Here is a 57,671-nt window from a genome sequence, read left to right on the forward strand (position 1 = left end):
TAGCGCCGATGGTAGTGTGGGGTCTCCCCATGCGAGAGTAGGGAACTGCCAGGCATCAAATTTAGTGTGCTGATATGGCTCAGTTGGTAGAGCGCACCCTTGGTAAGGGTGAGGTCCCCAGTTCGACTCTGGGTATCAGCACCAGTTAAGACACGAGTTCGGTAAATAAAAGAATTTGCCTGGCGGCTGTAGCGCGGTGGTCCCACCTGACCCCATGCCGAACTCAGAAGTGAAACGCCGTAGCGCCGATGGTAGTGTGGGGTCTCCCCATGCGAGAGTAGGGAACTGCCAGGCATCAAATAAGAGAGAGCCCTTCGCGTATGCGAAGGGCTTTTTTCGTTGCGGCAATCCACTTTCATTGTGGAAGTCCGCAATAAAACACCCTCATAGCAGTCCATCACTCTTCGCGTTCATCATCAGTGCATCAGTGCATCCACGCAATGAGCGCATTCAGACAGTTTTCAGGCCATAAAAAACCCGGCACCAGGCCGGGTTGTAAGATCACTGAGCCAGTAATCAGTGAATAACCTGCGATAAAAACGCCCGGGTACGCTCCGATTTAGGATTCGCAAAGAACTCCTGCGGTGGCGCAACTTCGACGATCTCACCCCGATCCATAAAGATCACCCGGTCAGCCACGGTGCGGGCAAAGCCCATCTCATGGGTGACGCACAGCATGGTCATCCCGTCTTCAGCCAGACCAATCATCGTATCCAGCACCTCTTTAACCATCTCAGGATCCAGTGCTGACGTTGGCTCATCAAACAGCATAATTTTAGGCTTCATACAGAGTGAGCGGGCGATGGCGACACGTTGCTGCTGTCCACCAGAGAGCTGGCCTGGAAATTTATGCGCATGCTCGGCAATGCGCACGCGTTCCAGATAATGCATGGCCAGTTCATCTGCTTCCTTCTTAGGGATCTTTCTCACCCACGAAGGTGCCAGCGTACAGTTCTGCAATACGGTCAGGTGCGGGAAGAGGTTAAAGTGCTGAAATACCATGCCTACTTCGGTGCGCACGCGCTCAATGTTACGCACATCATCGTTGAGGTGGATACCGTCAACAACAATGCGACCCTGCTGATGCTCTTCCAGATGATTAATACAGCGGATCGTCGTCGATTTGCCGGAGCCGGAAGGCCCGCACAGCACGATGCGTTCACGGGGTTTGACCTGCAGGTTGATGTCTTTCAGTACGTGAAACTGCCCGTACCATTTATTCACGTTCTCAAGCGAAATCATCAACGCGTCGGAAGTGTGTGTCATAGAGTCAGTCATGTAAAACCTCAGTGCGATGTACGCCCGGTGTGAAAGCGCTTTTCCAGATACTGGCTGTAGCGCGACATGCTAAAACAGAAAATCCAATAGACCAGTGCAGCAAAGACATAACCTTCAGTCGACATCCCCAGCCAGGTCGGATCGACCGTTGCCTGCTGGACGCTGCTGAACAGATCGAAAAGACCAATGATGATGACCAGGCTGGTATCTTTAAACAGTGCAATAATGGTGTTAACCAGACCGGGAATGGTGAGTTTCAGCGCCTGCGGCAGAATCACCAGCATCTGCGTCTTCCAGTACCCCAGCGCCAGAGACTCGGCTGCTTCATACTGGCCTTTAGGCAGTGCCTGAAGACCACCGCGAACCACCTCGGCCACATAGGCGGACTGGAACAGAATGACGCCCACCAGTGCGCGCACCAGCTTGTCGATGTTAGTACCTTCAGACATAAACAGCGGCAGCATCACTGATGACATAAACAGCACCGTAATCAGCGGCACGCCACGCCAGAACTCAATAAAGATAATCGACAGCGTGCGGACCACCGGCATACGTGAACGACGGCCAAGCGCCAGCAAAATACCCAGCGGCAGCGCACCGGCAATACCGACCGACGCGATAATCAACGTCAGCGTTAATCCTCCCCACTGACGTGTTTCGACACGCTCCAGCCCCAGATACCCGCCATACAGCAGGAACCAGACAATCACCGGATAGATCACGGCCCATGCCGCAATGTAGCGTCCACGATACGGCAGGCTCTTCAGGAACATCGGCACAATCGACACCAGGCCGATCACCAGCGCCAGATTAATACGCCAGCGCAACTCATGCGGATAAAGCCCATACATGAACTGGCCGAAACGCGCATGGATAAACACCCAGCAGGCTCCCTCTTTGGTGCAATCGGCGCGCGTGGTACCAATCCAGTTTGCCTGAAAGACCAGCCAGTTCAGCGCGGGCGGAATAACGTGCCAGATTACCCAGATGCAGAACAGCGTCAGTAACGTGTTAAACCAGCTGGAAAATAGATTTTTACGAGCCCAAAGCCAGGCGCGACTGACAGGCGTCGTCGGGACGGGGGGCGTTTCATGCGTAGTCACAGACATAGTTATCCCGTTCTCTTAACGCTCAACCAGCGCAATTTTGCGGTTATAGAAGTTCATAAGCATCGATATCAGCAGACTGATAATCAGGTAAACGCTCATCGTGATAGCGATCGTCTCAATGGCCTGACCAGTCTGATTGAGCACCGATCCGGCAAACAGCGACACCATATCGGGATAACCGATAGCGGCGGCGAGTGAGGAGTTCTTTACGATGTTCAGATACTGGCTGGTCAGCGGCGGAATAATGACGCGCATGGCCTGAGGGATGATGACCTGGCGCAGCGTTACCGGACTCGGCAGACCCAGCGACCGGGCGGCTTCATGCTGCCCATGCGGCACAGACTGAATTCCTGAGCGGATCACTTCAGCGATAAACGACGAGGTATAGATCGACAGTGCCAGCGTCAGTGCCGCCAGCTCCGGTATCATCACCGAGCCGCCGCGGAAATTGAATCCACGCAGTTGCGGCACATCCCAGTGCATCGCTGCGCCAAACCCAAGATGCGCAAGCAAAGGAAAGAGAATCAGCATTCCAACGGCTGCGGGCCAGGTGCGACGTAACTCACCGGTTTTTAACTGGTGCTGGCGGTTAAAGCGGTACAGAGCATAGCTCACCGCTACCGCCAGAAGCAGTGCGATAACAAACGGCCAGCTGCCAGGTGCATAGGTCGGCCACGGCACATAAAGTCCGCGATTACTGACATACGCCAGATCAAACGCATTCAGCGCCTGGCGTGGGCCTGGCAGATTGCGTAAAACCGCGAAGTACCAGAAGAAAATCTGAAGCAAAGGCGGGATATTACGGAAAGTTTCAATATAGATATTTGAGAGCTTCCGCAGCAGCCAGTTGTCAGACAGGCGGGCAAGACCGACCGCGAATCCGAGAATCGACGCAAAAACAATACAGAGCGCAGAGACCAGCAGCGTGTTGGTTAATCCAACCAGAAACACGCGCGCGTAGGTATCTCCCTCCGTGTACTCAATAAGATGCTGAACGATGCCGAAACCGGCAGTGCGTTCAAGAAATCCAAACCCCGATGTAATGCCGCGATTGTCCAGGTTAATAATGGTGTTATGCACCAGATAACCCACCACACCAAGCACCGCGACGACGGCGATGAGCTGATAAATCCAGGCGCGAACCGTGGGATTACCAAATGAAAAATCCCTTTTCACGGTTGGGCGTTGTGACATGTTGAAACCTCAATACGAGAGCTGGGGCAGGGCACCGCAGAATACGGTGCCCGATTGGTGAGGTCTGTTAACGTACCGGTGGTGCGTACTGGATACCGCCCTGATTCCACAACGCATTCTGGCCACGTGCGATCTTCAGTGCGCTATCTTTACCGACGTTACGATCGAAGCTTTCCTGGTAGTTACCTACCTGCTTAACGATGTTGTAGGCCCACTTATTATCCAGCTTCAGATCTTTACCAAAATCACCTTCGGCGCCCAGGAAGTGTGCCATGTCTGGTGTCGTTGGTTTGGCTGTCATCTGGTCGACGTTTTTCGAGTTAATACCCATCTCTTCCGCATTCAGCATGGCATAGAGCGACCATTTGACGATGGTGAACCAGTCATCATCACCACGACGTACCAATGGCCCCAGCGGCTCTTTGGAGATCACTTCTGGCAGAACAATAAAGTCGTCAGGCTTGCCGAGCTTAATGCGTAAGGCGTAAAGCTGAGACTGGTCAGATGCCAGCGTATCGCAGCGTCCACTATCCAGTGCTTTCGCAGATTCATCAGAGCGGTCAAAGGTCACTGGCGTATATTGCATTTTGTTGGCTTTAAAATAGTCCGCCACGTTCAGCTCGGTATCGGTACCTGACTGAATACAGACCGTCGCGCCATCCAGCTCTTTCGCACTTTTCAGGCCGGCTTTCTTGTGAGTCAGGAAGCCGATACCGTCATAATAGTTCACGCCCGCAAACAGAAAGCCCATGCCGCCATCGCGCGATGAAGTCCAGGTGGTATTGCGTGAGAGCACATCCACTTCGCCTGACTGCAGCGCGGTGAAGCGCTCTTTCGCAGTCAGCGGGGTATATTTCACTTTGGTCGCATCGCCAAACACAGCGGCAGCCGTCGCACGACACACATCTACATCGATACCGGTAAACTTGCCACCCGCATCTGCGTAGGAGAAGCCCGGCAGGCCGTCACTGATACCACATTGAACAAAACCTTTTTTCTTTATCGCATCCAGAGTGGTGCCTGCGTGTGCTTGCTGAGCAAGGCCAACCAGTGAGGCGGCGGCGATCAGCGTAGAGAGCATCATCTTTTTCATAAAGCATCCTGTGTGGCGGGATCATGTTGTTATGTTTGCGCACTTTAATGTGCGTTTTTTTCCTGTCTGTGGCGGTCAGCCATCCACGACTTTGCAAAGCTGATGCCAGTTTTGCAGAATCCTGAATTCATATGAAAGAACGGTTAATATTCGGAAGTACTTAGAAAGTTTCGCTAATATGGCGCACCAAAAGGAAGCAATGCGAGTCGACTCGATCACAATTAGTGCAAATAGTTTCACTATATGGGAGCAGTGTGAGCAATCGCTCATGCATATATGTACGAAGGGGTGGTATTGCTTTTTTAATGCGTAGAAAGTCACATCCCCAGCACTGGCAGGGGTTTGGGCTGGGTGATTTTCAGAAGAGAGATTAAGTCAAATCAGCACAAGCAAAAGCGAGAAGGTGAAATATCACGCCAGCAATTGCAACTATAGTTACCATATTACCCGCAAATGTTTCACTGGTCTGGCGATGAATTTGTGTGAACAGGCACAAATAAAAACGCCAGCCCGAAGGCTGGCGTGATTAACAGACAGAACTAAAAATCAGTTCATGCCGTATTTTTTCAATTTCTTACGCAGCGTACCGCGGTTGATACCCATCATCAGGGCAGCACGGGTCTGGTTGCCACGGGTATACTGCATCACCATGTCCAACAGAGGCTGCTCGACTTCAGCCAAAACCAGCTCATACAGGTCGCTCACATCCTGACCATTCAGTTGAGCAAAATAGTTCTTCAGTGCCTGTTTAACCGAATCACGCAAAGGTTTTTGAGTTACCTGATCCTGTGAGTTAACGGTAGAAACGGTCAGTACGTCAGAATTTACGCGTTGTTCGAACATAGTTCTTTCAGCTCTTTATTTCGTTACGCAAGATTTTCGAAGTATGCCTCCAACGCCTCCAGCTGTTCGCTGGCATCCTCAATGGCGTTGAATGTGCGCCGAAACTGGTCATTCGGGGCGTGCTCCTGCAGGTACCAGGAGACGTGCTTTCGCGCTATACGGTATCCCTTGCCTGAACCGTAAAAGTCGTGCAGCTCACGTATATGCGAAACAAGCAAGCGCTTGACCTCTGCCATTGGCAGCGGGGCAAGCAACTCCCCAGTGTCCAGATAATGCTGGATTTCCCGGAAGATCCACGGTCTTCCCTGAGCAGCGCGTCCTATCATCAGAGCATCGGCCCCTGTATAGTCGAGCACCGCTCTGGCTTTATGCGGGTCAGTTATGTCTCCATTCGCGATAATCGGAATGGAGACACTCTGCTTAACTGTCCGAATGCTGTCATATTCAGCTTCTCCGTTGAACAGGCAGGCACGAGTGCGACCATGTATCGTCAGAGCCTGTATACCGCAGCGTTCAGCCAATTGGGCAATCGCGACACAGTTCCTGTTTTCAGGATCCCAGCCAGTACGAATTTTCAGCGTAACCGGCACATTCACTGCATTAACCACTGCGGAGAGGATAGACTCCACCACGGTGGGATATTGCAGCAAGGCTGAACCCGCCATTTTGCGGTTAACCTTCTTGGCAGGGCATCCCATATTAATGTCGATGACCTGTGCACCAGCCTCAACATTAATGCGTGCAGCTTGCGCCATTTCACTGGGATCGCAACCGGCAATTTGCACGGCGCGAATGCCTGGCTCATCACTGTGAACCATGCGTAATCGGGATTTGTCGCTAGCCCACACTTCCGGGTTAGAAGACAACATCTCAGAAACTGCCATACCTGCACCCATTTCGTGACACAGCGCCCTGAACGGCCTGTCGGTAATACCGGCCATCGGTGCTGCAATCAGTCGATTTCTCAGCTGGAGGTTTCCAATACGCATGAAGTCAGAATGGCCATACTGTGTCTGCAAGGCGGCGTATATTACGCATTTTTGCAGGAAGATGAAAGGCCAAACTTTGAACAATCAGCAAGAAAGATCAATGAAATCCGGATGATGATCGGGGATTATGATTATTCACCTTAAATATCAGTCAGTTAATTTTTTATGCTGAAATTGTGAACAAAAGTTTTTCCAGAAAAGTACGTCAATTCACCAGATAAAAAACGTCACATAACGTGATTAACGATACAAGCATCCATTTCAAATCGCAAAATCCCGCAGCTTACGCTGCGGGCTGGTTGAATGTTCTGTTAAGGCACTGCGGGCCGGCCAGTGCGATATCAGAAGGGGTAGACAGGCGCCAGATTCAGGATTTAATCCCGGTAATTCGGCACCACTCCTCTTTAACGGCAACCGGGTCGAGTGTGAACTCGCCGGCGTATGCTTCACAGACGCTCTCAGCCTGGCTCTCCAGAACGCCCGAAAGGCCCAGGTGTCCACCAGACTTGGGCAGTACACTGATCAGCGGTGCCAGCTCACGTAGCGGACCGGCCAGAATATTCGCGACCACCACGTCAGCCTGCAGGTTGTCGGGTTGCTGGTGGGGCAGATAAAGTGACAGGCGGTCAGAGACGCCGTTGCGCTCCGCATTATCCCGGCTGGCCTGAATGGCCTGCGGATCAATATCAATGCCAATTGCCTGAGCTGCACCCAGCTTCAATGCGGCGATCGCCAGGATCCCCGATCCACAGCCAAAATCGATCACGGTTTTGCCGTCCAGATCCAGACCGTCAAGCCAGGTGAGGCAAAGTGAGGTAGTGGGGTGGGTACCCGTTCCAAACGCCAGACCCGGGTCAAGCATCACGTTGACGGCATCGGGATTCGGCACGTCACGCCAGCTTGGGCAGATCCAGAGACGTTCGCCGAAGCGCATTGGGTGGAAGTTTTCCATCCATTCGCGCTCCCAGTCTTTGTCTTCGATCTGCTCGATCCGGTGGCGAAAACCGGCGCCCAGCAGCGGATGCTGCTCCAGTTCGGCAGTAATGACAGCCATGTCAGTTTCAGCATCGAACAGGCCGATCACATCAGTATCACCCCACAGACGCGTTTCGCCTGGCAGTGGCTCATACACCGGCGTGTCATGGGTATCCTGAAAAGTCACTGAAACCGCACCGATGTCCATCAGCGCATCGCTCAGCGTTTCCGCATGTTCACCTGAGCTGTTAATTTTGATTTGAATCCACGGCATAACGTCTCTCTTTCCGTCAGTGTTGCGGCGCGTCGACCGCTTGCGGCGCGCGTCCAAACAGGTTGCCCACTAAAAATGCCAGCAGGCTCAAAAGCAGTGAGGGCACGATGGGGTGAAAACCCAGTATCTGCAGGTTAAGGCTCGCCAGAAAAGCGTAGCAGCCTCCCCCCACCACCATGCCGGTGATGGCCCCAGCGGCATTAGCGCGCTCCCAGTAGAGGCCCAGAACCAGCGGCCACAGGAAAACCGCCTCAAGGCCGCCAAATGCCAGCAGGTTGAGCCAGATAATCATATCGGGTGGATTCCATGCCGCCATCAGCAGCAGGAGACCCAGTGCGAAGGTAATGGTGCCAGATAACAGTCGCAGCCGCGTCTCATTTTCCAGCTGTTGCGGTGCGACACGCAGATAGAGATCTTTAATCAGCGTGGCCGAGGCCTGTAACAGCTGGGCATTAATGGTCGACATGATCGCGGCCATCGGTGCTGCCAGAAACAATCCGGCGGCTAACGGAGGCAGTACGGTAATCATCAGGACAGGAATAACACTATCCGGCACAGTCAGGTTAGGCAGAATTGCCCGGCCCAGCGCACCGGCCAGATGCATTCCCAGCATCAGAATCACCACCACAATAGTGCCGAGAATAATGGCCCGATGTACGGCTTTGCTGTCTTTATATGAGATGCAGCGCACCGCAGTATGCGGCAGGCCAATCACGCCAAAGCAGACCAGCACGACAAACGAGCTGAGGAAGGTGGGTGTAATGATTTCGCCTGGCCCCTGCGGCGACAGCAGAGCAGGATCGATGTCATGCAGTTTCTGCACGGCCGTGCTCAGGCCGCCAGCCTGATGAATCACCGCGAACAGCAGCAGAAAGGTGCCAATCAGCATCACAATGCCTTGCATCGCGTCATTCAGCACGCTGGCACGGAATCCGCCGAACGCAGTGTAAAGCGCGATAGTGCCGCCAAAAATCAGCAGACCGGTGTCATAGGGGATACCTGCGGCGGTTTCAAGCAGCCGCGCCCCGCCAATAAACTGCACTGTCATGGCACCGATAAAGGCGATCAGCAGGCTCAGGCTCGCCAGCCAGATCAGCAGCGGGCTCTGATAGCGGGCGTAGAGCATGTCATTCAGCGTCACCGCATTATGCTTACGCGCCAGAATGGCAAACTTCTTCCCCAGCACACCTAACGACAGCCAGACGGCGGGCACCTGTACCATCGCCAGCAATACCCATCCCAGCCCATATTTATAGGCAGCACCGGGGCCACCAATAAACGAGCTGGCGCTGATATAGGTGGTAGTAAGCGTCATTGCCAGCACAAACCCGCCCATGGAGCGGCTGCCAAGGAAGTATTCCGTCAGGAAACTGCCTTCACGTCTTTTACGAACGGCAAATACCGACAGCGCGGCAATGACGACAAGATAAATCAGCAATGGCAGGATAATTTCACTGTTCACTTTTATCCTCCAGCGGCATGTCGCGGAAAATGACCCGCACCATCATCCAGCACAGGAAAATGAACAACAGGGGAGCAAACAGGCAGGAGAGTTCGAACCAGCGCGGCAGACCGGTGACACCGATTTCACTGCCACCCAGCCAGGCAGAGAGCCCCCAGGCCGCGAGCCAGAGCAGCGTGAGCCAGAGCGACCAGCGCGCCTCTTTATGAGCCTGTATAAAACGAGCGTCCATGATTCAACCTTAACGCCAGCGGAAAAAGAAAAAGGCCGGATTAACCGGCCTCTGACTACTCAGCGTTGCGATTACTTCTCGTGCAGGCCGAGTTTTTTCTCCAGATAGTGGATATTGGTTCCACCGTGCTGGAAGTTTTCGTCGGACATGATTTTCATCTGCAGTTCAACGTTGGTTTTGATACCGTCGATGATCAGTTCCGCCAGTGCATTTTTCATGCGGGCGATGGCCACGTCGCGTGATTCGCCGTAAGTGATCAGCTTACCGATCATGGAGTCGTAATAAGGCGGCACGGTATAGCCTGAATAAATATGCGACTCCCAGCGCACGCCAAAACCGCCTGGCGCGTGGAAGCGAGTAATTTTACCCGGGCTTGGCAGGAAGGTCACGGGATCTTCGGCGTTGATACGGCACTCGACCGCATGTCCGCGAATGATCACATCTTCCTGTTTGATCGACAACGGCTGGCCTGCGGCGATACGCAGCTGCTCTTTGATCAGATCAACACCGGTGATCATCTCGGTCACCGGATGTTCCACCTGAATACGGGTGTTCATCTCAATGAAGTAGAACTCACCGTTTTCATACAGGAACTCAAACGTACCTGCGCCACGATAGCCAATCTCAATACAGGCTTTAGCACAGCGATTGCCGATAAAGCGACGCTGTTCCTCAGTAATACCTGGGCCTGGCGCTTCTTCAACCACTTTCTGGTGACGACGCTGCATTGAGCAGTCACGTTCGCCCAGATAGATCGCGTTGCCCTGACCATCAGCCAGTACCTGAATCTCGATGTGGCGTGGATTCTCCAGATACTTCTCCATGTAAACCATGTCGTTGCTGAATGCCGCTTTGGCTTCCGCTTTCGTCATGTTGATGGATTGTTCCAGATCTTTGTCGCTGCGCACGACGCGCATACCACGACCGCCACCGCCGCCCGAGGCTTTGATAATGACCGGATAACCGATGCGCTTAGCAAAGGCACGGTTCTTGTCCATATCATCGGTCAGTGAACCGTCAGAACCCGGTACGGTTGGGACGCCTGCTTTCTTCATCGCATTGATCGCAGAGACTTTGTCGCCCATCAGGCGAATAGTGTCTGCTTTCGGGCCGATAAAGATAAAGCCGGAGCGCTCAACCTGCTCGGCAAAATCGGCATTCTCAGAGAGGAAGCCGTAGCCTGGGTGAATCGCCACCGCGCCGGTAATCTCTGCAGCAGAGATCAGCGCCGGGATATTGAGGTAACTTTTAACTGACTGCGCCGGGCCGATGCAGACAGTTTCGTCTGCCAGCAGCACGTGCTTCAGGTCACGATCCGCGCTTGAGTGAACCGCGACAGTCTTAATGCCCAGCTCTTTACAGGCACGCAGAATGCGCAGTGCGATCTCACCACGGTTAGCAATAACAATTTTATCCAGCATGATCTGCCCCGTTACTCGATGATAACCAGTGGCTCGTCAAATTCGACCGGCTGACCGCTTTCAACCAGGATAGCTTTCACTACGCCTGACTTATCAGCTTCGATCTGGTTCATCATTTTCATGGCTTCGACGATGCACAAGGTATCGCCAGCATTCACTTTCTGGCCAACTTCCACAAAGGCTTTCGCATCCGGGCTCGGCGTACGGTAGAAGGTCCCTACCATCGGTGAACGCACGATGTGACCACTGATTTCAGCCGGTGCCGCTTCGGCAGCCGCTGCAACAGGGGCTACAGCGGTTGCCAGAGCAGGCTGTTGAACCGGCGCAGCGTAAGCCTGCTGCATCATCGGGTAACCCGTATTGACAGGGGCACGACTGATGCGAACGGACTCTTCACCTTCAGAGATTTCCAGCTCAGAAATGCCAGACTCTTCAACCAGTTCGATCAGTTTTTTAATTTTACGAATATCCATGAGTGGGGTTCCGTACTCAGTTTGATTAATGAGATTGAGACAGGCGTTTTACTGCCGTTTGTAAAGCCCATGTGTAGCCGTCAGCGCCAAGCCCACAGATCACGCCAGCAGAAACATCAGAAAGATAGGAGTGATGGCGGAAGGGCTCGCGGGCATGCACATTAGAGAGATGAACCTCAATAAACGGTATTTCTACCGCCAGCAGGGCATCACGTAATGCGACACTGGTATGGGTAAACGCGGCAGGATTAATGATGATGTAATCCACATTGCCTTTGGCCTCATGAATGCGATCAATCAGCTGAAATTCAGCATTGGTCTGCAGGTGGCTCAACTCCACATTCAGCTGGTCTGCCTGACGCGTCAAATCGTCCACGATCTGACTAAGCGTGGTATGACCATACTTCTCAGGCTCACGTGTTCCCAACAGATTAAGGTTGGGCCCGTTCAAAAGCAGAATATGTAATTTATGCGCCATCGTGCTGCCATCTCCCGCAATCATTGAGGCATCGCGTAAAATACCTTGCGAATCTTCATTTGTCACCTTTCGGGGCTAAAAAGAAGACCCGACGAGCAATAAAGCCGGGCATTATATCCGTTTCGTGTCATTTCGCAGCAAAATACTGGTCTTATCTGCGAAGATGATCGGATGTAGCCTGCGGGCCACATCTTTTATCAGAAAACGGCAGAGGAAAACAACGGGTGAAGCGCTAGCGGGACCACCATTTGAGAAATTTTTTGTAACGCCACGCTAACAGTATCGCAGCAAGAAGGGCATAGATAAGTGGCTGGGGTGACAGGATTTTCACCGACCAGATATAGTGAATCGGCACAAGGATCGCGACAAGATAGACCGCGTTGTGCAGGGTTTGCCAGCGCTTACCGAGTCTGCGCTGAGCGCGCTGGAAAGAGGTTACCGCCAGGGCCAGTAATATCAGCCAGCTGATAATACCCAGCGTCAGGTAGGGACGGGAGATCAGTTCGCTGCCCAGCAGACGCAGATTGTCCACGCCCAGCTCCAGCAGGTAATAGCTCAGCAGATGAAGGGACGCCCAGACAAAGGTCCATACGCCGAGCAGACGACGCGTGCGGATAAGAAGCGGCTGCCTGCCGTAACGTGCCAGCGGTGAAACCAGTAGCGTCCCCAGCAGCAGTTTCAGCGCCATGCGGCCGGTAAAATGCTGAATATCTTTTGCCGGATCCGCACTCAGTCCACCCTGCATTGCGGCCAGAATCAGATAAACCAGCGGCAACAGGGCCGCCAGATGCAGGATCACCTTGAGCCATGTGATCTGTTTTAGCGACAGGCGGACCACCTAGTAATTCTCCCGTAAATCCATGCCTCGGTAGAGTGACGCTACCTGTTCGGCATAACCGTTAAACAACAGCGTTGGCTGGCGTTCGACCTTCAGACTGCCGCCAGGGCCAATGAATCGCTCTGTCGCCTGCGACCAGCGAGGGTGATTAACATGGGGATTCACATTGGCATAAAAGCCATACTCGTCGGCAGCAATCTGATTCCAGGTCGTTGGCGGCTGTTTGTCGGTCAGCGTGATTTTCACAATCGACTTGATGCCTTTAAAACCATATTTCCACGGTACCGTCAGACGAATCGGTGCGCCATTTTGCGGCGGCAACGCTTTGCCATAGACACCGGTGGTCAGTATCGTCAGCGGGTGCATCGCTTCATCAATGCGTAAACCTTCTACATAAGGATAGTTGAGTCCGCCGCCAATAAAGCGATCTTTCTGGCCGGGCATCTGCTCCGGGTCGTACAACGTCTGGAAGGCGACAAAGCGCGCTTTGCTGGTGGGTTCCGCCAGCGAAAGAAGCTTATTCAGCTCAAAGCCTATCCAGGGCACGACCATCGACCAGGCCTCTACGCAGCGCATGCGATAGATTCGCTGTTCCATAGCAAACCGCTTAAAGATGTCATCCATGTCCAGCGTCACAGGCTTAGCCACTTCGCCATCAATGGTCAGCTTCCAGGGGGCAGTTTTTAGCGTACCTGCATTGGCAGCCGGATCGGCCTTATCCAGCCCGAACTCATAGAAGTTGTTGTAGCCAGAGACTTTATCCTCAGGTGTTAAGGTCAGATCGGCCTGATATTTCGCCGGTTTAGTAAAGTCCAGCGCCCGGCCAGCGGGCGCGGGTGGACGGTCATTACCTTTAAACCAACTGAGAATATCGGCATTCGCCACGCCCGGCATACCCATTGCCGCCGCGCTCAGTCCCAGCGTTTTCAGCACCTGGCGGCGCTTCAGGTTAAAAATGCTTTCCGGCGTTACGTCGGCTTCGGTCAGGTGGGATATGCGTTTCATTGGGCTTCTCCAGACAGGATGTCATCATCCAGCATGATGACTATCGCTGATATCAGCCAGTTTCGCTGTGAAAATGTGAAATTTCCTGGCTGAGCACGGCGATGAGAATGCACTGAAAGTTGCCGGGATTAACACCTGCGATGATATCCCGGGGATATACTTCGGCTTCATGCGTCCAGGCGCTGTCGGCAGGGGCAAATTATGCTATTTTGCTCGCGTTTTCGTCAGGCTAAGGGTACAAGGTCGGATGATCCGGTTATCACCGCAGTAATACAGGCACAGGGATGCGATTAACCACAAAATTATCTGCGTTTATTACCTTTTTAAGTTTGCTGGCAATGTCGTTGATGCTGGCTGGCTGCGCATTAAGTGTTTTCTGGTTCAGCCATCAGCGGGTTGAGCATCGGGCGCAGGTGCTGGCGACGGAGGTCGATCAGGCGATGTTCACTGAGTCGCCTGCAGCGTTGCACGGCTGGCTTACGCGTATGATGCCGATAATGAATGCTGAGCAGATTTCTCTTCACGACGGCAAACAGACTTTTCTCACTCTCTCCCGACACGAAAATCAGATGCTGGAAGACGAGCCCAATCGTTTTTTTCAGGTCGATGTGCCTTTAATGCATCAAACCGGCTTACAGCTGCGGGTCGTTACCCTTGATCCTGCTAAAACCTGGCTACGTTCTATCACCGGAACTTACACGCTGGGCATTCTGTTTACCGTTGTGCTGGTGATGAGTCTGTTGTTGCTGATGATGCATCGCTGGCTCAGTCGGCAGTGGCGCGGCATGGAAAATTTTGAAGCACGGGCAGAGGCGATTATTAACGGTGAGCGTGGAATCATGCCAGACCGTGGTGCGGATGAGTGGCCTCCCAGGGCGAGCCGTGCCATGGATCTCTTGCTGGCGGATCTGCAGGAAGCGGGCGAACAGCGCCTGCGTATCGACACGCTAATCCGTACCTTTGCCGCACAGGACGGGCGTACCGGTCTTAATAACCGACTTTTCTTTGACAACCAGCTCGCGACTTTGCTGGAGGATCAGGAAAATGTCGGCACTCACGGTGTTGTGATGATGGTGCGTCTGCCCGATCTGGACACACTGAAAGACAGGCTGGAGCAGGGACTGGTTGAGGAGTACCTGTTTAATTTCGTCAACATGCTCTCTACTTTTGTGCTGCGCTACCCTGGCGCTTTACTGGCACGCTATTTCCGCAGTGATTTTGCCGTATTACTGCCGCATCGCAGCCTCAAAGAGGCTAACAGTATTGCTGATCAACTTATTAATGCTGTCGATTCTCTGCCGCCGATGCGCATGGTGAATCGTGATGATCTGATCCACATCGGTATCAGTGCCTGGCACAGCGGGCAGACCGTGCCGCAGGTCATTGAAAATGCTGAAATGGCCACCCGACGAGCGGCACTGCTGGGCGGTAACAACTGGACTAACGGTGCTGGAAATCCTCAGGATGCCGGACGCGGAAGTGTGCGCTGGCGAACCTTGCTGGAGAACACACTCAGCCGGGGTGGTCCAAGGCTTTACCACAAACCCACCGTTAATATTGAAGGTAAAGTTCAGCATCGGGTGATGCTGACCCGCATCTTCGATGGCGATAAAGAGGTGCTGGCCGCAGAATATATGCCGCTGGTTCAGCAACTGGGGATGGCTGATGCCTGGGATCGCCAACTGATGACCCGCATTGCCGCACTCTCAGAACTCTGGCCGGAAGAGACGCTGGTCATCCCGGTGACAATAACCTCGCTCCTGCAGCGTCCATTTGTCGTCTGGCTACAGAATATGCTGTTGCAGTGTCCGAAAGCACAAAGAAAACGATTTTTATTTGAACTTGCCGAGGCAGATGTATGTCAACACATCAACCGTTTAGTGCCAGTATTCCGCGCACTTAAAGCCTTTGGCTGCCGGGTTGCCGTCAATCAGGCGGGTCTGACTGTGGTCAGCAGCGCCTATATACGACAGCTGCCGCTGGAACTGATCAAGCTTGATGCGGGTCTGGTCCGTAATATTGAGCGGCGAACAGAAAACCAGCTGTTTGTGCAGAGCCTGCTTGAAGTCTGTAAATGTACTGGCATTCAGGTGTTTGCAACGGGTGTTCGTACAAAGGCGGAGTGGCAGACATTAGTGGCGCTGGGTGTCGCAGGCGGACAGGGAGACTTTTTTGCCTCTTCGCTTCCGGTAAACAGTAACGTGAAGAAATATTCTCAACGTTACCGTATTTAATGAATTGCCGTCGTAACAACGACAATTTGCGGTTTTTTTAATGTTTAGCCGCATCTGAATCCCTGACCTTGCTGCCGGAAATGTTAGATTTTATGTCGGGCATGGCGCAGGGAAAACGCGGGAAAAGCAGTGCTGATGGCGTCTGGTCGGCATTCTGCTGTTGCAGATCGTCGGTTCAGATGACTTAAACGCAATCAGGCGTCTTTTTTCACCGAAGCAGAACGTTTTTGCGCCTTGTGGCAGCTTCGTGTGGTTGGTAAAGTAAGCGGATTTTATTTTCCGCCCCCAGCTTGCAGGATTATCCCTTAGTATGTTTAAAAAATTTCGTGGCATGTTTTCCAACGACTTGTCCATTGACCTGGGTACCGCGAATACCCTGATTTACGTAAAAGGACAGGGCATCGTGCTGAACGAGCCTTCCGTGGTCGCTATTCGACAGGACCGTGCCGGTTCGCCGAAAAGTGTCGCGGCCGTGGGTCATGACGCCAAACAGATGCTCGGCCGTACGCCAGGCAATATCGCAGCTATCCGTCCGATGAAAGATGGCGTTATCGCTGACTTCTTCGTGACCGAAAAAATGCTGCAACACTTCATCAAGCAGGTTCACAGCAACAGCTTTATGCGTCCCAGCCCACGTGTGCTGGTCTGCGTGCCCGTTGGCGCAACCCAGGTAGAACGCCGTGCGATTCGTGAATCGGCTCAGGGCGCAGGCGCGCGTGAAGTCTTTCTGATTGAAGAACCGATGGCTGCGGCGATTGGTGCAGGTCTGCCCGTTTCTGAAGCAACCGGTTCAATGGTCGTCGACATTGGTGGTGGTACAACAGAAGTGGCCGTGATCTCCCTGAACGGTGTGGTCTACTCCTCATCAGTCCGTATTGGTGGTGATCGCTTCGATGAAGCTATTATTAATTATGTGCGTCGTAACTACGGTTCACTGATTGGCGAAGCGACCGCAGAACGCATCAAGCATGAGATCGGTTCAGCGTACCCGGGCGATGAAGTCCGCGAAATTGAAGTCCGTGGTCGTAACCTGGCAGAGGGTGTACCGCGCGGCTTTACGCTAAACTCCAACGAAATTCTGGAAGCGCTGCAGGAGCCATTAACCGGCATCGTTAGCGCGGTGATGGTTGCCCTTGAGCAGTGTCCGCCTGAGCTGGCTTCAGATATCTCGGAACGTGGCATGGTGCTGACCGGTGGTGGTGCATTACTGCGTAACCTGGATCGCCTGCTGATGGAAGAGACGGGCATTCCGGTGGTGGTTGCTGAAGATCCGCTGACCTGTGTGGCTCGCGGTGGCGGCAAGGCGCTGGAAATGATCGACATGCATGGCGGCGATTTGTTCAGCGAAGAATAATTGCCTCAACCGGCTGAGAACGCAATGATCATGCGAGGGAGTGGCATGTGAACCGGCGATATCTGTGCCGGTACAGTGCGTTCAGCCCAGGGAAGCACGGTTTTTTGCCGTCGCTTCCTCTCCTGTTGTCGAGGATCACGCAGATTATATGAAGCCGATTTTTAGCAGGGGGCCTTCCCTGCAGTTGCGTCTTTTTCTGGCGGTAATTGTGGCGATTGCCATTATTATTGCCGACAGCCGTGTGGGTTCTTTTACCCAAATACGCAACTATCTGGATACGTCGGTCAGTCCGTTTTACTTCCTGGCCAATGGACCACGTCAGCTGTTGGATGGCGTGTCCGAGTCGCTGGCATCGCGTCAGCAACTGGAGCAGGAAAACAAAGCGTTACGTCGTGAACTCTTCCTGAAAAACAGTAACCTGCTAATGCTGGGGCAATATAAGCAGGAAAACGCACGTCTGCGTGAACTGCTGGGTTCACCGCTGCGTCAGGATGAGCAAAAGATGGTGACGCAGGTGATCTCCACCGGCACCGATCCTTACACCGACCAGGTTGTGATCGACAAAGGCAGCGTTAACGGTGTCTATGAAGGTCAGCCGGTCATCAGCGACAAAGGTGTGGTGGGTCAGGTCATCGCGGTCGGACAACTCACCAGCCGTGTTCTGCTGATCTGTGATGCATCTCATGCCCTGCCGATTCAGGTGCTGCGTAATGACATTCGTGTGATTGCCGCCGGCAACGGCTGTAATGAAGATCTTCAGCTTGAGCATCTGCCGGGTAATACTGACATTCGTGTCGGCGATGTGCTGGTGACGTCTGGCATTGGTGGTCGTTTCCCTGAAGGTTATCCGGTGGGTGTAGTTTCCTCTGTGAAAGTGGACACCCAGCGCGCTTACACGGTGATTCAGGCCCATCCGACCGCCGGTCTGCAGCGTCTGCGTTACCTGCTGTTGCTGTGGGGCGCTGACCGCAATGGCGATATGCCACTGCCGCAGGATGAAGTGCACCGCGTTGCGAACGAGCGTCTGATGCAGATGATGCCGCAGGTTTTACCGCCTGCCGGTGAAATGGGCCCGCCAGCGCCAGCCGCTCAGATGGGACCGCCTGCTCCGTCTGCCAGCAGCAGCGGACAGAGCAACTCCTCGCGTTCACGCGGGGGCCAGCCTTGAGTCGATATCGTAGCCAGGGACGCTGGGTCATCTGGCTCTCTTTCCTGGTTGCGTTAGTCCTGCAAATCATGCCGTGGCCGGAAGAGATTTATATGTTCCGGCCCTCATGGCTGCTACTGATCCTCATCTATTGGGTTCTCGCACTGCCACATCGGGTCAATGTCGGTACTGGATTTGTGCTGGGTGCCATCATGGATCTGGTTGCCGGATCGACGCTTGGCGTGCGTGCGCTGGCGCTCAGTATCATCGCCTACCTGATTGCCTTTAAGTTCCAGTTATTCCGCAACTTAGCGTTGTGGCAGCAAGCGTTAATGGTTATGGTGCTGTCACTGGCGATGGATGTGATTGTCTTCTGGGCAGAGTTCCTGGTAATCAACGTTTCATTCCGACCTGAAATTTTCTGGAGCAGTGTCGTCGACGGTATTCTCTGGCCCTGGCTATTCTTATTAATGAGAAAAATTCGTCGTCAGTTCGCTGTTCAATAAGGAAATTTATGGTAACCCTTTATCTTGCTTCCGGTTCACCGCGTCGTCGTGAGCTGTTAACTCAACTTGGCCTGACATTTGAGCGCATCGTGACTGACGTTGAAGAGCAACGTCAGCCAAATGAAGCGGCGGAAATTTATGTCCGCCGTCTGGCAAACGACAAAGCGCAGGCAGGTGTCAGACTGGCCGCGCAGGATCTGCCGGTGCTGGGCGCGGATACCATCGTGGTGCTGAATGGCGACGTGCTGGAAAAACCACGCGATGCCGCCCATGCCCACGCGATGCTGCGCAAACTCTCGGGCCATACACATCAGGTGATGACGGCGGTAGCGCTGGCCGACAGCCAGCAGGCGCTGGATTGCGTTGTGACCACTGATGTGACATTCCGCACCTTAACGGAGACCGACATCGACGACTATATCGCTACCGGCGAACCGATGGATAAAGCGGGTGCATACGGTATTCAGGGCAGGGGAGGAAACTTTGTCCGAAAAATTAATGGAAGCTACCATGCAGTGGTCGGATTACCTCTGGTTGAGACAGCGGAGCTGATCAGCCATTTCCAGTCACTGCGTGCTGTAAGAGGTCAACATGACGGCTGAATTACTGGTTAACGTCACGCCTTCTGAAACGCGTGTTGCCTATATTGACGGCGGCATCCTTCAGGAAATACATATTGAGCGTGAAGCGCGGCGCGGCATTGTTGGCAATATTTACAAAGGACGTGTCAGTCGTGTTCTGCCCGGCATGCAGGCCGCCTTTGTCGATATCGGTCTGGAAAAAGCGGCCTTTCTGCACGCCTCTGACATCATGCCGCATACTGAATGTGTGGCGGGCGACGAAAAGAAAAACTTCATCGTGCGTGATATCGCTGAGCTGGTGCGTCAGGGACAGGATCTGGTGGTTCAGGTCGTCAAGGATCCACTGGGTACTAAAGGTGCCCGGCTGACGACGGACATTACCCTGCCTTCGCGTTACCTGGTCTTTATGCCGGGCGCATCGCATGTTGGTGTCTCTCAGCGCATTGAGAGTGAGAAAGAGCGCGATCGGCTTAAAGCGGTGGTGGCTGACTACTGCGACGACCTCGGTGGCTTTATCATCCGCACCGCCGCAGAGGGAATTGGAGAAGAGGAGCTGGCGCAGGACGCGGCTTTTCTCAAACGTCTCTGGACCAAAGTCAGCGAACGTAAAAAGCGCAACCAGACCCGCTGCCTGCTTTACGGCGAGCTGGCGCTGGCCCAGCGTATTCTGCGTGATTTTGCCGGCGCTGCGCTGGATCGCATCCGGGTCGACTCCCGTCTGACCTGCGACATGCTGGTGGAATTTACCGGTGAATATATCCCGGAAATGGCCGGCAAGCTGGAGCTTTACAACGGTAAACAGCCTATTTTCGACCTGTTTGATGTCGAAAATGAGATTCAGCGTTCGCTGGATCGCAAAGTTGAACTAAAGTCAGGCGGATATCTGATCATCGATCAGACCGAAGCGATGACGACTATCGATATCAACACCGGTGCGTTTGTCGGCCATCGCAATCTGGATGAGACGATCTTTAATACCAATGTTGAGGCCACTCAGGCGATCGCGCGTCAGCTGCGACTGCGTAATCTGGGAGGCATTATCATTATCGACTTCATTGACATGAGCAATGAAGACCACCGGCGCCGGGTACTGCATTCGCTGGAAAGCGCACTCAGTAAAGATCGGGTTAAAACCGGTATCAATGGGTTCTCGACGTTGGGTCTGGTGGAAATGACGCGTAAGCGTACCCGTGAAAGCATTGAGCACGTTCTATGTCAGGATTGCCCGGTCTGCAAAGGGCGCGGCACGCTGAAAACCGTTGAAACGGTTTGCTATGAGATCATGCGTGAAATTGTCCGGGTTCACCACGCCTATGATTCTGACCGTTTCCTGGTCTATGTTTCACCGACGGTCGGTGAAGCGTTAAAAACCGACGAGTCTCATGCACTGGCTGAAGTTGAAATCTTTGTCGGCAAGCAGGTCAAAGTCCATGTCGAAGCGCTCTACACTCAGGAGCAGTTCGACGTGGTGATGATGTAACACCAGTCCGAATACCGGTTTCTTCGGAAATCGGGCTGAAAAATCGCCCTTGTTTGAGATAAAATGCGCGCTTTTAACGCTTTCATCTGAAGACGGTCGGGTATTAAGAACCAACTATCCGTCGTTTACGGAACACAAGGAGAGGCGTGCGTGAGGCAGTTGCCGAGGATTTTGTTACTGCTGGTCGCGGCAATCATCGTGATTGTCGCGCTGCTGGTCAGCGGATTGCGTCTGGTGATGCCGCATCTCGACAGCTATCGCAGCAACCTTCTGCAATTCATCTCTGACCGCACAGGTGTGCCGGTTAACGCCAGCCAGTTAGAGGGCAAGTGGGAGAACTTTGGCCCGACTCTGCAGGTACGCGATCTCAACGTTGATCTGCAGGAGAACGGTAAACTCTCGATCAATCGCATCAACCTGGCGCTCGACGTCTGGCAATCCCTGCTGCACTGGCGCTGGCAGTTTCGCGATCTGACCTTCTGGCAGCTGCACCTCGAGACTAATCGTCCTTTACTCGACAACGACAAAGAGAAAAACAGCTTCCGTCCGGCGCAGATTAATGAACTCTTTCTGCGTCAGTTTGACCACTTCGACCTGCGGGATAGCACCATCCGTTTCCGCACCCCTTCCGGCCAGCATGCTGAACTGGCGATTCCGCGACTCTCCTGGGTCAACGAAGACAACCGCCACCGGGCCGAGGGTGAAGTCAGTCTGTCGAGCTTTACCGGCCAGCACGGCGTAGTTCAGGTGCGGCTCGATCTCAATGACAGCAACGGCGTACTCAATGATGGTCGCATCTGGATGCAGGCCGACGACGTCGACATGCGTCCATGGCTGGGCCGCTGGGTGCGCGATAACACCCGCCTGGACAGCGCCCGCTTCAGCCTGGCAGCCTGGGTCAACCTGCGTGATGGCGACATTTATGCCGGTGATCTGCTGCTGCGCAAGGGGGGCGCCAGCTGGCAGGGCGAGACCGGCCGACACCGCATAGACGTCGATGGGCTGACCGCGCATTTGTCACGCTTCCAGAATGGCTGGGTCGTCAATGTGCCGCACACGCGGCTCAGCACTGACGGCCAGTCATGGCCCGCCGGCCACTTCTCTCTGTTATGGCGTCCTGAGGATAAACAGCTGCTGGGGCCGGAAGGTCAGCCGGAAGTACGTGTTCGCGCGACACAACTGGTATTGAGCCATATTGCACCTATCGTTCCGCTGTTTGCGCCGCTCTCTCCGGCGCTGTTTGAAAACTGGCAGACGCTGCAGCCACAAGGCACCGTCGATGGCCTGGCGCTGGATATTCCCTTACAGCAGCCTGAAAAAACCCGCGTCCAGGTAAAGTGGCGTGATTTCAGCTGGCAGCACTGGAAATTGTTGCCGGGCATCAGCCATTTAAGCGGTGAAGCGCGCGGCAGCCTGAGCAATGGTCAGGTCAGTGTAGATATGGGGGCGGCAACCGTTCCCTATGGCGATATGTTCCAGGCCCCTTTAGAGATTAAGCGCGTGACCGGTGCGGTGCGGTGGCTGCGTGATGAACATGGCCTCACGCTGGCGGGTGAAAACCTTGACCTGCAGGCTCGCTCGCTCTGGGCGCGTGGGGATTTCAGCTATCAGCAGAATAGCGGTGGTGAACCCCGTCTGGATATTCTGGCCGGTATCCGGCTTACCGATGCGGGCGATGCCTGGCGCTACTTCCCGGTACCGCTGATGGGTAATAGCCTGACGCACTATCTGAGTGGGGCAGTGAAGGGTGGCAAGGTGGACAATGCCACGCTGCTGTTTGCAGGTAACCCGGCGCTGTTCCCGTTCAAGCACAATGATGGCATGTTCCAGGTCTGGGTGCCGCTTCGCCAGGCGACCTATGCGTTTCAGCCCAAATGGCCGGCGTTGAGCAATCTCGATATTGACCTTAACTTCCTGAACGACGGTCTGTGGATGAAAGCACCCATTGCCCGACTGGGCGAGGTGGACGCGCATAATGTCACGGCGGTGATCCCGGACTATCTTAAAGAAAAACTGATCATCGACGGGGATATCAGCGGCGAAGGTCCGCAGATCGCTGACTATTTCGATCAGACGCCGCTGAAACCTTCATTGGGTGCCGCGCTGTCGGAGCTGGAAATCAAAGGCCGCGTCGGTGGCCATCTGAATCTGGATATTCCACTGGATGGAGAGCAGGTGCACGCCCGCGGCAATGTCGATCTGAACAATAATTCACTGTTTATCAAGCCGTTAAAAACCACGATCAACAACCTTTCAGGCCGCTTCCGTTACGATAATGGCAATCTGGAGAGTGAGGATCTGCGGGCAAACTGGTTTGGTCAGCCGATGGGCGTCCGTTTCAGCACCAAAGAGAACCCGGACGACTTTGGCGTGAACGTCAACCTTCAGGGCGACTGGCAACCCGCTAAAATCAGCGAGGTCCCGGCAGCTGTCAGTAAGCAACTGGGCGGGCATCTCCCCTGGCAGGGCGACGTGAATATCACGCTGCCCCATCATGGCGGGGCGCGTTATGACGTGGTACTGAACGGTAATGCCAAAGAAGTAAGTAGTCACTTACCTGCACCGCTCGATAAAAATGCCGGTGAGGCAATGCCGATTGCCATTCAGGCCAGCGGTGACCTGAACCATTTCGATCTCAGTGGCAGCATTGATGAAGACCACCGTTTTAACAGCCGCTGGTTGCTGGAGCCGACGTTGCGTGTTGACCGCGGCATCTGGCTGAATGATGCCCGGAAAACGCCGGCTCTGCCCGATCATGCTGGCATGGTGCTGAACCTGCCTGCGCTGGATGGCGAGGCCTGGGTGGCGATGATGGCTGCCGGAGGTTCTTCCGGGACACGTGCATCAGGCGGCGGTAGCGATTTCCAGACGGGTGGCGTCACGCTGCCGGGTAACATCACGCTGCGCAGTCCGGCAGTCACGCTGGCCGGGCAGCAATGGCATGATGTTGAGGCGACGCTGGCGCAGGGTTCAGGCGGCAATAGCCAGGTCAGCGTCAATGCGAAAGAGTTGCGTGGTGCGCTGCTAATGGCACCTAAAGCGCCGTGGCAAGTGAACCTGGATTACCTCTACTACAATCCGCAGTGGGGTAATGATGCAGGTGATGCCGATAAAGGCGGCAAAGCGTCTCCTCAGCAAGCCAAAAACATTAATTTCAGCCAGTGGCCCGCTCTGCAATTACGCTGTAAAGAATGCTGGGTGCTCGGCCAGAAATATGGTCAGATATCTGCGGCGCTGCAACCTGAAGGAGATAAGTTAGCGCTTACTAATGGTAAAGTGGATACCGGCAGTTCGCAGCTTAAAATTAACGGTGAGTGGATCAACCGTCCCGATGACCAGCGCACCTCGCTGAAGGGGACGCTCAAAGGCCCGAATGTCAATAACGCGACCAACTGGTTTGGTGTCAACACGCCGCTGCGCGATGCGCCATTTGATATTTCTTACGATCTGCACTGGCGCTCTGCCCCCTGGCAGCCCTCCGCAGAGACGCTGAGCGGTACCCTGAAGACCCACTTTGGCAAAGGCCAGATTGCGGATGTCAACACAGGCACAGCGGGAAAAATCCTGCGACTGGTGAGCTTTGATGCGCTGCTGCGCAAGCTGCGCTTCGACTTCAGCGACACCTTTACCAACTCGTTCTATTTCGATTCGATTAACGGCACCGCCTGGATCGAAAACGGCAGGATGCGCACCGATAACCTGCTGGTGGATGGGCTGGAAGCCGATATCGCCATGCAGGGCAATCTCGACCTGGTAAAACGTCAGATTGACATGGAAGCGGTGGTGGCGCCGGAAATATCCGCTTCAGTCGGCGTGGCAACCGCCTTTGCCATCAATCCGGTGATTGGTGCCGCGGTGTTTGCCGCCAGTAAAGTTCTGGGACCCCTTTGGAACAAGATATCGCTGCTGCGTTATCACATCAGTGGCCCACTGGATAAGCCGGAAATCAATGAAGTACTGCGTAAACCGCGTGAAACTGACAACAAGTGAATTTGACGCCGTACCGGAATTACCGCAGGCTATGATTATCTGAGCACATAATGAGTGAGAAACGATGACTCTGAACCTGGTAAGTGAGCAGTTACTGACTGCTAACGGCATTAATCAGCAGGACCTATTTTCCCTGTTAGGGCAGCTTTCAGAACGTCGTCTGGATTATGCCGATCTCTATTTTCAATCCAGCTTTCACGAATCCTGGGTGCTGGAAGATAAAATTATTAAAGATGGCTCATACCATATCGATCAGGGTGTGGGCGTTCGCGCGGTCAGCGGGGAGAAAACCGGCTTCGCCTATGCAGACCAGATCACACTGAATGCACTGCGTCTCTCTTCTGAAGCGGCACGTAGCATCGTACGTGAACAGGGAAATGGCAAGGCACACACGCTCTCTGCCGTAATGAACCGTTCGCTCTATTCTGCGGTCGATCCGCTGAGCAGCCTGACACGTGAAGATAAAATTGCCCTGCTGCATCGCGTTGATAAAGTGGCCCGTGCGGCTGACCCGCGCGTGCAGGAAGTCAATGCCAGCCTGACCGGTGTTTACGAGCAGGTGCTGGTGGCCGCGACTGACGGCACACTGGCGGCTGACGTTCGTCCGCTGGTTCGCCTCTCTATCAGCGTTCAGGTTGAAGATCAGGGCAAGCGTGAACGCGGCGCAAGCGGCGGCGGTGCGCGTACCGGTTATACGTTCTTCCTTGAAGATGAAAATGGCGAAGTGCGCGCTGATGCCTGGGCGCGTGAAGCGGTGCGCATGGCGTTGGTTAATCTCTCTGCTGTAGCGGCACCTGCCGGCGCATTGCCGGTGGTGCTGGGTGCGGGCTGGCCTGGCGTCCTGTTGCATGAAGCAGTTGGTCACGGTCTGGAAGGCGACTTTAACCGCCGTGGCACCTCAGTGTTCAGCGGTAAAATCGGTCAGCAGGTTGCGTCTGAACTCTGTACCGTGGTGGATGACGGCACCCTTGAAGGGCTGCGCGGTTCACTGGCGGTGGATGATGAAGGTGTTCCCGGCCAGTACAACATGCTGATTGAGAATGGTGTGCTGAAAGGCTACATGCAGGACAAGCTCAATGCGCGACTGATGGGCGTCAGCCCGACCGGTAACGGACGCCGTGAATCCTACGCCCATCTGCCGATGCCGCGCATGACCAACACCTACATGCTGGCAGGCAAATCATCACCGCAGGATATTATTGAAAGCGTTGAGTACGGCATCTATGCGCCAAACTTTGGGGGCGGTCAGGTGGATATCACCTCCGGCAAATTTGTCTTCTCAACCTCAGAGGCTTATCTGATTGAGAACGGCAAAATCACCAAACCGGTCAAAGGTGCCACGCTGATTGGCTCCGGCATTGAAGCGATGCAGCAGATCTCGATGGTGGGTAACGACCTGGCGCTGGATAAAGGCGTTGGCGTCTGCGGTAAAGAGGGCCAGAGCCTGCCGGTCGGTGTCGGTCAGCCTACGCTGAAGCTGGATAAACTGACCATCGGCGGCACCGCCTGATGTGACCTCAACAACCCGCCACCTGGCGGGTTGTTAGCTTTTACGGTGCTGCTGATACTGTTCAGCCACCTGTTCAAAATAGCCGGTCAGGTAATCGATACAAACCTGCACCTTAAGCGGCAACTTATCTTTCTCGGTATAGAGCGCGTAGACCGGTCGCGGATCGGACTGATACTGCGGAAAAAGAATATCGATCTCGCCCGCGTTGATCTCATTAATCACCCACATCATTGGCACATAGGCGATGCCATTGCCCGACTTCAGCCAGCGGATTAGCGTCAGTGAATCATTCGTCACGAACCGTCCCTGCGGTGACAGGCGGGTCACCAGGCCTTCCGGCGCAATCAGCTCGAAATTGTTGTCGGGCCGTACGCTATATTCCAGCCAGGAAAAATTATCGATGTCAGCTGGTTTCTCGGGCGTGCCATGCTGCGTCAGATAGCTTTTTGCAGCGCACACCACCATTGGCATGGCACCAAGACGACGTGAAAAGAGGCTGGAGTCTTTTAGTGCGCCCACCCGAATCACAAGATCCAGACCATCCGCAATCAAATCCGGCGCCGGTACACCGGTAACCAGATTCACACTCAGTCCCGGGTACTCCCGCAGCATGTCGCTGGTCATGCCGGCTAACACATTCTGCGCCATGGTTGAGGAGCTGCCGATTCGCAGCTCGCCAATGGGCGTGTTGTTAAACGCATAGAGCTGCTCATGCACCTGCGTCGCTTCGGCCAGCATACGGCGACAACCCTGATAATAGATTTTACCCGCTTCGGTCAGCCCGATACTGCGGGTGCTGCGATTCAGCAGCTTAACCTGCAATGCATCTTCCAGTTTCGCGACAATCTGGCTAATTGATGAGACGCTAAGATGAAGCTGGCGTGCCGCGGCGGTAAACGAACCCAGTTCGACCACTCTGGCGAAGACAGACATGCCTTTCAGTCGTTCCATTATTTACTCTGGCTTAAAAGTGATTTAGATCACATTCTGTAGAAAACGTATAGTCAGGCGCGTTACTATATGCGCGCCGGGGTATTTCCCGGTGATTCTTCATTGCCTGATACCCTTCGATGATACGCTATTATTAAGCCAGCTGCGGTTCGGATAGCGCTGCCAGATGGTTTTCCCGCGACATCTGAAAGGCAAAGGAGTATCCCGGCAAGGTCGAACTAAGGATTTTTGATGAGTGTGCTTCCGGTATTTGTCATGTTTGGGCTCTCTTTTCCGCCCGTTTTCATCGAACTTATTATTTCACTGATGCTGTTCTGGTTAGTGAAACGTGTGCTCACGCCGAGCGGTATCTACGATCTTGTCTGGCATCCGGCACTTTTTAATACAGCGCTTTACTGCTGTGTGTTTTACCTTGTCTCCCGTTTATTAGTCTGAGGTTGAAGTGAAAGCACTCATAAGAAAAATCGCGCGCTACGCGATCACTATTCTGCTGGTCATCATCGCTGTGGTAATCATTTTCCGCGCCTGGGTGTTCTACACCGAATCGCCCTGGACCCGGGATGCACGTTTCGCGGCAGACGTGGTGGCGATTTCGCCTGACGTCACCGGCCTCATTACCGATGTTCCGGTACACGACAATCAGCTGGTTAAAAAGGGCGATACGCTGTTTGTGGTTGATCGGCCGCGCTATCAGAAAGCGCTTGATCAGGCACAGGCGGATGTTGAGTACTATCAGGCACTGGTGAGTGAGAAACGTCGCGAAGCCGGACGACGAAATCAGCTTGGCACCTCCGCGATGTCGCGCGAGGCTATCGAGCAATCCAATAACGATCTGCAAACCAGTGAGCATCAGCTGGCGAAATCGGTGGCAACACGCGATCTGGCGGCGATTGACCTTGAGCGCACCACTGTAAAAGCGCCATCGGACGGCTGGGTCACTAACCTTAATGTCTACCAGGGTGAGTTTATTACCCGCGGTTCTGTGGCAGTAGCGCTGGTTCAGCAGCACTCCTTCTATGTACTGGCTTACCTGGAAGAGACCAAGCTGCACGGTGTTGAGAAGGGTTACCGTGCGGAAGTTACGCCGCTTGGCAGCAACATTGTATTGCGTGGCACGGTCGATAGTGTGGCGGCTGGCGTGACCAATAGCAGCAGCTCGGTCGACAGTAAAGGTATGGCAACAGTGGACTCCAACCTGGAGTGGGTCCGTTTGGCGCAGCGTGTGCCTGTGCGAATTCGGCTGGATGACCAGCCAGGTAATCGCTTCCCGGCAGGAACCACGGCAACGGTGGTGATAACGGGCCAGGTCGATCGTCAGCCTGAACAGGTGTCACCGATGATCCGACTGTTTAATCGCCTGCGTGAGTTTGGTTAAGAGGGCGATATGATCCAGTTTCTGCGTTTCCCGGTAAAACTCACCTTTGCGCTGGTATTAGCGCTGATGGTGGGGTTCCACCTGAACCTTGAAACGCCACGCTGGGCAGTGATGACCGCCGGGATCGTGGCGGGCGGCACCGCGTTTGCGGCCGGTGGTGATCCCTATTCAGGGGCGCTGCGTTATCGCGGTGTTTTGCGTATTATCGGGACATTCATTGGGTGTATTGCCGCGCTGACCATCATGATTGCCACCGTTCGTGCGCCGGTCGTGATGCTGCTGCTGTGCTGCATCTGGGCAGGGCTCTGCGTCTGGCTTTCGTCGCTGATCAAAGTTGAAAACTCTTACGCACTGGGACTGGCGGGCTACACGGCGCTCATTATTGTGGTCACGGCCAACGCCAGCGGCGGTCTGACACTGGTACCGCAATACGCCGTTGAGCGTTGCAGTGAAATCGTTCTCGGTATTTTGTGTGCCATTCTGGCCGACATGATTTTCTCGCCACGTTCAATCAAAAAAGTGATCGACGCCGAAGTGGATTCGCTGCTGGTGGCGCATTATCACCTGCTGCAACTCTGCGTCGCACATGGTGATAAAGAAGAGGTCGACAAAGCATGGGGAGCCCTGGTGCGTCGCACTTCAGCCCTGAACAGCATGCGCAGCCAGCTGATGATGGAGTCGTCACGCTGGAAGAACAGTCACCGCCGTTTGCAGATGCTGAACACGTTGTCGCTGACGCTGATTACGCAGGCTGCTGAAACCTTCCTCATTCAGAATTCTCGCCCTGACTACATTCCGCCTCAATATCGTTTGATGGTTGAAAAGCCCGCGTCGACGGTTGAAGAGGTGCACAAGCGGATGAAAGTGATGCGGCGGGTGATCGGTGCCAGTGGCAAATCGACGCCGGTCACGCTGGCCAGTTGGGTTAGCACTGCCACCGAATATCTCCTGCTGCTCAATGGTATTAAAAGCAACAGCCGAATCACCTCGCTGGAAGAGGAGATTTTACAGCGGGAAGTGGTGATTCAGGCGCGTTCCGCTGAAACACATCATGCCATGATCAATGGTATTCGTACCTTTGTTGCCACCGCGCTGGGTTCACTGTTCTGGCTTTATACCGGCTGGACCTCAGGCAGTGGCTGTATGGTGATGCTGGCGGTAATCACCGCACTGGCAATGCGTATGCCTAATCCACTGATGATGGCCAAAGATTTTCTCTACGGCATGACAGTCGCGGTTCCGCTGGGTGCGCTCTACTTTATGTATGTTCTCCCTGCTACTCAGCAGAGCGCATTGCTGCTCTGCATCGCAATTGGCGTGCTGGGCTTTATCGCTGGCATCTTTATTCAGCGGCGTCAGATCGGCACGCTGGGCGCCTTAATTGGTACTCTCAACGTCGTGGTTCTTGATAATCCGATGCAATTTCATACCAATGTCTTTCTGGACAACGTGCTCGGACAGGTTATCGGCTGCTTTGTGGCGATGATGGTGATCCTGTTAATTCGTGATAAATCAAAGGCGCGTACCGGACGCAAGCTGCTGAATCGCTTTATGTATGCGGCCGTCTCCGCCATGACCACCAATCAGGCGCGGCGACGTGAAAACCATTTGCCAGCGCTCTATCAGCAACTGTTTTTGCTGCTGAATCTGTTTCCAGGCGATATCAATAAATATCGCATCGCGCTGACACTGATCATTGGCCATCAGCGCTTACGTGATGCAGACGTGCCGGTTAACGCAGACCTCTCTGCGTATCACCGACAACTGCGTTACACCGCAGATCGGGTGATCTCCGCCAGCAGCGACGACAAGCGCCGTTACTACTTTGAGCGTCTGCTGAAGGAGCTGGATGTCTATCAGGAGAAACTGGTCCATTACGATGCACCCGTCAGCGTAACAGAACCCGTAAAACGACTGGCGATGATGCTGGATAAGTATCAGAACACGCTCATCCAAATCTGAAACTGGCCGCTGTCACCTGCAGCGGCCGGCGCAATCCCCGCCCGACACAAAATCTGTCGCTTTTGCCAACTATACTCTTCAGACGGAAGCGTAAAACTGACAGGAGCGAATCAATGAAATCACTGCAAGAGAGCGAACTGTTCCGGACCGGCTATTTAGCGGACGGTCAGTGGCATCAGGCTGCCTCCACTTTTGACGTCACTAACCCGGCAACCGGTGAGGTGATTGCGCAGGTTGCAAAAGCAGGGAAAGCTGAAACGGAACAGGCAATCGCCGCCGCAGAACGTGCCTTTCCTGCCTGGCGGGCGAAGACGGCGAAAGAGCGCGCTGACATTCTTACTCGCTGGTATCAGTTGATCATTGAGAATAAGCGCTGGCTTGGACAGCTAATGACGACCGAACAAGGCAAGCCCCTGAAAGAGGCGGAAGGGGAAGTCGAGTATGCCGCCAGTTTTATCCAGTGGTTTGCCGAGCAGGCGAAACGAGCTAATGGAGAGATCATTCCACCCGCAAAACCAGGCTCCCGTATTCTGGCCACTCGCGAGCCGATTGGCGTAGTGGCTGCCATCACGCCGTGGAATTTTCCGATGGCAATGCTGACCCGCAAACTGGGCCCGGCTCTGGCAGCAGGCTGTACCGGCATTATTAAACCCGCCAACAACACGCCACTTTCCGCCTTTGCCTTGCTGGCACTGGCGAAGCAGGCAGGCGTGCCAGATGGCGTACTGAACGCGGTCGCGGGTGATACTCATGCTATCAGCGATGCAATCATGGCCAGCAAAGGGGTGCGCAAAATCTCGTTTACCGGCTCTACCCAGGTGGGCAAGCTGCTGATGCGCAATGCCGCCGAAACCATGAAAAAAGTATCGATGGAGCTTGGCGGGAATGCCCCTTATATCGTGTTCGACGATGCCGACATTGAGGCTGCCGTTCAGGGTGCGATTGCCAACAAATTTCGCAATGCGGGCCAGGTGTGCGTCAGCGTTAATCGCTTTTACATTCACAACGCCGTCTATGACCGCTTCACACAACAACTGGCCGCCGAAGTGAACGCGCTGAAGGTGGGCAACGGGATGGAAGAGGGCGTCATTGTCGGCCCCTTAATTGAAGCATCAGCAGTGGAGAAGGTTGAGCAACACGTTAAAGACGCGGTAGCGAAAGGTGGCAAATTACTGGCGGGCGGCGAACGTCATGCACTGGGCGGCAACTTCTGGCAGCCGACCGTAATTACCGAGGCACACGAAGGTATGCAACTCGCCCAGGAAGAGACGTTTGGTCCGGTGGCCGCCTGTTTCCGCTTTGATGACGAAGAGGATGTCATCCGCCGGGCCAACGATACGCCGTTTGGTCTTGCCGCTTACTTTTACACTCAAAATCTGCAACGGGTGTTCCGTGTTTCAGCGGCGCTGGAAAGTGGCATGATCGGTATTAATGAATGTGCTGTTTCAACCGAGCTGGCACCCTTTGGTGGTGTTAAAGAGTCGGGTCTGGGTCGGGAAGGCTCGGTACTTGGCATGGAGGAGTATCAGGAGGTCAAAGCGCTGCATCTGGGCGGCTTGGACTAGCGGACATGAACGGGGGCGGCAAAGGCCGCCCGCAGACGGAGCATGGGAGCCGTCAGCATGAAAATCGAGCGTTTTGATTTTAATGAAATTGTCGATCAGGCCCATTTTTTCCGCCAGTTCAGCGAGCGTTTTACGCTGGAGGAACGCCGCATCTGCGACCTGGATGGATTATGGGATGTCGTGACGAGCGATCTGTTACCCATGCCACTGGAGATTGAATTTATAAATCTCGGCAGGGGACAGCGGCGTCGCTATGGTGCGCTGATTCTGTTATTTGATGAAGCGGAAGAGGAGCTGGAAGGCAGGCTGCACTTTAACGTCAGATAAAAAAAGGCCCCGGCGAGCGGGGCCAAAGGGTTCGTCATAAATCTGACGAGGAATTACTTATAAAGCTGTGCGGTGATGTGGTAGTTATCACCCGTGCGCGCTTCAATGACTTTATAGGCGCTGGCACCTTGTTCATCCGCTTTCTGTGAAAGCGCTGCACGGTAATCCATTGGTGCACCCGCGGTTCCACTGATGCTTACGGTGCCCGCAGGCTGCAGGTTCTGCGTCTGATCGCCGGTTACCAGCTGCGCAGCAGATGCGCCAAACGCCATAACGGAAAGCAGACTGACTGTAGCGATGGTTGTTTTGATATTCATGATTATCTCCTCAATACAATCAACAACCTGCGGTTACTCATAAAGGCGGGTCGTCGATATTTTCATGCGCCTTCAGGCGCCATCACGGTTAATTATTTATAAAGCTCAGCGGTGACATGCCAGGTGTTATCCTGGTTGTTTTCGATGATGCGATAGTGGCTTGCACCCTGTGCGTCCGCTTTCTCAGACAGGACCTGACGGACATGCGTCTGGTCACCGTTGCGTCCACCAATACTGATGGTCTGATTCATTGATTGCAGGCCCTGTGCCTGCTCATTGGACACCAGGCTTGCAGCACTGGCACCTACTGAGAACAGTGAAGCCAGACTCAGTGCGGCAATCGCTAATTTCGTTTTCATGGTCAAATCTCCTGAATTATTTGCTTCACTCCGGAGCGCAAAGGGCGCGTCAGACGGAGAACCACTGGCATTATCGGGCTACGCCTTAGTTATACAGTGCGGCGGTAGCGTGATAATTGCCGTTGTTGTAAGCCTCAATCACGCGATAGGCTTTTGCGCCCTGCTGATCGGCTTTGTCACTGAGTTGCTGCTTAATATCCATCGGTGAACCGGCAACGCCGCTGACACTGATGGTGCCGACTGCCTGCAGATCCTGTGCCTGAGAGGCATCGATAGATTCTGCGGCAACTGCACCAAATGAAAGGGCAGAGAGAATGCTCAGGGCAGCGATGGTAGTTTTTACGTTCATAGATATTTCCTCGTCGTCTATTTTTATCTTTTTAGTTAGTGTGATTTGCATCACGAAAAGAAGTATAGAACTAATAACGACAGAAATTAATACTCCGCTAATAATGTTTTTTTGTGATTCTTTATCCTTATGGCTACTTTTAATAACTTAACGTTATAAAAACGGGTTAAAAAGTAGCCTTTGAGGGTTTTATAATCACAAAAACAGTGAGATAGATCACTTTAACGTTTAGTGCGAAAGTTGGCGGGGATTGGACTGGAGTTTGATCTGGATCCGGGCAATGTTACCGGATCGGTGATGTAAAGCAGTGTAAAATAGCGCAAATAGTGAAGCAGAGTAAGCGATATGTCTGACGGTCAGGCGCATGAAAGCGGGCTTATGACATATTAAGCAGCGGAACAGTGTGATGTAACACGGTGAGAAGAGAAAACAAACTGACGACCTGGCACGGGAGTGCAGGCCGTCAGTCAGCAATCACAGTTCCTGTTCAAACAGGTTCAGGATTGCGCTGTGCAGTTGCTTAACCGTGAAGTCGCGCGCACGGGTGATAAAGATCGTGTCATCGCCAGCAATGGTGCCAAGAATCCCTTCCGACTTACCCAGTGAATCCAGCAGGCGTGCAATCAGCTGTGCTGCGCCCGGGCTGGTATGAATTACCACCAGGGCATCGTTGTAGTCGATATCCAGTACCAGGTTTTTTAACGGACTTGTCGTGGTCGGCACACCCAGCTCAGCAGGCAGGCAATAGACCATCTCCATCTTGGCATTGCGGGTGCGCACAGCGCCAAACTTGGTTAGCATGCGCGAGACTTTGGACTGATTGATATTTTCAAAGCCCTGATCCTGAAGCGCCTGAACAATTTCGCCCTGGGAACTGAATTTTTCTTCTTTTAATAAGGCTTTAAAAGCCTTGATCAGATCGTCTTGTTTCGATGGGTTTCGCATAGGTTACCAATAAATAGAGAGAATAACCGCGCAGCCGCCTGCGGCAGAGTGGTGATTATGCATTTTAATGCATTTTTATGCAATCGGTCGATTGATGAGCAGGGTTCGGGCGGCTAGCGGGCGGCGATGATAGCAAATAAATACGCTCAGACCAAAACCCCCGTCACAGCCCCGGAAGGCGAAGGTTGCAAAGTTGTTATATTATTGGTGGTGTAGTAACAGAAATAGCAACAGAAAACGCTCACAGCCGTTCTCTGTCTGACGACGGCAAAGTTGTCGGTCATTCAGGCGCAATGATAAGTAACTTTTGAATCCGGCGATTAACTGTGAAAACACGTAGAATTAACAGCGGATATTTATCATCGCCTGAGCAGTTGATTAAGGTCTGACACAGATAGAATTTCGGCCCATCTCTGCCCCATCTTAATAAGGAGTTAAGAATGAAAGTTGCCGTTCTCGGTGCCGCTGGCGGCATAGGCCAGGCGCTCGCACTTCTGCTCAAAACCCAGCTTCCCGCAGGTTCAGAACTCTCACTGTATGACATCGCGCCGGTTACACCGGGCGTTGCCGTCGATCTCAGCCATATTCCTACTGCAGTGTCTATCCAGGGGTTCAGTGGAGAAGATGCCACCCCCGCCTTACAAGGTGCAGATGTGGTACTGATTTCCGCGGGTGTCGCACGTAAACCTGGTATGGATCGCGCAGACCTGTTTAACGTTAACGCTGGTATTGTTCGGAACCTGATCGAACAGGTCGCTACCACGGCGCCTGAAGCATTGATTGGTGTTATTACCAATCCGGTTAACACCACCGTTGCGATTGCGGCAGAAGTGCTGAAAAAGCATGGCGTTTACGACAAAAATCGCCTGTTCGGTGTCACCACACTGGACATCATCCGTGCCAATACCTTCGTGGCAGCGCTGAAAGGCAAACAGCCAGATCAGATTGAAGTACCGGTCATTGGCGGTCACTCTGGTGTAACCATTCTGCCGCTCCTGTCGCAGGTCAAAGGTGTCAGCTTCAGCGATCAGGAAGTGGCTGATCTGACCAAACGCATTCAGAACGCCGGTACCGAAGTGGTGGAAGCCAAAGCGGGTGGCGGTTCGGCCACGCTGTCGATGGGCCAGGCAGCTGCACGTTTCGGTTTATCACTGGTTCGTGCACTGAAGGGTGAGGCGAATGTGGTGGAGTGTGCTTACGTGGAAGGTGAGGGTGAACATGCCCGCTTCTTCTCTCAGCCATTGCTGTTAGGTAAAAACGGCATTGCTGAACGCATGCCAATTGGTACTCTCAGCGCGTTCGAACAGCAGGCGCTGTCAGGCATGCTGGACACGCTGAAGAAAGATATCGCTCAGGGCGAAGAGTTCGTTAAGCAGTAACTGACGGCTCAGAGTTGTAATAACGCCCGGCTTTGCCGGGCGTTTTGCATTACAGGCCGCCAGATTTATAGGCGCGGGCTGCAGGTGCCCCGTTGCTGGCAGGCACCTTCTTGCCCAGGGTCTCCATACGCATCTGGAATGGCGGGAACGGCATCTCAATACCGTGCTGGTCAAATCCGCTCAGAATCAACTGATGCAGCTCGTGGCGCAGCGGCATTCGGTGTCCCATCTCCGCAGCATGCACACGGAGTTCAAACAACTGAATTCCCTGCTGCAGATCGACCAGGAAGGCTTCTGGCTGCGGCGTGTCCAGCACATAGCTGCAGCGCTCAGCCGCCTGAATCAGAATGGTTGTGACCTGTTCACTACTCACTTTCGCCGGTGCCGGAATAGTCAGTACCACGCGCGTGACGGAATCTGACAGCGACCAGTTAATAAACTGCTCGGTGATAAAGGCCTTGTTGGGCACGATGATCTCTTTGCGGTCCCAGTCGGTAATGGTGGTCGCACGGGTATTAATCCGCGTGATACTGCCGGTCAGGTCACGGATCGTCACGGTATCGCCGATACGAATGGGCTTTTCGAACAGGATAATCAGGCCAGAGATAAAGTTGGCAAAAATCTCCTGCAGACCAAACCCCAGTCCTACACCCAGTGCGGCAACCAGCCACTGCAGTTTCGACCACTCAATGCCGATCATTGAGAAACCAATCAGTCCGCCAATCAGCAGCAGCAGATATTTGGTCAGTGTGGTGATGGCATAACCTGTGCCAGGCGTCAGATTGAGATGCTGCAACAACGCCAGTTCAAGCAGTGCGGGCATGTTACGCACAAGCTGCGTGGTGATAATAAACACCAGAATAGCGATCAGGACTGACCCCAGCGTGATGGGTTGAATCGACTCGACGCCCTGTACGGACGTACTGACATCCCACAGCTGAATATTCTCCAGGAAGCCGAAGGCCGAGTGGATCTCTGACCACAGCACAATCACAGAGACCAGAGCGATCAGCGTCAGGATCGAGCGCACCAGCCGCAGCGACTGCGCACTGATCGCATCCAGATCGATCACAGGCTCTTCGATCTCAATCGCGTCGGTATTGAGAGAGCCTTGCTCCTTCTCTTCTTCGCTGCGCGCACGATTAGCCAGCATATCGGCACGGCGCTGACGGGCGCGATCAAAGCCAAGACGGCGGCGCTGAATCAGCATCCAGCGGCGGATGATGTGATAGATAACCAGAAGCAGGAACCAGATGGCGACGGAGGTCTCCAGTCGCGCCAGCAGCGCCTGCGCAGTAGCCAGATAACCCACAGCAGAGGCGAGGGCAGCCATCAGTGGCATGGCGATCATCAGGTTCCACAGCATCCGGTTCACCATGTTCTCGCCATTTCCTTCTTTATCGAGATAAAGCGGAATGCCGGAACGTTTCAGGCTGACGGTAACAATGCTGATTGCCCCGCAAATCAGGATGAAACAGAGACGGCCCAGTGACGAGGAGAACTGTCGATCCTCCAGATTGCCAAAGGCGATCAGCAGCATAATAAGCGGCACAATCAGGCCGATACTCAGCGAGTAGTAGCGCATGGCGCGCGCCACCCGATTTTGCGGCCAGCGGAAATGCACAATGAAGAGTCCGTTGGGACGGGCAAAGGCGGCGCTGATCATAAACGCCCACAGCAGCGGCAGCGTGGCGGTAATACCATCACCAATTGCCACGGCGATAGGGTAGGGCCAGGCGTTCTGCAGACCATAACCCAATGCCCCCCACAATACCGGTAGCGGTAGCGCCACCAGGATCGACCAGAACACGGTGCGGATGGTCAGGCGGAAACGATCCTGGGTGACCTTGCCGACTTTGCTGGCGGAGCGATCAAGGAAAGCATTGAAGTGACGACGAGAACTGATGCTGAAGCCGACCAGCAGCAAGGCACCCATAATGGGGATCACCGAATTGCGGCTGGTAAACATCATCGCCATCGCTTTGCCAAGCTGACCCAGCGTATCCAGCGACAGCAGACGGGAAAGATCTTTGGCCAGATCCAGCGGATAACTTAAACCGATCGGACTGACATCGGCGGTCCAGAAAAGATAGCGGTGGGTCGCGTCTTTGACTTCCGTCAGCGCATCCTGCAACTGGGTGTTGCCGACTTTGAGCTTGGTAATCTCCAGAATCAGCGTGTCACAGCCAGATATCAGCGAATTAAGCAGCTCCCGCTGGGTGCGTAGCTGTGCATCAAGAATACGCTTCTGTTCAGCAGTAAAGGGTTGACCATCGGCCTGTCGTCCCTTGCGCAGCGTCTCCTGGCGCTCCAGCAGATCTTCATAATAGAGACGCTGTACGCGAAGCTGTGCCATCTCATTGTCAATCTGCTGCGACTTAGGCATCTCCGGCAGGCGCGCAACCTGTGCCCGAAGCGCTTCGCCCAGCAGATTAGAAGCCCCCAGCCACTGGGACTGCTCGCGCAGTGTAGAGAGCGCCTGACGGACCTGAATAATCTGATTAGTCGCCAGCCGCTGCTGCGATGCCACCAGATCCATGCGCTGCGCCTGTTGATTCAGGGCAACCGAGAGTTCACGGTTAACCCGAAACTGATCGCTAATCTCTGGGGGCAGATCGCCACTGTTTTCCGCCAGTTGCTCGGTACGGGCCAGTGCAACTTCCGCTTCGCGTTGCCGCTGATCGTTGAGCTGGTTACGCAGTGCCTGCAGATAGTTGTCGAGCTGAGTGGCTTTGCGCTGGTGGGCTTCAGCCCGCATCCGCGCCAGTTCCTGGCGATTATTGGCAGAGAGCTGTGCCAGCTCAAGTTCATCGACGAGTGCTTTATTCGCGGCACTTTCAGCCTGACGCGCTGCCAGCTGCAACTGGCCCTGCGGTGAACTGCTGCTGACGCCCTGCAGCCGGCGTTCACTCTCCGTCATCGCCCGACGCGCTTCCGTCTGCTGCTGTGGAAGCTGCGACAATGAATCACTGATCTCCCGCGCACGATCCTGCTCCTGGCGCGCCTGACGGCCCTCTTCCAGCAACTGGCTGCTAACCTGCAGGATCTCCTGATCCAGCTCGGCGCTGCTCATGTTGCTTCGCACCGTTTTTCCGTTGTCACTCAGCGCAGCAATCTGCTGACGCAATTCGCGCGCCAGACGCGGGAAGTCATCAATCACCTGCTGATATTGCGCCGCGCGCTCCAGGGAATCATCACGTTCTGAGAGGAAGTTTAAGGCGGCTTCAATTGTCTGGATCTGTTCGGCCTGAGCCGGAGAACTTTTGGCCGATTTTATCTCTTCCAGCTGCTGTTTGAGCTGGCTGGCGTCAGGAAGGCTGGCCGCAAAGGCCGGGCTGCTGAGCCACAGGCTCAGCAGCAGGAGGAGAATCGAACGCACAGAGGACACTCAATTTAATCGACAATGACGTCGGAAATGTCTGTGGCGACCGGCAGCGCAATCGCCAGCGGTTGACCCAGACGGGTTTTGCTTTCTGCTTCCAGGCTTTCCGCCAGCTTGACGCGACCGGGCGCGAACAGGTTGATGACGGTAGAGCCGAGTTTAAAGCGGCCCATTTCCTGACCTTTCAGCAACACCACGGCGCCTTCGTCGTCCGCAGCCGGATAATGCCAGCGCTTAATTACGCCTTCACGAGGCGGCGTTATCGTGCCAGCCCAGACGGTCTCAATACTGCCGACAATGGTGGCACCCACCAGGATCTGCACCATCGGGCCGATATCGGTTTCGAAGTAGCAGATAACGCGCTCGTTACGGGCAAACAGGTTAGGAATGTTACGCGCGGTCAGCGGATTTACAGAGTAGAGGTCTCCGGGCACGTAAATCATCTCACGCAGGATACCGTTACACGGCATGTGGACGCGGTGATAATCGCGTGGAGCCAGATAGGTAGTGACGAACTCACCCTCCACAAATTGAGCGGCCATCCGCTCATCGCCGGCCAGCAGGGCATCAATGGTGTAGTGATGACCTTTAGCCTGGAAAATCTGATCGCCATGAATATGGCCGAGCTGACTGATCGCACCATCCGCAGGCAGGGCAATGAGGCTGGCGTCAGCATCCAGCGGACGCGCATCGTCTTTGAGCGGACGAACGAAAAAGTCATTAAACGTGCGATAGCTTGCGGTATCAGGCTTACGCGCTTCCGCCATATCGACTTTGTAAAACCAGACAAAGATGTCAATGACCAGTTTGGTCAACCAACCACCGCGGCGACTGGCGCCCCAACCGGCAAGTTCAGTCAGCCATTTCTTCGGGAGAATATGATTCAAGCCGAGTTTTAAACGATCAAACACCTTAGCCTCCTGGCTATTTCAGGACGTTGTAAAAAAGGGGACGGATTGTAGCAGCGCCCCGTTCAGATGGCGACTATACGCGATTTCCGGCACGCTGCACGGCCTGAACGCACCACTGGAACGCACTTCGCAAAAAGCGCCGGCTTATCCGTTCAGACGCGGTTATACCGATTAATTTTCGCTATCAGGGAAATTTTTACGCGTTTTTACCTGCGCCATGCTCTCCAGGATGCGGTGGTAGTTAGCGAAACGGGACCGGTTGATTTTTCCCTGTTCGACCGCTTCACGAATGGCACATCCCGGATCGCTGTCATGTTTACAATCGCGGAATTTGCAATAGCCCAGGAAGGGTCGGAATTCGACAAAGCCGCGTGTTACCTGTTCCGGCTCCAGATGCCACAAACCAAACTCACGGACGCCAGGAGAATCGATCACGTCGCCGCCGTGCGGGAAGTGATACAGCCGCGATGCGGTCGTGGTGTGCTGGCCTAAGCCAGAGCCATCCGACACTTCGTTGGTCAGAATCGCGACCTGCTCTTCTTTGTCGAAGCCGAGCAGGGCATTCAACAGACTCGATTTACCCACACCGGACTGACCAGCAAAGATACTCACGCGGTCGGTCAGGGCCGCTTTCAGATCGTCCAGGCCGTTTTTTGCCCGGCTGGAGACCATCACTACGCGGTAGCCAATGTTGCGATAGATATCCATCTGTTGATCGACAAAGGCGCGCGCCTTGTCATCCAGCAGATCGGTTTTGTTCAGGACCAGTAACGGTTCGATGTCCAGCGTTTCGCTGGCGACCAGATAGCGATCGATGATGTTAAGCGACAGTTCCGGCAGGATCGCAGAGACGATAATGATCTGATCGATATTCGCCGCCATGGGCTTCACGCCGTCGTAGAAATCGGGGCGGGTTAATACGCTGGTGCGCTCATGCACCGCTTCAACAATGCCTTTGCCGCCGCTGGTGGCCGGACGCCACATCACCCGGTCGCCCGTTACCAGAGAACGGATCGTGCGGCGGATATTGCAGCGGTGGGTGACGCCTGCGCTATCCTCAACATCAGCATGCATGCCAAAACGACTGACAACGACCCCATCTGCAGCTTCACCAAACATGTTGTCATCCGCTTCCGGACGCTCTCTGCGTTGGTTGAGACGGCGATCGTGGTTAGCGCTTACGCGACGTTGTTGGCCCTTCGACAGTTTATTTTTACTCACTCACCCTCACAGCGTTAGCCAGATTTCGCCCGGCTGGGCAAAACGTCTATGATACACCTTATTCATCGTGAATGACGACTACAGCAACCGCAGGAAAAAGCATGGCTACTGGAAATGAACAGAATCTGATCTGGATTGATCTTGAGATGACCGGACTGGATCCGACGCACGATCGCATTATTGAGATTGCAACCCTGGTGACTGACGCCAACCTGAACATTCTGGCAGAAGGTCCGGTCATGGCGGTCCATCAGTCCGATGCGCAGCTGGCGCTGATGGATGAGTGGAATGTCCGCACCCATACCAACAGCGGTCTGGTTGCGCGGGTGAAGGAGAGTCAGATTGACGATCGCGCAGCAGAGCTGGCGACCATTGAGTTCCTGAAACAGTGGGTTCCGGCGAACACGTCGCCTATCTGTGGTAACAGTATCGGGCAGGATCGTCGCTTCCTGTTTAAGTACATGCCTGAACTGGAAGCGTATTTCCATTATCGCTATCTGGATGTCAGTACGTTGAAAGAGCTGGCACGTCGCTGGAAACCGGAGATCCTGCCTGGCTTCAAAAAAGGTGGTACGCACCAGGCGCTGGATGATATCCGTGAGTCTGTCGCGGAGCTGGCTTACTACCGCGAACACTTTTTGCAGCTTTAATCCACTGAGGGTGCGCATGAAATCACCAGTTTGCTGTTTTAATCATCAAACGCGCTGAAAGCGAAAATATTTGCTTTCAGACGCTTGCAGCAGCAACGATTTCTCGTATAATGCGCACCCCGTACCGGTGAAGAATTTATTAACGGTACAAGGCGCGGGAATAGCTCAGTTGGTAGAGCACGACCTTGCCAAGGTCGGGGTCGCGAGTTCGAGTCTCGTTTCCCGCTCCAGTTTTAAAATGTAAGCAGTAACCTCTTTGCGGGAATAGCTCAGTTGGTAGAGCACGACCTTGCCAAGGTCGGGGTCGCGAGTTCGAGTCTCGTTTCCCGCTCCAGTTTTGATTAAGCAGTGCCCTTCTATGCGGGAATAGCTCAGTTGGTAGAGCACGACCTTGCCAAGGTCGGGGTCGCGAGTTCGAGTCTCGTTTCCCGCTCCAGATTTACATCACCCTGTTTCAGTCCGTTTTCCGGCTGTTTTACGCCGCGGGGTTTTGATTGTTTCCTGAAGGTTATCCACAACACTGCATCCCATCATCTGCGCCCTTTACGGCGATCTGTAAATTGTTTTTGAACAGAGTTATCCACAGCTTTGTGCTTTAACCGAAGCGATAGCCTCATTATCAAATAAACACAACTTTTACATAAGTTATTGATATTTAGATAAATTAAGATATTTCAATGTGTTATTTCGCAACGAAATCAGTGTTATTGCATTTGAATGACAACAGCTTTTTATTTTTATTCACAGCATGTGGAAAACGATAATTCACGATCGGGCTGTACAATCACGCATCACGCGGTAATCCCTTCTCTACTGCACGAACCAGCCGCTTCTGCTGGGCAGGCTGCACTTCAACCACGATTTGCTCGCGTTTCTGCTGCTGCTGTGCGATTGCCCACAGAATGTGTTCATCCAGTAGTTCACTCTCACCCAATCGTTGCTCCAGAATCTGAATAATTTCGGGTGACCAGGGCGCATTGCCCAGCGCGACAGCGATGTTACGCAGCCAGCGTAAATGACCAATGCGACGAATCGCTGAGCCTTCTGTTATGCGTAAAAACTTCGCCTCATCCCACTGAAACAGATCGATCAGTTCCGGTGCATGTAACGCCGCTCGCGGTGAAAAATCGCTTTCGTCACTAAGTTGTCCATAGCGATTCCACGGACAGATCAGCTGGCAGTCGTCGCAGCCATAAATCCGGTTGCCCATCAGCGGACGAAACTCTTCCGGGATAGCCCCTTCCAGCTCAATGGTGAGATAGGAGATACAGCGACGGGCATCGACGACGTAAGGCTCAACGATAGCGCTGGTGGGGCAGATGGTCATGCAGGCGACACAGCGACCACACTGCTCCTCCTGCGGGGCATCTGACGGTAGCGGAATATCGATGAGCAGTTCGCCGAGGAAAAACCACGAGCCCGCTTCCCGATTCAGAATCAGAGAATGTTTGCCCGTCCACCCCAGTCCTGCTTTAGCCGCCAGTGGGCGCTCAAGCAGCGGCGCCGAATCCACGAACGGTCGAAAATTCAGCTCGCCACAATGCTGCTGGATCATTTCTCCGAGCTTTTTCAGTCGATTGCGCAATACTTTGTGGTAATCACGACCGAGTGCATAACGGCTGACATAGCCCAATTGAGGATTTTTCAGCGTGCTGGCAAAGGCGGCTTTGGCCGGAAGGTAGTTCATGCGAACGCTGATGACACGCAGCGTGCCGGGTAGCAGTTCATGAGGACGCGCCCGCATCATGCCGTGTCGCGCCATCCACGCCATCTCGCCTTGATATTGTTTGTCCAGCCACGCCTGCAGGCGCGGCTCTTCTGCGCTGAGATCGGTGTCGGTGATGCCGACCTGCTGAAAGCCGAGATCCAATCCCCATTGTTTAATCTGTTGTGCGAGTTGATGAAGATCGAGAGGGTATGACATGAGTGACCAGGATTCGAAGAAAAACAGCCGTAGTTTACCATATTCTGTCTGGCCTGCGCAGGCTGTGCCAACGCTTGAGCAACAGGGCGCCGATGTACTCGGAATTACCCTGTATGAGCTCATGCTGCGAGCCGGGCAGGCTGCTTATGACCATCTGAATGCGAACTGGCCTGATGCCAGCCACTGGCTGATTCTGTGCGGTCACGGCAACAACGGTGGTGACGGTTATGTCGTAGCGCGGCTGGGGCAGGCGGCTGGGAAAACCGTTACGCTGCTGGCGTGCGAAAGTGAAAAAGCGTTGCCGGAAGAGGCGCAGCGCGCGCGGGAGGCATGGCTGGATGCGGGCGGTGAAATTCATGCGGCCGATGCCGCCTGGCCAGAGCGGGTGGATGTGATTGTCGATGCGCTGCTGGGAACCGGCTGTAATCGTGCGCCCGGGAAACCCTATGCCTCACTTATCCAGCGGGCCAACGCCCACGCTGCACCCATACTCGCCATTGATATGCCTTCCGGCTTATCCGCCCGCAACGGCACCGCACCTGGTGAGGTGATTAATGCCAGCCATACGCTGAGTATGGTCGCACTGAAACCGGGTCAGATCACCGGCAAGGCGCGAGACTACATCGGACAGCTCTGCTATGCCGATCTCGGCCTGGCCACCTTTCTGGCGGGCGAAGCGGCGCCCATCGCGCGTTATGACGCCAGTGCATTAACCCGCTGGCTAAAACCGCGTAAGCCGACCTCCCACAAGGGCAGTCATGGGCGGCTGCTGGTCGTCGGGGGCGATGCCGGTACCGCGGGCGCGGTACGAATGACCGCAGAAGCCGCGCTACGCAGCGGCAGCGGATTAGTGCGAGTACTTACTCACAAAGATAATATCATTCCGATTCTTACCGCCCGGCCCGAAGTTATGGTCGATGAGCTGACCGATGAACGGCTGACTGAGGCGCTGGAGTGGGCCGATGTTATTGCGATTGGGCCTGGTCTGGGTCAGCGTGAATGGGGCAAGCGGGCGCTGGAGCAGGTCGCGCGTAGTGAAAAGCCGATGCTTTGGGACGCGGATGCGCTTAACCTGCTGGCAATCAGTGCGGAGAAACGTCAGAATCGCATTATTACGCCGCATCCTGGAGAAGCGGCGCGTTTACTGAATATCGAGACCAGTGAAATTGAGAGTGACCGCTTACATGCAGCGCAGACATTGGCGCAGCATTATGGTGGCGTAGTGGTTCTGAAAGGTGCCGGCACGATCATTGCCAGTGAGCAGGGCGAACTGGCCTTTGCGGATGTGGGCAACGCCGGCATGGCTTCTGGTGGTATGGGCGATCTCCTGAGTGGAATTATCGCCTCGCTGGTGGGTCAGAAACTCACGCTGTTTGATGCAGCCTGCGCTGGCTGCGTGGCACATGGTGCAGCGGCCGATGCGGTGGCTGCAGAACGCGGAACACGCGGTATGCTGGCAACTGATTTACTGGATCTGCTGTGGCAATTTGTTAATCCTGAGATGAATAAAGAAGCATGAAGACCTGTGTTATTTCTTTGCCCGATGAGGCGGCTACGCTCGATTTGGGCGCTCAACTGGCGCGCGCCTGTGGCAGCGCGGCAGTCATTTATCTCTATGGCGATCTGGGGGCGGGTAAAACCACCTTCAGCCGCGGCTTTCTGCAGGCGCTGGGCCATCAGGGCAACGTCAAAAGCCCCACTTATACGTTGGTTGAGCCTTACTCGCTTAACAACCATACGCTCTATCATTTCGACCTTTATCGACTTGCCGATCCTGAAGAGCTTGAGTTCATGGGCATCCGTGACTACTTCAGTGGCGATGCCATCTGTCTGGTGGAATGGCCGCAGCAGGGTGCCGGTTTTCTGCCCTCGCCCGACCTTACGTTAACGCTGCGCTACGTGGGCGAAGCGCGTGAGGCAGAGCTGACGGCACAGTCGGCATCGGGCCAGAAATGGCTGGAACTGTTTGATCAGAGCAGGGATAAGACATGATGTCACGGATGAAAATAGCGCTGGTAACACTGCTGCTGCTGGTCTGTACGCCTCTTTTTGCCGCTACTCTGTCAGATATCAAAGTGGCCAATGGCGACAGTCAGGCCACCATCACCCTGAACTTTGCAGGACAGCCTGCCTATGCCTTTTTCTCACTGCACAACCCGAATCGTGTGGTGCTTGATGTTAACCAAAGCGGCGTGGTTCAGGGACTGCCACTCAATTTCAGCGGCGAAAATATCGTAAAGCGGATTCGTACCAGCACCCCTAAAGATAAACAGAGTGTGCGGCTGGTGTTTGAACTGACGCAGGCGGGTAAAACCCGAGCGGTCACCCAGCGCAATGGCAATAGCTATAGCGTGGTCTTCACAATTACCGGTAAGGCGCCTGCTATTACGCGCAGTGCGCCTGCGCCGGTCACGGCCCCGAGACCTGTGCCGACACAGAGTGCCGACGCGGTTAACCCATTTAATTCCAATCCAGTGACCTCAGTGACCTCAGTGACCAGCACGGCCAGCACCGTACGTCCAGGTCGTGCGGTCAGCCAGAATGACACCGTGATTGTGGCGATTGATGCCGGACATGGCGGTCAGGATCCGGGCGCTATCGGGCAGCGCGGGTTGAAAGAGAAGAACGTCACAATCGCCATTGCCCGCAAACTGCGAGTGTTGCTAAACAATGATCCGATGTTCAAAGGCGTGCTGACGCGTGATGGCGACTATTTTATCTCGGTCATGGGCCGCTCTGATGTCGCGCGTAAAGCCAATGCCAACGTGCTGGTGTCAATTCACGCTGACGCCGCGCCGAGCCATGCGGCGACTGGCGCATCGGTCTGGGTATTATCCAACCGTCGCGCAAATAACGAGATGGCTAACTGGCTGGAGCAGAAAGAGAAACAGTCTGAGCTGCTGGGCGGCGCAGGTGACCTGCTGGCCAACAGTCAGGCCGATCCTTACCTCAGCCAGGCGGTACTGGACCTGCAGTTTGGTCACTCGCAGCGCGTGGGTTATGACATCGCCCAGAAAGTGTTACAGCAGCTACGCAGCGTAACGTCGCTGCATAAACGTCTGCCTGAGCATGCCAGCCTGGGCGTGCTGCGTTCGCCAGATATCCCTTCTTTGCTGGTGGAAACCGGCTTTATCAGTAATTCCTCGGAGGAGCGACTGCTTGGCAGTAGCGCACACCAGGATAAGATTGCGCAGTCGATCTACAGAGGTCTGCGCACTTATTTCCTGGCGCACCCGCTACAATCCATCCCAAAGGAGGAAAACCGGCCGCTGGGCTCGTCGCCAGCGGTCAGCGTAGCCAGTAATCCGGCGACCGGTGTACCGCAATACACCGGTGTGACACAGCGTCATACGGTGACGCGCGGGGAGACACTTTCCGGCATTGCCGCAAAGTATGGTGTCAGCATGGACACGCTGCGTGGGATGAACGCGCTGAAGCGTGATGTGGTGTGGGTCGGACAGCGATTAAAAGTCCCGGCCAGTGCAGTGGCGAGTCGAACTGCGCGCGCGGCACCACGCGGTGTAGTACGCCATAAAGTGGTGGTCGGTGATTCGCTGACTGGCATTGCCGCACATTACGGCGTCAGCCCGAAAGCGATAATGCAGACTAATAATCTCAAGTCGACCAACGTCATGTTGGGGCAGAACCTGAAAATTCCTGCATCCTGATTGCTTGCCCGGCCGCTGCGCCGGGCTACCAGTTAAAAGGAAAACCATGCCGATTCAAATTTTACCGCCACAACTGGCTAACCAGATTGCGGCGGGTGAAGTCGTTGAGCGTCCTGCATCGGTGGTCAAAGAGCTGGTGGAGAACAGTCTGGATGCTGGCGCTACGCGCATTGAAGTTGATATTGAAAAGGGTGGCGCAAAGCTTATCCGGATCCGTGACAACGGCTGCGGCATCGTTAAAGCTGAGCTGTCGATGGCGCTGGCCCGGCACGCTACCAGCAAAATAGCCTCACTGGATGACCTGGAAGCGATTATGAGTCTGGGCTTTCGCGGTGAAGCGCTGGCCAGCATTAGTTCGGTCTCCCGCCTGACCTTAACCTCACGTACCGCCGATCAAACTGAAGCCTGGCAGGCCTATGCGGAAGGGCGTGACATGACGGTGACAGTTAAACCGGCAGCGCATCCCTGCGGCACCACGCTGGAAGTGCTGGATCTTTTTTATAACACCCCGGCACGCCGCAAGTTTATGCGCACGGAGAAAACCGAATTCGGCCATATCGACGAAGTGATTCGTCGTATTGCGCTGGCACGTTTTGACGTGGCGATATCATTAAGTCACAACGGTAAAATGATGCGTCAGTACCGTGCTGTCAGTGAGGAGAGTCAGCGTGAACGGCGACTGGCGGCAATCTGCGGCACCACCTTTATGCAGCATGCGCTGCGAATTGACTGGCAACATGATGACCTCTCGCTGCGTGGCTGGGTCGCCGATCCCGCAGGGTCGCGACAGGTCACCGATCTGCAGTATTGCTACGTCAATGGCCGGATGATGCGCGACAAGCTGATCAATCATGCTATCCGTCAGGCATTCCAGACACAGCTTCAGGATGACCAGCAGCCCGCTTACGTGCTTTATCTGGAGATCGATCCGCATCAGGTGGATGTCAACGTTCACCCGGCCAAGCATGAAGTACGATTTCACCAGTCACGTCTGGTACATGACTTTATTTATCAGGGCGTGGTCAGCGCGCTTCAGGCGATGGCGGCACCCACCTTACCCGCGCTGCAGGCCGAAGAACCCGCGCCACGCTGGCAGCCTGAAAATCGTCAGGCGGCCGGGGGAAATCATTTTGCGCAGCCTGCAGCGTCTGCCAGTGAGACAAAACCCTCGTCCGCGCGTGAAACTCCGCCTGTCTGGCAAAACAAAGAGAATGTTTATCGTCAACGCGAAGGCGCGGTTTATCAGCAACTGCTGAAAACCCCTTCCGGCCCCCCCTCGTCCGGCACCACACCGCCGCTGAGCGCCCGCGAGCCAGCACCGCGTCCGGCCCCGAAACCCTCGCCGCTGGCCCCCCATGCCCAGAGTTTTGGCCGGGTGCTGACGATTCTGCACAATCACTTTGCGCTGCTGGAGCAGGACCAGACATTAATGCTGATGTCGCTGCCGGTTGCGGCACGCTGGCTGAAACTGGCTCAGCTGGAACCGGGTGAAGAGGGGCTTAAGCCGCAGCCGCTACTGATTCCAGTCAGGCTGAAAATTGCGCTGAATGAACGACAGGCAGCAAAAGAAAACAGTAGTCTGCTCAATCAGATGGGTATCGATCTTCAGATCGATGGTGAACACGTGACGCTGCGCGCGGTGCCTTTACCGTTACGAACACAAAATTTACAAATCTTGATTCCTGAGCTGTTAGGCTATCTCGCCCGGCAGCAGGAGAACACTGCGACGCAACTGGCCCAGTGGCTGGCGCAGCGTCAGGAAACAGCGTCCTCCGACTGGAATCACTCACAGGCGATCAACCTGCTGGCAGAGCTTGAACGGCTTTGCCCACAGCTGCTTAAATCGCCGCCTTCAGGCTTATTACAGCCCATAGAGATTGAGAGCGCGGTCAACGCGTTGAAGCATGAGTGAATTAAACCAGGCTGGCCGGCCAAAGGCTATTTTTTTGATGGGACCTACGGCTTCGGGTAAGACCGCTTTAGCGATTGAGTTGCGTAAGCACTTACCCGTGGAACTTATCAGCGTTGATTCTGCCCTTATTTATCGTCAGATGGATATTGGTACGGCGAAACCGTCGGCTGAAGAGTTAGCAGTGGCGCCCCATCATCTGCTCGACATCCGCGATCCCGCAGAAGCCTATTCGGCAGCGGAGTTCCGGCGGGATGCTTTAGCAGAAATGGCGGAAATCGTTGCAGCCGGACGAATACCGTTGCTTGTTGGTGGAACCATGCTCTACTTCAAGGCGTTACTTGAAGGATTGTCGCCGTTGCCCTCGGCCGATCCTGATGTTCGTCAGCGGATAGAGCAAACGGCGCGTGAAAAAGGCTGGGATGCTTTACACCGCCAGCTGTGTGAAATCGACCCGGTTGCCGGCAGTCGTATTCATCCGAATGATCCGCAGAGACTTTCGCGAGCACTGGAAGTTTTTTTTATTTCGGGTAAAACTTTAACGGAACTGACAAAAACATCCGGTGAAGCGTTACCCTACGACGTGCAACAGTTTGCCATCGCCCCCGCGAGCCGCGAATTGCTGCACCAGCGTATCGCGTTGCGTTTTGAGCAGATGTTAGCGTCAGGATTTGAAGCGGAGGCTCGGGCCCTGTTTGCACGAGGTGATTTGCATACGGACATGCCTTCCATTCGTTGTGTTGGCTATCGTCAGATGTGGTCTTATTTATCGGGCGAAATCGATCACAGCGAAATGGTTTATCGGGGAATTTGCGCGACCCGGCAACTTGCTAAGCGACAGATAACCTGGTTACGCGGTTGGGAAAATGTTCACTGGCTTGACAGTGACGAGCCCCGGCTGGCGCTTGATACAGTGTTACAGGTTCTTAGTGCGAAGCATGGGTGATTGTGTACAATTGATGGGTTATCGTGCGCAAATTTTTACGCAGTATTTTTCGAACCATAGGTTCTACTAGCAACAAACAACAAGCATATAAGGAAAAGATAGAATGGCTAAGGGGCAATCATTACAAGACCCGTTTTTGAACGCACTGCGTCGTGAACGTGTTCCGGTTTCGATTTATCTGGTTAACGGTATTAAGCTGCAGGGTCAGATAGAGTCATTTGATCAGTTCGTCATTTTGTTGAAAAACACGGTAAGTCAGATGGTTTATAAGCATGCCATTTCTACCGTTGTTCCTTCGCGCCCGGTTTCTCACCATAGCAATAATACCGGCGGCGGCGGCAGCAACAATTATCATCAGGGCGGCAGCAACACAACTGCGCAGCCACAGCCACAACAAGACGGTGATAGCGCAGAATAACGCGTCATCGTACAGCCAGGCACGGAAGACAAACGTTTTCCGTCCTGGTCTTTATTTAGCGAGGTTATAGCTTGTTTGACCGTTATGAAGCCGGTGAGCAGGCCGTACTGGTACACATCTGGTTCTCCCAAGACAAAGAAGTAGAAGATTTACAGGAGTTTGAAACCCTGGTTTCTTCTGCTGGCGTTGAGGCGCTGCAAGTGGTTACTGGCAGCCGTAAAGCGCCGCACCCCAAGTATTTTGTCGGTGAAGGAAAGGCCGTTGAAATTGCCGATGCGGTAAAAACAACTGGAGCATCGGTCGTGTTATTCGATCATGCCCTCACGCCCGCTCAGGAAAGAAACCTCGAGCGCCTGTGCGAATGCCGCGTCATAGATCGCACTGGTTTAATTCTGGATATCTTCGCCCAGCGTGCACGTACCCACGAAGGTAAATTGCAGGTTGAGCTGGCACAGTTACGCCATCTTGCGACACGTCTGGTACGTGGCTGGACTCACCTTGAACGCCAGAAAGGCGGGATCGGTTTGCGTGGTCCGGGTGAAACACAGTTAGAAACAGACCGACGACTGCTGCGCGGACGAATCAGTCAGATTTTGTCTCGTCTTGAGCGGGTTGAAAAACAGCGTGAGCAGGGACGTCAGTCTCGTGCCAAAGCGGATGTGCCAACGGTTTCGCTGGTGGGTTATACCAACGCCGGCAAGTCGACCCTCTTTAACGCCATGACTTCTGCCAACGTCTTTGCCGCAGACCAGCTGTTTGCGACCCTTGATCCCACACTGCGCCGCCTGAATGTTGCCGATGTCGGAGATGTGGTGCTGGCAGACACGGTCGGCTTTATTCGCCATCTTCCTCACGATCTGGTTGCCGCTTTTAAAGCCACACTGCAGGAGACGCGTCAGGCGACGCTGTTAATGCACGTGATTGATGGCGCGGACCTGCGCGTGACAGAAAATATCGCCGCTGTTGATGCCGTACTGGAAGAGATTGAAGCGGATGAAATCCCGACGTTACTGGTAATGAATAAAATCGATATGCTTGACGGTTTTGAACCGCGTATCGATCGTAACGAAGAGAATCTGCCCATTCGCGTCTGGCTCTCCGCTCAGACCGGTGTGGGTATTCCGCTGCTATGGCAGGCGCTCTCTGAACGTCTGGCGGGTGAAATTGCCCAGCATGCGTTACGTCTGCCACCGGAAGCGGGGCGACTTCGTAGCCGTTTCTATCAGTTGCAGGCGATTGAGAAAGAGTGGAATGAAGAAGACGGCAGTGTAGGATTGCAGATACGTATGCCCATCATTGAATGGATGCGTTTATGTAAGCAGGAACCGTCGCTGACCAGTTACATCGTTTGATATTGCCCGACGCACTTACCTCAAAATTGAAGATTGTCGCATTTTCGTTGCAGGCCAGATACGCAGGATTTACCCGGGTATTTCGGATTTCAGCAAGGCGGCAACTGAGTGAATCCCTGGGTGCTTACTGCTGTAAGTGACCGGGGTGAGCGAAGGCAGCCAACATCGCTGCAATCCGAAAGATGAAGGGTAAAAACCGTAATTACAATAAATGGAGTAGAGACATGGCGTGGAATCAGCCCGGAAATAACGGACAGGACCGCGACCCGTGGGGAAGCAGCAATAATCAAGGCGGCAACTCTGGGGGAAATAAGGGAGGACGGGAATCCGGGCCTCCTGATCTGGATGATATCTTCCGTAAGCTGAGCAAGAAGCTTGGTGGACTGGGCGGTGGCAAACAGAGCGACAGCGGTCAACGCGGCTCCGGCAGCGGTGGCAAAATTGTTGGCATCGTGGCTGTTGCTGCTGTAGTCATCTGGGCTGCAAGCGGTTTCTACACCATCAAAGAAGCGGAGCGTGGCGTAGTGACGCGTTTCGGTAAGTTCAGTCACCTGGTCGAACCCGGCCTGAACTGGAAACCTACATTCATTGATCAGGTTCGTGCGGTTAACGTTGAATCAGTACGTGAACTGGCGGCTTCAGGTGTCATGCTGACTTCGGACGAGAACGTTGTGCGTGTCGAAATGAACGTGCAGTACCGCGTGACCGATCCGGAACGTTATCTTTATGCAGTCACCAGCGCGGACGACAGCCTGCGTCAGGCAACTGACAGCGCGCTGCGCGGCGTGATTGGTCGTTCCACCATGGACCGCATTCTGACTGAAGGCCGTACCGTGGTGCGTAGCGAAACCCAGCGTGAAATCGATGAGACGATTCGCCCTTACAACATGGGTGTCGCGGTTGTGGACGTTAACTTCCAGGCTGCCCGTCCGCCGGAAGAAGTGAAGTCTGCCTTTGATGACGCGATTGCGGCACGCGAAAACCGTGAGCAGTACGTCCGTGAAGCAGAAGCTTACGCCAACGAAGTTCAGCCTCGAGCTAACGGCCGTGCGCAACGTATTCTGGAAGAGGCGCGTGCATACAAAGAGCGTACCGTTCTGGAAGCCCAGGGTGAAGTGGCGCGATTCGCCAAAATTCTGCCGGAATATAAAGCCGCGCCTGAAATCACCAAAGAGCGTCTTTATATCGAGACGATGGAACGTGTGCTGAGCCATACCCGCAAAGTCCTGGTTAACGATCGGGGTAATAACCTGATGGTGCTGCCGCTGGATCAACTGATGCGTGGCACCCAGGCTGCACCGGGCCAGAGCGGTCAGAAGGGCAGTAACAGTTCTTCGCTGCCGGCTATCTCCGATCGCGGCGCCAGCCGCAATGACACGTCGTCATACAGTCCGGACAACATCATGGATCAGCGTCGGGCCAATGCTCAGCGCAGCGACAGCCAGCGCGAAGGGAGAGAGTAATCGATGCGTAAGCCAATAGTATTTTTGATCATTGTCGTGCTGGTGGCGCTCTATGCGTCGCTGTTTGTGGTGCAGGAAGGGGAGCGAGGCATTGTTCTGCGCTTCGGCAAAGTCCTGCGCGATGGTGAAAACAAACCGCAGGTGTTTGCGCCGGGCCTGCATTTCAAGATCCCATTCCTGGAAACGGTTAAAACGCTGGATGCGCGCATTCAGACCATGGATAACCAGGCCGATCGCTTCGTCACTAAAGAGAAGAAAGATCTGATCGTCGACTCTTACATCAAGTGGCGTATTAGCGACTTCAGTCGCTACTACCTGGCTACCGGCGGCGGTGATGTCTCTCAGGCGGAAGTGCTGCTGAAACGTAAGTTCAGTGACCGCTTGCGTTCTGAAATGGGCCGTCTGGATGTGAAAGATATCGTAACGGACTCTCGTGGTCGCCTGACGACGGATGTCCGTGATGCGCTGAACACCGGTTCTGCTGGCAGCGATGATGAAATCGCAACGCCTGCTGCCGATGACGCTATTGCCAGTGCAGCGGCTCGTGTAGAGCGTGAAACCAACAGCAGCGAGCCGGCGCCCAATCCGAACAGTATGGCGGCATTAGGTATTCAGGTGATGGATGTGCGCATCAAGCAGATCAACCTGCCGACTGAGGTTTCCGATGCGATCTTCAACCGTATGCGTGCCGAGCGTGAAGCGGTAGCGCGTAGCCAGCGTTCGCAGGGTCAGGAAGAGGCTGAAAAACTGCGTGCTCAGGCCGATTATCAGGTGACACGTACTCTGGCTGAAGCCCAGCGTGAAGCGCTGATTACACGTGGTGATGGTGATGCGGAAACGGCGCGGTTGTTTGCGGATGCGTTCAGCAAAGATCCTGACTTCTACGCTTTCATTCGTAGCCTGCGCGCCTATGAAAACAGCTTCAGTGAAAATCAGGATGTGATGGTGTTAAGTCCGGATAGCGACTTCTTCCGATATATGAAGGCGCCCTCTAACGCGACACGTTAAGAACTGATATAACCTGTAGGCCGACAATGTTGTCGGCCTTTTTTTTGGGTATCAGAATGAAAACGAGCATCTGGATGGCACTGGCGCTGGTATTAGTGCTGGAAGGGTTGGGACCGATGTTTATGCCACGCGCCTGGCGACGCATGATCCTGACGATGAGCCGTTTACCCGATCGCCTGCTGCACCGATTTGGTGGTGGACTGGTGGTGGCTGGCATGGTGATCTATTGCATGCTGAGTCTGCACGGCAACCTGTAAACCGGGAGAAGATCGGCTAAATTGTGCCTCTTTGCGCCGTTATCCCCAATATGTTGTAGTGATCAAAACGCAGGCAAAAAAGCGCGCAATCGTATGCTAAAAGTGCTGAAAAGCATAGGATCAGATGGTAGAATCCTTTTTTAAGCAATCGGTGATTTTGAGAAATGGGTAAGAACGTCGTCGTACTGGGCACCCAATGGGGTGACGAAGGTAAAGGTAAGATTGTAGACCTTCTGACTGAGCGCGCGAATTACGTTGTGCGTTATCAAGGCGGCCACAATGCGGGCCACACGCTTGTCATCAACGGTGAAAAAACCGTCCTCCACCTGATCCCTTCTGGCATTCTGCGCGATAACGTGACCAGCATCATTGGTAACGGCGTAGTGCTCTCTCCTGAAGCCTTAATGAAAGAGATGAAAGGCCTGGAAGCGCGCGGAATTCCGGTACGCGAGCGTCTGCTGATTTCTGAAGCCTGTCCGCTGATCCTGCAATATCATGTTGCGATGGATATGGCGCGTGAACGTGCCCGTGGTGCCAAAGCGATTGGTACGACTGGCCGTGGCATCGGTCCTGCTTATGAAGATAAAGTTGCCCGTCGTGCACTGCGCGTCAGCGACCTGTTTAATAAAGAAACATTTGCCGCCAAACTGAAAGAAGTCGTCGATTTCTACAACTTCCAGCTGGTGGAGTATTACAAAGAGCCGGCAGTCGACTTCGATAAAGTGCTGAGCGATGTGATGGAAGTCGCTGACATCCTGACTGGCATGGTGGTTGACGTCTCTGAACTGCTGGATGTCGCGCGTAAGCGTGGCGATCTGATTATGTTTGAAGGTGCGCAGGGTACGCTGCTGGATATCGATCACGGGACTTATCCGTACGTGACCTCATCCAACACGACCGCAGGTGGTGTTGCAACCGGTTCAGGCATTGGTCCGCGTTATGTCGACTACGTTCTGGGTATTGTGAAAGCTTACTCAACCCGCGTTGGTGCAGGCCCGTTCCCGACCGAACTGTTCGACGAAACCGGCGAATTCCTCTGTGCGCAGGGTAATGAGTTTGGTGCGACCACCGGTCGCCGCCGCCGTACCGGCTGGCTGGATGCAGTAGCGGTTCGCCGCGCGGTTCAGATCAACTCCCTGTCAGGTTTCTGCATGACCAAGCTGGACGTGCTGGATGGCCTGAAAGAGGTGAAAATCTGTGTGGCTTACCGTATGCCTGATGGTCGCGAAGTGACCACCACGCCACTGGCGGCAGAGAACTGGGAAGGCATTGAGCCGGTTTACGAGACCCTGCCAGGCTGGAGCGAGACAACGTTTGGCGTGAAGACGCTGGAAGGTTTGCCTCAGGCCGCGCGTGATTACATCAAGCGTGTTGAAGAGGTAACAGGTGTGCCGATTGATATCATCTCAACCGGTCCCGATCGTAGTGAAACGATGATTCTGCGCGACCCGTTTGACGCATAATCATTCAGGCCGGACATTGTCCGGCCCTTGTTTTTCCACTCTCAGATGCCACTTAATCTCCCTTCGCTTGTCAAACCTTGTGCTGGCTTAAAAAAACGCACGGCTGATCAGACTCTGGTTTATCATCGTAGTTAATCGAATGGCGATCCGATTCAATCCTGACATCAATCGTAAGGCGAATAACCTAATGCCACGCCTGAAGGTTCACCGAGGTTACTGTGCAGCTCACGAGTTTTACTGATTATGGCTTACGCGCCCTGATTTATCTGGCATCGTTGCCAGAAGGTCAGCAGACCAATATTACGGAAGTGACAAACACCTATGGTTTGTCCCGCAATCATATGGTCAAAATCATCAATCAGCTGAGCCGGGCGGGCTATGTCGCCGCCACGCGTGGTAAAAACGGCGGCATTCGTTTGGGTATGCCAGCGCGCCAGATTGTCATTGGCGACGTGGTACGTAAGATGGAGCCACTACAACTGGTTGACTGCGCCTCCTGTTCCATCACGCCAGCCTGTCGTCTGAAGCAGGCATTACATGATGCAGTGCAGCGATTTTTGCAGGAGCTGGATAACTATACCCTGGCAGACCTGGTCGAAGGCAATACACCACTTTATGAGATCATCTTGTCCAGATCGCCAGTGGCAATAAATATTAAATGACATCGGAGGAACCGCTATGTCAAAAGATCCATTTCAGGATAGAGAAGCTGAAAAATACGAAAACCCTATTCCGAGCCGTGAATTTATTCTGGCTCTGCTAGAAAAACGTGAAAAACCGGCCAGCCGTGAAGAGCTGGCTGAAGAGATGAATTTGCAGGAAGAAGAGCACCTTGAGGCGCTGCGTCGCCGCCTTCGCGCTATGGAGCGTGATGGTCAGCTGGTGTTCACCCGCCGTCAGTGTTATGCCCTGCCAGAACGCCTTGATCTCCTGCGCGGTAAAGTCATTGGCCATCGTGATGGCTACGGCTTCCTGCGGGCAGAAGGCCAGAAAGATGACCTTTACCTCTCCGCAGAACAGATGAAATTCTGTATGCACGGTGACGTGATCCTGGCGCAGCCGCTGGGTGCCGATCGCAAAGGCCGCCGCGAAGCGCGTGTGGTT

The 57,671-nt window shown here is 54.2% G+C and carries 51 protein-coding genes, 4 tRNA genes and 1 rRNA gene (1 of these 56 running past the window's edge); 33 read left to right on the forward strand and 23 right to left on the reverse strand.

The genetic code is table 11. The annotated features are described in order from the left end of the window. The first annotated feature begins 68 nt into the window (after nucleotides 1–68). Together LQK91_RS19420 and rrf are read left to right on the forward strand one after the other, a co-directional pair. Nucleotides 69–144 (forward strand) — tRNA-Thr (locus tag LQK91_RS19420). Between the two features lie 34 nt (nucleotides 145–178). Further along, nucleotides 179–294, forward strand: a 5S ribosomal RNA gene (rrf, locus tag LQK91_RS19425). Between the two features lie 222 nt (nucleotides 295–516). On the opposite strand, the gene LQK91_RS19430 is transcribed toward rrf, so the two are convergent. The 14 genes from LQK91_RS19430 to msrP all read right to left on the reverse strand — a co-directional run bounded on the left by LQK91_RS19430 (nucleotide 517) and on the right by msrP (nucleotide 13,664). Continuing rightward, a complete protein-coding gene (locus tag LQK91_RS19430) occupies nucleotides 517–1,278 on the reverse strand; it encodes an amino acid ABC transporter ATP-binding protein (RefSeq protein ID WP_003855214.1) in 762 nt (253 codons plus the stop codon). An 8-nt stretch (nucleotides 1,279–1,286) separates the two neighbouring features. Beyond that, the gene (locus LQK91_RS19435) at nucleotides 1,287–2,387 is read right to left on the reverse strand and encodes an amino acid ABC transporter permease (protein ID WP_003855220.1); all 1,101 of its coding nucleotides are present in this window, start codon (nucleotides 2,385–2,387) and stop codon (nucleotides 1,287–1,289) included. Between the two features lie 15 nt (nucleotides 2,388–2,402). Next, the gene (locus tag LQK91_RS19440) at nucleotides 2,403–3,581 is read right to left on the reverse strand and encodes an amino acid ABC transporter permease (protein ID WP_105100020.1); all 1,179 of its coding nucleotides are present in this window, start codon (nucleotides 3,579–3,581) and stop codon (nucleotides 2,403–2,405) included. A 67-nt stretch (nucleotides 3,582–3,648) separates the two neighbouring features. Then, nucleotides 3,649–4,674, reverse strand: coding sequence for an amino acid ABC transporter substrate-binding protein (locus tag LQK91_RS19445; protein WP_003855224.1), 1,026 nt, complete (start codon nucleotides 4,672–4,674; stop codon nucleotides 3,649–3,651). A gap of 546 nt (nucleotides 4,675–5,220) precedes the next feature. Further along, complete coding sequence (gene fis / locus LQK91_RS19450) at nucleotides 5,221–5,517, reverse strand: DNA-binding transcriptional regulator Fis (protein WP_003855228.1); 297 nt, start codon at nucleotides 5,515–5,517, stop codon at nucleotides 5,221–5,223. A 23-nt stretch (nucleotides 5,518–5,540) separates the two neighbouring features. Continuing rightward, nucleotides 5,541–6,506: a tRNA dihydrouridine synthase DusB gene (gene dusB / locus LQK91_RS19455; RefSeq protein WP_008925814.1), complete on the reverse strand. Its 966-nt coding sequence runs from the start codon at nucleotides 6,504–6,506 to the stop codon at nucleotides 5,541–5,543. Nucleotides 6,507–6,873: 367 nt separating this feature from the next. Beyond that, a complete protein-coding gene (gene prmA, locus LQK91_RS19460; RefSeq protein WP_105100021.1) occupies nucleotides 6,874–7,755 on the reverse strand; it encodes a 50S ribosomal protein L11 methyltransferase in 882 nt (293 codons plus the stop codon). A 16-nt stretch (nucleotides 7,756–7,771) separates the two neighbouring features. Beyond that, nucleotides 7,772–9,217, reverse strand: a complete 1,446-nt coding sequence (panF, locus tag LQK91_RS19465; protein WP_003855236.1) for a sodium/pantothenate symporter — start codon at nucleotides 9,215–9,217, stop codon at nucleotides 7,772–7,774. Then, nucleotides 9,207–9,449: a YhdT family protein gene (locus LQK91_RS19470; RefSeq protein WP_003855238.1), complete on the reverse strand. Its 243-nt coding sequence runs from the start codon at nucleotides 9,447–9,449 to the stop codon at nucleotides 9,207–9,209. The genes panF and LQK91_RS19470 overlap by 11 nt, the downstream gene beginning before the upstream one ends. Before the next feature lie 71 nt (nucleotides 9,450–9,520). After that, on the reverse strand, nucleotides 9,521–10,870 hold the full coding sequence (gene accC / locus LQK91_RS19475; RefSeq protein ID WP_003855240.1) for an acetyl-CoA carboxylase biotin carboxylase subunit: 1,350 nt from the start codon (nucleotides 10,868–10,870) through the stop codon (nucleotides 9,521–9,523). 11 nt (nucleotides 10,871–10,881) lie between these two features. Further along, nucleotides 10,882–11,343: an acetyl-CoA carboxylase biotin carboxyl carrier protein gene (gene accB, locus LQK91_RS19480; RefSeq protein ID WP_003855242.1), complete on the reverse strand. Its 462-nt coding sequence runs from the start codon at nucleotides 11,341–11,343 to the stop codon at nucleotides 10,882–10,884. 25 nt (nucleotides 11,344–11,368) lie between these two features. Next, on the reverse strand, nucleotides 11,369–11,821 hold the full coding sequence (aroQ, locus tag LQK91_RS19485; RefSeq protein WP_008925813.1) for a type II 3-dehydroquinate dehydratase: 453 nt from the start codon (nucleotides 11,819–11,821) through the stop codon (nucleotides 11,369–11,371). A 232-nt stretch (nucleotides 11,822–12,053) separates the two neighbouring features. Next, complete coding sequence (gene msrQ / locus LQK91_RS19490) at nucleotides 12,054–12,659, reverse strand: protein-methionine-sulfoxide reductase heme-binding subunit MsrQ (RefSeq protein WP_003855248.1); 606 nt, start codon at nucleotides 12,657–12,659, stop codon at nucleotides 12,054–12,056. Continuing rightward, nucleotides 12,660–13,664: a protein-methionine-sulfoxide reductase catalytic subunit MsrP gene (msrP, locus tag LQK91_RS19495; protein ID WP_003855250.1), complete on the reverse strand. Its 1,005-nt coding sequence runs from the start codon at nucleotides 13,662–13,664 to the stop codon at nucleotides 12,660–12,662. Nucleotides 13,665–13,948: 284 nt separating this feature from the next. Between msrP and csrD the strand changes: the two genes are divergently transcribed. The 8 genes from csrD to tldD all read left to right on the forward strand — a co-directional run bounded on the left by csrD (nucleotide 13,949) and on the right by tldD (nucleotide 26,466). Then, nucleotides 13,949–15,898: an RNase E specificity factor CsrD gene (gene csrD / locus LQK91_RS19500; RefSeq protein ID WP_105100022.1), complete on the forward strand. Its 1,950-nt coding sequence runs from the start codon at nucleotides 13,949–13,951 to the stop codon at nucleotides 15,896–15,898. 310 nt (nucleotides 15,899–16,208) lie between these two features. Beyond that, nucleotides 16,209–17,252 carry a rod shape-determining protein MreB gene (mreB, locus tag LQK91_RS19505; protein ID WP_003855260.1) on the forward strand — a complete coding sequence of 348 codons (1,044 nt, stop codon included), beginning with the start codon at nucleotides 16,209–16,211 and terminating at the stop codon, nucleotides 17,250–17,252. A 148-nt stretch (nucleotides 17,253–17,400) separates the two neighbouring features. Then, on the forward strand, nucleotides 17,401–18,420 hold the full coding sequence (gene mreC / locus LQK91_RS19510) for a rod shape-determining protein MreC (protein WP_003855263.1): 1,020 nt from the start codon (nucleotides 17,401–17,403) through the stop codon (nucleotides 18,418–18,420). Continuing rightward, entirely contained in the window at nucleotides 18,417–18,905 is a 489-nt protein-coding gene (mreD, locus tag LQK91_RS19515) for a rod shape-determining protein MreD (RefSeq protein ID WP_003855265.1), read from the forward strand. Before mreC ends, mreD begins: the two co-directional genes overlap by 4 nt. Before the next feature lie 8 nt (nucleotides 18,906–18,913). After that, on the forward strand, nucleotides 18,914–19,507 hold the full coding sequence (locus tag LQK91_RS19520; RefSeq protein WP_003855266.1) for a Maf family protein: 594 nt from the start codon (nucleotides 18,914–18,916) through the stop codon (nucleotides 19,505–19,507). After that, complete coding sequence (gene rng, locus LQK91_RS19525; RefSeq protein ID WP_008925811.1) at nucleotides 19,497–20,966, forward strand: ribonuclease G; 1,470 nt, start codon at nucleotides 19,497–19,499, stop codon at nucleotides 20,964–20,966. The genes LQK91_RS19520 and rng overlap by 11 nt, the downstream gene beginning before the upstream one ends. Before the next feature lie 150 nt (nucleotides 20,967–21,116). Further along, the gene (gene yhdP, locus LQK91_RS19530; RefSeq protein WP_105100023.1) at nucleotides 21,117–24,956 is read left to right on the forward strand and encodes an AsmA2 domain-containing protein YhdP; all 3,840 of its coding nucleotides are present in this window, start codon (nucleotides 21,117–21,119) and stop codon (nucleotides 24,954–24,956) included. Between the two features lie 64 nt (nucleotides 24,957–25,020). Continuing rightward, nucleotides 25,021–26,466 carry a metalloprotease TldD gene (tldD, locus tag LQK91_RS19535; protein WP_008925809.1) on the forward strand — a complete coding sequence of 482 codons (1,446 nt, stop codon included), beginning with the start codon at nucleotides 25,021–25,023 and terminating at the stop codon, nucleotides 26,464–26,466. Nucleotides 26,467–26,499: 33 nt separating this feature from the next. Here tldD and aaeR read toward each other — a convergent pair whose 3' ends face one another. Next, a complete protein-coding gene (gene aaeR, locus LQK91_RS19540; protein ID WP_003855274.1) occupies nucleotides 26,500–27,417 on the reverse strand; it encodes an HTH-type transcriptional activator AaeR in 918 nt (305 codons plus the stop codon). Nucleotides 27,418–27,648: 231 nt separating this feature from the next. On the opposite strand from aaeR, the gene aaeX reads away from it, so the two are divergent. The 5 genes from aaeX to LQK91_RS19565 all read left to right on the forward strand — a co-directional run bounded on the left by aaeX (nucleotide 27,649) and on the right by LQK91_RS19565 (nucleotide 32,646). Further along, the gene (gene aaeX, locus LQK91_RS19545) at nucleotides 27,649–27,852 is read left to right on the forward strand and encodes a p-hydroxybenzoic acid efflux pump operon protein AaeX (protein WP_003855277.1); all 204 of its coding nucleotides are present in this window, start codon (nucleotides 27,649–27,651) and stop codon (nucleotides 27,850–27,852) included. A gap of 7 nt (nucleotides 27,853–27,859) precedes the next feature. Continuing rightward, the gene (gene aaeA, locus LQK91_RS19550) at nucleotides 27,860–28,792 is read left to right on the forward strand and encodes a p-hydroxybenzoic acid efflux pump subunit AaeA (protein ID WP_008925808.1); all 933 of its coding nucleotides are present in this window, start codon (nucleotides 27,860–27,862) and stop codon (nucleotides 28,790–28,792) included. Nucleotides 28,793–28,801: 9 nt separating this feature from the next. Next, nucleotides 28,802–30,754, forward strand: a complete 1,953-nt coding sequence (gene aaeB, locus LQK91_RS19555; protein ID WP_039659442.1) for a p-hydroxybenzoic acid efflux pump subunit AaeB — start codon at nucleotides 28,802–28,804, stop codon at nucleotides 30,752–30,754. Between the two features lie 113 nt (nucleotides 30,755–30,867). Then, entirely contained in the window at nucleotides 30,868–32,319 is a 1,452-nt protein-coding gene (locus tag LQK91_RS19560; protein WP_105100024.1) for an NAD-dependent succinate-semialdehyde dehydrogenase, read from the forward strand. 57 nt (nucleotides 32,320–32,376) lie between these two features. Beyond that, nucleotides 32,377–32,646 carry a barstar family protein gene (locus LQK91_RS19565; RefSeq protein WP_003855285.1) on the forward strand — a complete coding sequence of 90 codons (270 nt, stop codon included), beginning with the start codon at nucleotides 32,377–32,379 and terminating at the stop codon, nucleotides 32,644–32,646. Nucleotides 32,647–32,699: 53 nt separating this feature from the next. Here the strand turns inward: LQK91_RS19565 and yhcN (LQK91_RS19570) are convergent, their stop codons facing one another. The 4 genes from yhcN (LQK91_RS19570) to argR form a co-directional block, all read right to left on the reverse strand. Continuing rightward, the gene (gene yhcN / locus LQK91_RS19570; protein ID WP_003855286.1) at nucleotides 32,700–32,963 is read right to left on the reverse strand and encodes a peroxide/acid stress response protein YhcN; all 264 of its coding nucleotides are present in this window, start codon (nucleotides 32,961–32,963) and stop codon (nucleotides 32,700–32,702) included. A 92-nt stretch (nucleotides 32,964–33,055) separates the two neighbouring features. After that, the gene (locus tag LQK91_RS19575; RefSeq protein ID WP_003855289.1) at nucleotides 33,056–33,322 is read right to left on the reverse strand and encodes a YdgH/BhsA/McbA-like domain containing protein; all 267 of its coding nucleotides are present in this window, start codon (nucleotides 33,320–33,322) and stop codon (nucleotides 33,056–33,058) included. Nucleotides 33,323–33,407: 85 nt separating this feature from the next. Continuing rightward, on the reverse strand, nucleotides 33,408–33,671 hold the full coding sequence (gene yhcN / locus LQK91_RS19580; RefSeq protein WP_003855290.1) for a peroxide/acid stress response protein YhcN: 264 nt from the start codon (nucleotides 33,669–33,671) through the stop codon (nucleotides 33,408–33,410). A 474-nt stretch (nucleotides 33,672–34,145) separates the two neighbouring features. After that, complete coding sequence (gene argR, locus LQK91_RS19585; RefSeq protein ID WP_003855293.1) at nucleotides 34,146–34,616, reverse strand: transcriptional regulator ArgR; 471 nt, start codon at nucleotides 34,614–34,616, stop codon at nucleotides 34,146–34,148. 440 nt (nucleotides 34,617–35,056) lie between these two features. Here argR and mdh point away from each other — a divergent pair, with 440 nt between their 5' ends. Next, complete coding sequence (mdh, locus tag LQK91_RS19590) at nucleotides 35,057–35,995, forward strand: malate dehydrogenase (protein ID WP_003855294.1); 939 nt, start codon at nucleotides 35,057–35,059, stop codon at nucleotides 35,993–35,995. Nucleotides 35,996–36,044: 49 nt separating this feature from the next. On the opposite strand, the gene mscM is transcribed toward mdh, so the two are convergent. The 3 genes from mscM to rsgA all read right to left on the reverse strand — a co-directional run bounded on the left by mscM (nucleotide 36,045) and on the right by rsgA (nucleotide 41,509). After that, nucleotides 36,045–39,374 carry a miniconductance mechanosensitive channel MscM gene (gene mscM, locus LQK91_RS19595; protein ID WP_039659456.1) on the reverse strand — a complete coding sequence of 1,110 codons (3,330 nt, stop codon included), beginning with the start codon at nucleotides 39,372–39,374 and terminating at the stop codon, nucleotides 36,045–36,047. A 14-nt stretch (nucleotides 39,375–39,388) separates the two neighbouring features. Next, on the reverse strand, nucleotides 39,389–40,288 hold the full coding sequence (gene asd, locus LQK91_RS19600; protein WP_003855296.1) for an archaetidylserine decarboxylase: 900 nt from the start codon (nucleotides 40,286–40,288) through the stop codon (nucleotides 39,389–39,391). Between the two features lie 171 nt (nucleotides 40,289–40,459). Continuing rightward, on the reverse strand, nucleotides 40,460–41,509 hold the full coding sequence (rsgA, locus tag LQK91_RS19605; protein ID WP_008925804.1) for a small ribosomal subunit biogenesis GTPase RsgA: 1,050 nt from the start codon (nucleotides 41,507–41,509) through the stop codon (nucleotides 40,460–40,462). A 101-nt stretch (nucleotides 41,510–41,610) separates the two neighbouring features. Here rsgA and orn point away from each other — a divergent pair, with 101 nt between their 5' ends. From orn to LQK91_RS19625, 4 genes are all read left to right on the forward strand, one after another. Next, entirely contained in the window at nucleotides 41,611–42,159 is a 549-nt protein-coding gene (orn, locus tag LQK91_RS19610; RefSeq protein WP_003855299.1) for an oligoribonuclease, read from the forward strand. Between the two features lie 154 nt (nucleotides 42,160–42,313). Then, nucleotides 42,314–42,389, forward strand: a tRNA-Gly gene (locus LQK91_RS19615). Nucleotides 42,390–42,417: 28 nt separating this feature from the next. Further along, nucleotides 42,418–42,493, forward strand: a tRNA-Gly gene (locus LQK91_RS19620). A 26-nt stretch (nucleotides 42,494–42,519) separates the two neighbouring features. Continuing rightward, nucleotides 42,520–42,595, forward strand: a tRNA-Gly gene (locus tag LQK91_RS19625). Nucleotides 42,596–42,943: 348 nt separating this feature from the next. Here LQK91_RS19625 and queG read toward each other — a convergent pair. After that, nucleotides 42,944–44,083, reverse strand: coding sequence for a tRNA epoxyqueuosine(34) reductase QueG (gene queG, locus LQK91_RS19630; protein WP_033763336.1), 1,140 nt, complete (start codon nucleotides 44,081–44,083; stop codon nucleotides 42,944–42,946). On the opposite strand from queG, the gene nnr reads away from it, so the two are divergent. The 13 genes from nnr to rnr all read left to right on the forward strand — a co-directional run. Continuing rightward, entirely contained in the window at nucleotides 44,082–45,602 is a 1,521-nt protein-coding gene (gene nnr / locus LQK91_RS19635; RefSeq protein WP_105100025.1) for a bifunctional ADP-dependent NAD(P)H-hydrate dehydratase/NAD(P)H-hydrate epimerase, read from the forward strand. The two genes, queG and nnr, sit on opposite strands and share 2 nt — an antisense overlap. Beyond that, a complete protein-coding gene (gene tsaE / locus LQK91_RS19640) occupies nucleotides 45,599–46,075 on the forward strand; it encodes a tRNA (adenosine(37)-N6)-threonylcarbamoyltransferase complex ATPase subunit type 1 TsaE (RefSeq protein WP_003855306.1) in 477 nt (158 codons plus the stop codon). The genes nnr and tsaE overlap by 4 nt, the downstream gene beginning before the upstream one ends. Further along, nucleotides 46,072–47,751: an N-acetylmuramoyl-L-alanine amidase AmiB gene (amiB, locus tag LQK91_RS19645; RefSeq protein WP_105100026.1), complete on the forward strand. Its 1,680-nt coding sequence runs from the start codon at nucleotides 46,072–46,074 to the stop codon at nucleotides 47,749–47,751. Before tsaE ends, amiB begins: the two co-directional genes overlap by 4 nt. A gap of 46 nt (nucleotides 47,752–47,797) precedes the next feature. Further along, a complete protein-coding gene (gene mutL / locus LQK91_RS19650) occupies nucleotides 47,798–49,663 on the forward strand; it encodes a DNA mismatch repair endonuclease MutL (RefSeq protein WP_105100027.1) in 1,866 nt (621 codons plus the stop codon). Further along, complete coding sequence (miaA, locus tag LQK91_RS19655; RefSeq protein WP_105100028.1) at nucleotides 49,656–50,606, forward strand: tRNA (adenosine(37)-N6)-dimethylallyltransferase MiaA; 951 nt, start codon at nucleotides 49,656–49,658, stop codon at nucleotides 50,604–50,606. The genes mutL and miaA overlap by 8 nt, the downstream gene beginning before the upstream one ends. A 103-nt stretch (nucleotides 50,607–50,709) precedes the next feature. Further along, nucleotides 50,710–51,024, forward strand: coding sequence for an RNA chaperone Hfq (gene hfq, locus LQK91_RS19660; protein WP_003855314.1), 315 nt, complete (start codon nucleotides 50,710–50,712; stop codon nucleotides 51,022–51,024). 71 nt (nucleotides 51,025–51,095) lie between these two features. Beyond that, nucleotides 51,096–52,376: a ribosome rescue GTPase HflX gene (gene hflX, locus LQK91_RS19665; RefSeq protein ID WP_003855317.1), complete on the forward strand. Its 1,281-nt coding sequence runs from the start codon at nucleotides 51,096–51,098 to the stop codon at nucleotides 52,374–52,376. Between the two features lie 224 nt (nucleotides 52,377–52,600). Continuing rightward, nucleotides 52,601–53,839, forward strand: coding sequence for an FtsH protease activity modulator HflK (gene hflK, locus LQK91_RS19670; RefSeq protein ID WP_003855318.1), 1,239 nt, complete (start codon nucleotides 52,601–52,603; stop codon nucleotides 53,837–53,839). Nucleotides 53,840–53,842: 3 nt separating this feature from the next. Beyond that, nucleotides 53,843–54,847: a protease modulator HflC gene (gene hflC / locus LQK91_RS19675; protein WP_003855319.1), complete on the forward strand. Its 1,005-nt coding sequence runs from the start codon at nucleotides 53,843–53,845 to the stop codon at nucleotides 54,845–54,847. Nucleotides 54,848–54,903: 56 nt separating this feature from the next. Then, nucleotides 54,904–55,104, forward strand: a complete 201-nt coding sequence (locus tag LQK91_RS19680) for a DUF2065 domain-containing protein (RefSeq protein WP_033743145.1) — start codon at nucleotides 54,904–54,906, stop codon at nucleotides 55,102–55,104. A gap of 164 nt (nucleotides 55,105–55,268) precedes the next feature. Then, entirely contained in the window at nucleotides 55,269–56,567 is a 1,299-nt protein-coding gene (locus tag LQK91_RS19685) for an adenylosuccinate synthase (RefSeq protein ID WP_008925795.1), read from the forward strand. A 218-nt stretch (nucleotides 56,568–56,785) separates the two neighbouring features. After that, nucleotides 56,786–57,229, forward strand: coding sequence for a nitric oxide-sensing transcriptional repressor NsrR (gene nsrR, locus LQK91_RS19690; protein ID WP_003855325.1), 444 nt, complete (start codon nucleotides 56,786–56,788; stop codon nucleotides 57,227–57,229). Between the two features lie 16 nt (nucleotides 57,230–57,245). Beyond that, nucleotides 57,246–57,671 carry the start of a ribonuclease R gene (rnr, locus tag LQK91_RS19695; RefSeq protein WP_039659429.1) on the forward strand. The gene runs 2,064 nt beyond the window's last position, so only the first 426 of its 2,490 coding nucleotides appear in the window; the start codon lies at nucleotides 57,246–57,248; its stop codon lies beyond the right edge, outside the window.

Origin of the sequence: Pantoea sp. MHSD4, assembly GCF_021043305.1 — a bacterium.
GTDB classification, from domain to species: domain Bacteria; phylum Pseudomonadota; class Gammaproteobacteria; order Enterobacterales; family Enterobacteriaceae; genus Pantoea; species Pantoea eucalypti.

Coding starts and splice junctions, on each gene's coding strand:
- LQK91_RS19445 (WP_003855224.1), bottom strand. CDS start 4,674: ATGAAAAAGATGATGCTCTCTACGCTGATCGCCGCCGCCTCACTGGTT.
- argR (WP_003855293.1), bottom strand. CDS start 34,616: ATGCGAAACCCATCGAAACAAGACGATCTGATCAAGGCTTTTAAAGCC.
- hflK (WP_003855318.1), top strand. CDS start 52,601: ATGGCGTGGAATCAGCCCGGAAATAACGGACAGGACCGCGACCCGTGG.
- miaA (WP_105100028.1), top strand. CDS start 49,656: ATGAGTGAATTAAACCAGGCTGGCCGGCCAAAGGCTATTTTTTTGATG.
- aaeB (WP_039659442.1), top strand. CDS start 28,802: ATGATCCAGTTTCTGCGTTTCCCGGTAAAACTCACCTTTGCGCTGGTA.
- csrD (WP_105100022.1), top strand. CDS start 13,949: ATGCGATTAACCACAAAATTATCTGCGTTTATTACCTTTTTAAGTTTG.
- LQK91_RS19435 (WP_003855220.1), bottom strand. CDS start 2,387: ATGTCTGTGACTACGCATGAAACGCCCCCCGTCCCGACGACGCCTGTC.
- yhcN (WP_003855290.1), bottom strand. CDS start 33,671: ATGAACGTAAAAACTACCATCGCTGCCCTGAGCATTCTCTCTGCCCTT.
- aroQ (WP_008925813.1), bottom strand. CDS start 11,821: ATGGCGCATAAATTACATATTCTGCTTTTGAACGGGCCCAACCTTAAT.
- aaeR (WP_003855274.1), bottom strand. CDS start 27,417: ATGGAACGACTGAAAGGCATGTCTGTCTTCGCCAGAGTGGTCGAACTG.
- LQK91_RS19560 (WP_105100024.1), top strand. CDS start 30,868: ATGAAATCACTGCAAGAGAGCGAACTGTTCCGGACCGGCTATTTAGCG.
- yhcN (WP_003855286.1), bottom strand. CDS start 32,963: ATGAATATCAAAACAACCATCGCTACAGTCAGTCTGCTTTCCGTTATG.
- aaeX (WP_003855277.1), top strand. CDS start 27,649: ATGAGTGTGCTTCCGGTATTTGTCATGTTTGGGCTCTCTTTTCCGCCC.
- hflC (WP_003855319.1), top strand. CDS start 53,843: ATGCGTAAGCCAATAGTATTTTTGATCATTGTCGTGCTGGTGGCGCTC.
- tldD (WP_008925809.1), top strand. CDS start 25,021: ATGACTCTGAACCTGGTAAGTGAGCAGTTACTGACTGCTAACGGCATT.
- mdh (WP_003855294.1), top strand. CDS start 35,057: ATGAAAGTTGCCGTTCTCGGTGCCGCTGGCGGCATAGGCCAGGCGCTC.
- LQK91_RS19680 (WP_033743145.1), top strand. CDS start 54,904: ATGAAAACGAGCATCTGGATGGCACTGGCGCTGGTATTAGTGCTGGAA.
- LQK91_RS19685 (WP_008925795.1), top strand. CDS start 55,269: ATGGGTAAGAACGTCGTCGTACTGGGCACCCAATGGGGTGACGAAGGT.
- mreB (WP_003855260.1), top strand. CDS start 16,209: ATGTTTAAAAAATTTCGTGGCATGTTTTCCAACGACTTGTCCATTGAC.
- nnr (WP_105100025.1), top strand. CDS start 44,082: ATGAGTGACCAGGATTCGAAGAAAAACAGCCGTAGTTTACCATATTCT.
- accB (WP_003855242.1), bottom strand. CDS start 11,343: ATGGATATTCGTAAAATTAAAAAACTGATCGAACTGGTTGAAGAGTCT.
- mreC (WP_003855263.1), top strand. CDS start 17,401: ATGAAGCCGATTTTTAGCAGGGGGCCTTCCCTGCAGTTGCGTCTTTTT.
- tsaE (WP_003855306.1), top strand. CDS start 45,599: ATGAAGACCTGTGTTATTTCTTTGCCCGATGAGGCGGCTACGCTCGAT.
- LQK91_RS19430 (WP_003855214.1), bottom strand. CDS start 1,278: ATGACTGACTCTATGACACACACTTCCGACGCGTTGATGATTTCGCTT.
- rng (WP_008925811.1), top strand. CDS start 19,497: ATGACGGCTGAATTACTGGTTAACGTCACGCCTTCTGAAACGCGTGTT.
- amiB (WP_105100026.1), top strand. CDS start 46,072: ATGATGTCACGGATGAAAATAGCGCTGGTAACACTGCTGCTGCTGGTC.
- mutL (WP_105100027.1), top strand. CDS start 47,798: ATGCCGATTCAAATTTTACCGCCACAACTGGCTAACCAGATTGCGGCG.
- LQK91_RS19440 (WP_105100020.1), bottom strand. CDS start 3,581: ATGTCACAACGCCCAACCGTGAAAAGGGATTTTTCATTTGGTAATCCC.
- dusB (WP_008925814.1), bottom strand. CDS start 6,506: ATGCGTATTGGAAACCTCCAGCTGAGAAATCGACTGATTGCAGCACCG.
- LQK91_RS19470 (WP_003855238.1), bottom strand. CDS start 9,449: ATGGACGCTCGTTTTATACAGGCTCATAAAGAGGCGCGCTGGTCGCTC.
- queG (WP_033763336.1), bottom strand. CDS start 44,083: ATGTCATACCCTCTCGATCTTCATCAACTCGCACAACAGATTAAACAA.
- LQK91_RS19575 (WP_003855289.1), bottom strand. CDS start 33,322: ATGAAAACGAAATTAGCGATTGCCGCACTGAGTCTGGCTTCACTGTTC.
- LQK91_RS19520 (WP_003855266.1), top strand. CDS start 18,914: ATGGTAACCCTTTATCTTGCTTCCGGTTCACCGCGTCGTCGTGAGCTG.
- accC (WP_003855240.1), bottom strand. CDS start 10,870: ATGCTGGATAAAATTGTTATTGCTAACCGTGGTGAGATCGCACTGCGC.
- LQK91_RS19565 (WP_003855285.1), top strand. CDS start 32,377: ATGAAAATCGAGCGTTTTGATTTTAATGAAATTGTCGATCAGGCCCAT.
- orn (WP_003855299.1), top strand. CDS start 41,611: ATGGCTACTGGAAATGAACAGAATCTGATCTGGATTGATCTTGAGATG.
- prmA (WP_105100021.1), bottom strand. CDS start 7,755: ATGCCGTGGATTCAAATCAAAATTAACAGCTCAGGTGAACATGCGGAA.
- msrP (WP_003855250.1), bottom strand. CDS start 13,664: ATGAAACGCATATCCCACCTGACCGAAGCCGACGTAACGCCGGAAAGC.
- fis (WP_003855228.1), bottom strand. CDS start 5,517: ATGTTCGAACAACGCGTAAATTCTGACGTACTGACCGTTTCTACCGTT.
- hfq (WP_003855314.1), top strand. CDS start 50,710: ATGGCTAAGGGGCAATCATTACAAGACCCGTTTTTGAACGCACTGCGT.